General features: G+C 67.3%; 50 protein-coding genes (2 of these 50 running past the window's edge). 24 read left to right on the top strand and 26 right to left on the bottom strand.

Features of this window, described 5'->3' with window-relative positions; all coding sequences use genetic code 11:
- Window positions 1-179, top strand: the 3' portion of a protein-coding gene (locus DSM104443_RS16760; RefSeq protein ID WP_171094271.1) for an MmcQ/YjbR family DNA-binding protein. 157 nt of this gene lie to the left of the window's left edge; the window shows 179 of its 336 coding nt (coding positions 158-336); the start codon falls outside the window, past its left edge; its stop codon occupies window positions 177-179.
- A 12-nt stretch (window positions 180-191) separates the two neighbouring features.
- Here the strand turns inward: DSM104443_RS16760 and DSM104443_RS16755 are convergent, their stop codons facing one another.
- Window positions 192-1547, bottom strand: coding sequence for a HEAT repeat domain-containing protein (locus DSM104443_RS16755; protein ID WP_171094269.1), 1356 nt, complete (start codon window positions 1545-1547; stop codon window positions 192-194).
- Between the two features lie 108 nt (window positions 1548-1655).
- On the opposite strand from DSM104443_RS16755, the gene DSM104443_RS16750 reads away from it, so the two are divergent.
- Window positions 1656-2618 carry a Bug family tripartite tricarboxylate transporter substrate binding protein gene (locus DSM104443_RS16750; RefSeq protein ID WP_171094267.1) on the top strand — a complete coding sequence of 321 codons (963 nt, stop codon included), beginning with the start codon at window positions 1656-1658 and terminating at the stop codon, window positions 2616-2618.
- Between the two features lie 10 nt (window positions 2619-2628).
- Window positions 2629-3693, top strand: coding sequence for an isocitrate/isopropylmalate dehydrogenase family protein (locus DSM104443_RS16745; protein ID WP_171094265.1), 1065 nt, complete (start codon window positions 2629-2631; stop codon window positions 3691-3693).
- Window positions 3694-3790: 97 nt separating this feature from the next.
- On the opposite strand, the gene DSM104443_RS16740 is transcribed toward DSM104443_RS16745, so the two are convergent.
- The gene (locus tag DSM104443_RS16740; protein WP_171094263.1) at window positions 3791-4690 is read right to left on the bottom strand and encodes a DMT family transporter; all 900 of its coding nucleotides are present in this window, start codon (window positions 4688-4690) and stop codon (window positions 3791-3793) included.
- 54 nt (window positions 4691-4744) lie between these two features.
- Between DSM104443_RS16740 and DSM104443_RS16735 the strand changes: the two genes are divergently transcribed.
- The 3 genes from DSM104443_RS16735 to DSM104443_RS16725 are packed head-to-tail and all read left to right on the top strand — an operon-like array spanning window position 4745 to window position 7030.
- The gene (locus DSM104443_RS16735; protein WP_171094261.1) at window positions 4745-5344 is read left to right on the top strand and encodes a MarC family protein; all 600 of its coding nucleotides are present in this window, start codon (window positions 4745-4747) and stop codon (window positions 5342-5344) included.
- Between the two features lies 1 nt (window position 5345).
- Window positions 5346-5951 (top strand): transcription elongation factor GreB, encoded by a 606-nt coding sequence (greB, locus tag DSM104443_RS16730; protein ID WP_171094259.1) that lies wholly within the window; start codon window positions 5346-5348, stop codon window positions 5949-5951.
- Window positions 5948-7030 carry a calcium:cation antiporter gene (locus tag DSM104443_RS16725; RefSeq protein ID WP_171094257.1) on the top strand — a complete coding sequence of 361 codons (1083 nt, stop codon included), beginning with the start codon at window positions 5948-5950 and terminating at the stop codon, window positions 7028-7030. The genes greB and DSM104443_RS16725 overlap by 4 nt, the downstream gene beginning before the upstream one ends.
- 61 nt (window positions 7031-7091) lie before the next feature.
- On the opposite strand, the gene DSM104443_RS16720 is transcribed toward DSM104443_RS16725, so the two are convergent.
- The 11 genes from DSM104443_RS16720 to phnD (DSM104443_RS16670) form a co-directional block, all read right to left on the bottom strand.
- Complete coding sequence (locus tag DSM104443_RS16720; protein ID WP_171094255.1) at window positions 7092-8165, bottom strand: flavodoxin family protein; 1074 nt, start codon at window positions 8163-8165, stop codon at window positions 7092-7094.
- Window positions 8166-8215: 50 nt separating this feature from the next.
- Window positions 8216-8908, bottom strand: coding sequence for a two-component system response regulator KdpE (kdpE, locus tag DSM104443_RS16715; protein WP_171094253.1), 693 nt, complete (start codon window positions 8906-8908; stop codon window positions 8216-8218).
- The gene (locus DSM104443_RS16710; RefSeq protein ID WP_171094251.1) at window positions 8905-11598 is read right to left on the bottom strand and encodes a DUF4118 domain-containing protein; all 2694 of its coding nucleotides are present in this window, start codon (window positions 11596-11598) and stop codon (window positions 8905-8907) included. Before DSM104443_RS16710 ends, kdpE begins: the two co-directional genes overlap by 4 nt.
- A gap of 19 nt (window positions 11599-11617) precedes the next feature.
- On the bottom strand, window positions 11618-12190 hold the full coding sequence (gene kdpC, locus DSM104443_RS16705) for a potassium-transporting ATPase subunit KdpC (protein ID WP_171094249.1): 573 nt from the start codon (window positions 12188-12190) through the stop codon (window positions 11618-11620).
- A 16-nt stretch (window positions 12191-12206) separates the two neighbouring features.
- Window positions 12207-14303: a potassium-transporting ATPase subunit KdpB gene (gene kdpB, locus DSM104443_RS16700; RefSeq protein WP_171094247.1), complete on the bottom strand. Its 2097-nt coding sequence runs from the start codon at window positions 14301-14303 to the stop codon at window positions 12207-12209.
- Entirely contained in the window at window positions 14300-16021 is a 1722-nt protein-coding gene (gene kdpA / locus DSM104443_RS16695) for a potassium-transporting ATPase subunit KdpA (RefSeq protein WP_171094245.1), read from the bottom strand. The genes kdpB and kdpA overlap by 4 nt, the downstream gene beginning before the upstream one ends.
- Window positions 16022-16315: 294 nt before the next feature.
- Window positions 16316-17146, bottom strand: a complete 831-nt coding sequence (gene phnE, locus DSM104443_RS16690) for a phosphonate ABC transporter, permease protein PhnE (RefSeq protein ID WP_171094243.1) — start codon at window positions 17144-17146, stop codon at window positions 16316-16318.
- The gene (gene phnE, locus DSM104443_RS16685) at window positions 17143-17949 is read right to left on the bottom strand and encodes a phosphonate ABC transporter, permease protein PhnE (protein ID WP_171094241.1); all 807 of its coding nucleotides are present in this window, start codon (window positions 17947-17949) and stop codon (window positions 17143-17145) included. The genes phnE (DSM104443_RS16690) and phnE (DSM104443_RS16685) overlap by 4 nt, the downstream gene beginning before the upstream one ends.
- A gap of 22 nt (window positions 17950-17971) precedes the next feature.
- Window positions 17972-18730, bottom strand: a complete 759-nt coding sequence (phnC, locus tag DSM104443_RS16680) for a phosphonate ABC transporter ATP-binding protein (protein WP_171094239.1) — start codon at window positions 18728-18730, stop codon at window positions 17972-17974.
- Entirely contained in the window at window positions 18727-19728 is a 1002-nt protein-coding gene (phnD, locus tag DSM104443_RS16675; RefSeq protein ID WP_171094237.1) for a phosphate/phosphite/phosphonate ABC transporter substrate-binding protein, read from the bottom strand. The genes phnC and phnD (DSM104443_RS16675) overlap by 4 nt, the downstream gene beginning before the upstream one ends.
- A gap of 10 nt (window positions 19729-19738) precedes the next feature.
- Window positions 19739-20746, bottom strand: a complete 1008-nt coding sequence (gene phnD / locus DSM104443_RS16670) for a phosphate/phosphite/phosphonate ABC transporter substrate-binding protein (RefSeq protein WP_171094235.1) — start codon at window positions 20744-20746, stop codon at window positions 19739-19741.
- Window positions 20747-20805: 59 nt separating this feature from the next.
- Here phnD (DSM104443_RS16670) and DSM104443_RS16665 point away from each other — a divergent pair, with 59 nt between their 5' ends.
- From DSM104443_RS16665 to DSM104443_RS16610, 12 genes are all read left to right on the top strand, one after another.
- Window positions 20806-21696, top strand: coding sequence for a TraB/GumN family protein (locus tag DSM104443_RS16665; RefSeq protein WP_171094232.1), 891 nt, complete (start codon window positions 20806-20808; stop codon window positions 21694-21696).
- On the top strand, window positions 21693-23369 hold the full coding sequence (locus DSM104443_RS16660) for a thiamine pyrophosphate-binding protein (protein ID WP_171094230.1): 1677 nt from the start codon (window positions 21693-21695) through the stop codon (window positions 23367-23369). The genes DSM104443_RS16665 and DSM104443_RS16660 overlap by 4 nt, the downstream gene beginning before the upstream one ends.
- Before the next feature lie 172 nt (window positions 23370-23541).
- Complete coding sequence (locus tag DSM104443_RS16655) at window positions 23542-24375, top strand: YihY/virulence factor BrkB family protein (protein ID WP_171094229.1); 834 nt, start codon at window positions 23542-23544, stop codon at window positions 24373-24375.
- Window positions 24372-24755: a VOC family protein gene (locus tag DSM104443_RS16650; RefSeq protein WP_171094226.1), complete on the top strand. Its 384-nt coding sequence runs from the start codon at window positions 24372-24374 to the stop codon at window positions 24753-24755. Before DSM104443_RS16655 ends, DSM104443_RS16650 begins: the two co-directional genes overlap by 4 nt.
- Before the next feature lie 56 nt (window positions 24756-24811).
- The gene (gene phoU / locus DSM104443_RS16645; RefSeq protein ID WP_171094224.1) at window positions 24812-25513 is read left to right on the top strand and encodes a phosphate signaling complex protein PhoU; all 702 of its coding nucleotides are present in this window, start codon (window positions 24812-24814) and stop codon (window positions 25511-25513) included.
- Window positions 25513-26202, top strand: a complete 690-nt coding sequence (gene phoB / locus DSM104443_RS16640; RefSeq protein ID WP_171094222.1) for a phosphate regulon transcriptional regulator PhoB — start codon at window positions 25513-25515, stop codon at window positions 26200-26202. Before phoU ends, phoB begins: the two co-directional genes overlap by 1 nt.
- Window positions 26203-26217: 15 nt before the next feature.
- Window positions 26218-27516 carry a phosphate regulon sensor histidine kinase PhoR gene (gene phoR, locus DSM104443_RS16635; RefSeq protein WP_171094220.1) on the top strand — a complete coding sequence of 433 codons (1299 nt, stop codon included), beginning with the start codon at window positions 26218-26220 and terminating at the stop codon, window positions 27514-27516.
- Window positions 27517-27633: 117 nt separating this feature from the next.
- Entirely contained in the window at window positions 27634-28725 is a 1092-nt protein-coding gene (locus DSM104443_RS16630) for an ABC transporter substrate-binding protein (RefSeq protein ID WP_171094218.1), read from the top strand.
- Window positions 28726-28853: 128 nt separating this feature from the next.
- Entirely contained in the window at window positions 28854-29708 is an 855-nt protein-coding gene (locus tag DSM104443_RS16625) for a UDP-2,3-diacylglucosamine diphosphatase (RefSeq protein ID WP_171094215.1), read from the top strand.
- Window positions 29701-30714 carry a glycosyltransferase family 4 protein gene (locus DSM104443_RS16620; RefSeq protein ID WP_246232318.1) on the top strand — a complete coding sequence of 338 codons (1014 nt, stop codon included), beginning with the start codon at window positions 29701-29703 and terminating at the stop codon, window positions 30712-30714. The genes DSM104443_RS16625 and DSM104443_RS16620 overlap by 8 nt, the downstream gene beginning before the upstream one ends.
- Window positions 30698-31087, top strand: a complete 390-nt coding sequence (locus DSM104443_RS16615) for a diacylglycerol kinase (protein ID WP_246232315.1) — start codon at window positions 30698-30700, stop codon at window positions 31085-31087. Before DSM104443_RS16620 ends, DSM104443_RS16615 begins: the two co-directional genes overlap by 17 nt.
- Before the next feature lie 42 nt (window positions 31088-31129).
- A complete protein-coding gene (locus DSM104443_RS16610; RefSeq protein WP_171094209.1) occupies window positions 31130-31621 on the top strand; it encodes a hypothetical protein in 492 nt (163 codons plus the stop codon).
- Between the two features lie 42 nt (window positions 31622-31663).
- Here DSM104443_RS16610 and pstB read toward each other — a convergent pair whose 3' ends face one another.
- From pstB to pstS, 4 genes are all read right to left on the bottom strand, one after another.
- The gene (pstB, locus tag DSM104443_RS16605; protein ID WP_171094207.1) at window positions 31664-32497 is read right to left on the bottom strand and encodes a phosphate ABC transporter ATP-binding protein PstB; all 834 of its coding nucleotides are present in this window, start codon (window positions 32495-32497) and stop codon (window positions 31664-31666) included.
- A 2-nt stretch (window positions 32498-32499) separates the two neighbouring features.
- A complete protein-coding gene (gene pstA, locus DSM104443_RS16600; protein ID WP_171096588.1) occupies window positions 32500-33348 on the bottom strand; it encodes a phosphate ABC transporter permease PstA in 849 nt (282 codons plus the stop codon).
- On the bottom strand, window positions 33348-34286 hold the full coding sequence (gene pstC, locus DSM104443_RS16595) for a phosphate ABC transporter permease subunit PstC (RefSeq protein WP_171094204.1): 939 nt from the start codon (window positions 34284-34286) through the stop codon (window positions 33348-33350). The genes pstA and pstC overlap by 1 nt, the downstream gene beginning before the upstream one ends.
- A gap of 109 nt (window positions 34287-34395) precedes the next feature.
- Window positions 34396-35424: a phosphate ABC transporter substrate-binding protein PstS gene (gene pstS, locus DSM104443_RS16590; RefSeq protein WP_171094202.1), complete on the bottom strand. Its 1029-nt coding sequence runs from the start codon at window positions 35422-35424 to the stop codon at window positions 34396-34398.
- 62 nt (window positions 35425-35486) lie between these two features.
- Here pstS and DSM104443_RS16585 point away from each other — a divergent pair, with 62 nt between their 5' ends.
- A complete protein-coding gene (locus tag DSM104443_RS16585; protein WP_171094199.1) occupies window positions 35487-36335 on the top strand; it encodes a peptidylprolyl isomerase in 849 nt (282 codons plus the stop codon).
- Window positions 36332-38863: a pyruvate dehydrogenase (acetyl-transferring), homodimeric type gene (gene aceE / locus DSM104443_RS16580; RefSeq protein ID WP_171094197.1), complete on the top strand. Its 2532-nt coding sequence runs from the start codon at window positions 36332-36334 to the stop codon at window positions 38861-38863. Before DSM104443_RS16585 ends, aceE begins: the two co-directional genes overlap by 4 nt.
- A gap of 28 nt (window positions 38864-38891) precedes the next feature.
- On the opposite strand, the gene DSM104443_RS16575 is transcribed toward aceE, so the two are convergent.
- Window positions 38892-40979: an alpha/beta hydrolase domain-containing protein gene (locus DSM104443_RS16575; RefSeq protein WP_171094195.1), complete on the bottom strand. Its 2088-nt coding sequence runs from the start codon at window positions 40977-40979 to the stop codon at window positions 38892-38894.
- 267 nt (window positions 40980-41246) lie between these two features.
- Window positions 41247-42341 (bottom strand): PQQ-dependent sugar dehydrogenase, encoded by a 1095-nt coding sequence (locus DSM104443_RS16570; protein ID WP_171094193.1) that lies wholly within the window; start codon window positions 42339-42341, stop codon window positions 41247-41249.
- A 67-nt stretch (window positions 42342-42408) separates the two neighbouring features.
- Here DSM104443_RS16570 and DSM104443_RS16565 point away from each other — a divergent pair, with 67 nt between their 5' ends.
- A complete protein-coding gene (locus tag DSM104443_RS16565) occupies window positions 42409-42705 on the top strand; it encodes a hypothetical protein (RefSeq protein WP_171094191.1) in 297 nt (98 codons plus the stop codon).
- On the opposite strand, the gene DSM104443_RS16560 is transcribed toward DSM104443_RS16565, so the two are convergent.
- Genes DSM104443_RS16560 through DSM104443_RS16550 form a run of 3 tightly spaced genes read right to left on the bottom strand, consistent with a single transcriptional unit; the run spans window position 42702 to window position 46636 of the window.
- Window positions 42702-43691 carry an ABC transporter ATP-binding protein gene (locus DSM104443_RS16560; protein ID WP_171094189.1) on the bottom strand — a complete coding sequence of 330 codons (990 nt, stop codon included), beginning with the start codon at window positions 43689-43691 and terminating at the stop codon, window positions 42702-42704. The genes DSM104443_RS16565 and DSM104443_RS16560 overlap by 4 nt on opposite strands.
- Complete coding sequence (locus DSM104443_RS16555; protein WP_171094187.1) at window positions 43688-45346, bottom strand: ABC transporter permease; 1659 nt, start codon at window positions 45344-45346, stop codon at window positions 43688-43690. The genes DSM104443_RS16560 and DSM104443_RS16555 overlap by 4 nt, the downstream gene beginning before the upstream one ends.
- Window positions 45347-46636, bottom strand: a complete 1290-nt coding sequence (locus tag DSM104443_RS16550) for an ABC transporter substrate-binding protein (protein ID WP_171094185.1) — start codon at window positions 46634-46636, stop codon at window positions 45347-45349.
- Window positions 46637-46680: 44 nt separating this feature from the next.
- Between DSM104443_RS16550 and DSM104443_RS16545 the strand changes: the two genes are divergently transcribed.
- Window positions 46681-47019, top strand: coding sequence for a nuclear transport factor 2 family protein (locus DSM104443_RS16545; protein WP_171094182.1), 339 nt, complete (start codon window positions 46681-46683; stop codon window positions 47017-47019).
- Between the two features lie 254 nt (window positions 47020-47273).
- On the opposite strand, the gene DSM104443_RS16540 is transcribed toward DSM104443_RS16545, so the two are convergent.
- From DSM104443_RS16540 to DSM104443_RS16530, 3 genes are read right to left on the bottom strand one after another with little or no spacing between them, the layout of a single operon-like run.
- A complete protein-coding gene (locus DSM104443_RS16540) occupies window positions 47274-49316 on the bottom strand; it encodes an adenylate/guanylate cyclase domain-containing protein (protein ID WP_171094180.1) in 2043 nt (680 codons plus the stop codon).
- Window positions 49317-49356: 40 nt separating this feature from the next.
- Complete coding sequence (locus DSM104443_RS16535) at window positions 49357-49845, bottom strand: glutaredoxin family protein (protein WP_171094178.1); 489 nt, start codon at window positions 49843-49845, stop codon at window positions 49357-49359.
- Window positions 49820-51610, bottom strand: coding sequence for a diguanylate cyclase (locus DSM104443_RS16530; protein WP_171094177.1), 1791 nt, complete (start codon window positions 51608-51610; stop codon window positions 49820-49822). The genes DSM104443_RS16535 and DSM104443_RS16530 overlap by 26 nt, the downstream gene beginning before the upstream one ends.
- A 68-nt stretch (window positions 51611-51678) precedes the next feature.
- Here DSM104443_RS16530 and DSM104443_RS16525 point away from each other — a divergent pair, with 68 nt between their 5' ends.
- Complete coding sequence (locus DSM104443_RS16525) at window positions 51679-54150, top strand: bifunctional diguanylate cyclase/phosphodiesterase (protein ID WP_171094175.1); 2472 nt, start codon at window positions 51679-51681, stop codon at window positions 54148-54150.
- 268 nt (window positions 54151-54418) lie between these two features.
- Window positions 54419-55891, top strand: coding sequence for a S10 family peptidase (locus DSM104443_RS16520; RefSeq protein ID WP_171094173.1), 1473 nt, complete (start codon window positions 54419-54421; stop codon window positions 55889-55891).
- 3 nt (window positions 55892-55894) lie between these two features.
- Here the strand turns inward: DSM104443_RS16520 and DSM104443_RS16515 are convergent, their stop codons facing one another.
- On the bottom strand, window positions 55895-56937 hold the 3' portion of the coding sequence (locus DSM104443_RS16515) for a hypothetical protein (RefSeq protein ID WP_171094171.1). 406 nt of this gene lie beyond the right edge of the window; only the last 1043 of its 1449 coding nucleotides appear in the window; its start codon lies beyond the right edge, outside the window — the gene reads right to left on this strand; its stop codon occupies window positions 55895-55897.

The following is a 56937-nucleotide window of genomic DNA, read 5'->3' as shown; positions in this document are numbered from 1 at the left end:
TCGAGCTGACCGACCTCGAGGGGATCATCCCCGCGCCGTACATGGCGAAGCACAAGTGGGTGCTCGTGGAGGACCTCAAGGTGCTTTCCGAGAAGGACCTTCGCGCGCTTCTCGCGCGGTCGCACGAGATCATCCTCGCCAAGGCCCCGAAGAAGCTGCGCGACAGCCTCGCGAAGTAAAGCTCGCGCTCCTCAGGAAGTAGGCCCGGCCTCGATCTTCGCGATCGCAGCCTCGACTGCGGCCTTGCGCGAGGCCGGAGGCGGATCGCTGCCGCGGAATCCCCCGCGATTCGGAATCGTGAGATCCATCTTGGCGAGGTCGGCCTGGAGCGCGCGCAGCTGGGGCAACGCAGACCGGTCGCCGATTCTCTCCAGCGCGAGCACGATCGCGACCTCGATCCCGGGCCGTACCTTCCGCAGGCGCTCGAGCAATGGGGCGACGGCGCGCTGCCGTCGCGACGTGCCCAAGGCGTTGATCGCGCTCAGCCGCGCGAGATCGTTCGGATCGTCGAGCATCGCGAGAAGCCGGTCGACGGTCGCTTCGGAAGCGAGGGTATCCATGTTCGAAAGTGCGCCTGCCGCGAAATTGCGCACCTCAGGGGAGGCATGCGTGAGCAGCCCCGCGAGTTTGGGCTCCGACGAAGCCGCCTGGAGTTGGCCAAGTGCAAAGGCCGCGCCGCGCACGACCTTCGGATCGGGATCGGCGAGATAGCGCTCCAGCAGGGGTATGGCGCGCGGATCCGGTTGTTCCGAACCGCTCGAGAGTTGGCGGCCCAGGGCCTGGCCTTCCAGGCCCACCAGCGACCGCTCGTACGCGGCCCAGTTCTCTTCCATCACCGCAAGCTCGGCGGGTGTCGCATGCCGCTGGAACGCTTCGCGCACGAGCATGGGCCGCGGGTCGAGGTGTCCCCCGCGCCCGTCAAAGGCCTTGGTATCAAACGCAGTCAGCGTCACGGCGAGGAAATGACCCGGGCCACGGTACTGGGCGCGCGGCACGCCATCCTGGACGAAGTAGAAGTACATCGGAGCCCGCTCCGGCGAAGCGCAGTCGACGGCGATGTGCTGCTGGCCGTCGAACCTCAGGATCGGCAGGAACGTGCGCGGCCAAGCCATCGATTCCAACATGCCAACCTCGCGTTCGATGCGCTTGATGAAGCGGTATTCGTCGATCACCTTGGCCAGGGGCAGCCACTCGTAGCTGGGAATCATGGGATTGATGCCGTCGTGCCACAGGTACATGCGGCGGACCGCCGGGGGCAGCGCGCACGGAAGCTCCTTCTCGAGGCGATCGGGCGCCGCGGCATCGAGCGGTGGACGTACCACGATGCCGTGGGCCGCGAAGTGCGCGTCGAGCGCGCGGAAGGTCGCGTCGAGATCGACGATCGTATCGGGCGCGCGGAGGTCGATGGCCGGCTTGTGGGGAGGGGGCAGATCAGTCACGGCAACGCTGCTGGCGGGGCCGATCGGCAGCGGCTTCATCCACCACCGGACGCCGAGCACGGCGGCGACCAGTACGAGGAGGAGCAGTGCCACGTTGCGACCCGTCATCGGATTTCTTTCGCGGTCGGGTTGCACCGGAGTTTACCTGCACGCCATGACGGCCGCGCCCGGCGATCTTGTATCCTGCCCGCTCGTCCCGCTCCGCTCGGAAACCCCATGAGAATCGCCACCGTCCTCGCCACAGTAGTCGCCTGTGTTGCCCCGCTCCTCGCGCAAGCACAGCCCTTTCCGCAGAAACCCATCACGATCGTTGTTCCGTTCGCCCCCGGCGGCGGCACCGACGCCATCGCGCGGGATCTCGGCAAGCAGCTCGGGGATCGCCTGAAGCAGCCCGTCATCATCGACAACCGCGGCGGTGCGGGCGGATCGATCGGCGCGCAGGCCGTGCAAGCGGCGAAGCCCGACGGCTACACGCTGCTCTTCGTGACCTCCACGTTCGTGACCGCGGCGGCCACGGACCGCAAGCTTCCGTACGACGTCGTGAAGGACTTCACGCCAATCGCGATGCTGGGCCGCGGGCCGTTGCTGCTCGTGGTGAGCAAGCAGTCCGGAATCGAGAGCGTCGGCGGATTGATCGAAAATGCGAAGAAGGCGCCGGACTCGCTGAACTACGTCTCGGCGGGCACGGGCAGCATCAACCACCTCTCCGGCGAGCTCTTCGTGCAGCGCACCGGAATCAAGATGACGCACGTTCCGTACAAGGGCAGCGGACCGGCGACGACGGATTTGATCGGTGGCCAGGCGCAGGTGTTCTTCGCGACCGTGCCGACGATCCTGGGGCAGGTGAAGGGCGACCGCGTGCGGCTGCTCGCGACCACGGGCAAGGCGCGATCGTCGCTCTTCCCGCAGACGCCGACGGTGATCGAATCGGGCGTGCGCGATTTCGACGTGAGCACGTGGTGGGGCATCGTGGGACCGAAGGGCCTGCCGCCGGAGATCGTCTCCGCGCTGAATGCGGCGATCAACGAAAGTGCCGCGAGCGAGGCGTTGTCGAAGCGTTTTGTCGATGAGGGCGCACAGGCCATGAAAGGCTCGTCCGCGGAGTTCGGCGCGGTGATCCAGCAGGAGCTCGATGCTTGGCGGAAGGTTGTCCAAGCCGCCGGCATCAAGATCGATTGAGGAGCGCGCCATGAAGATCGTCGTCATTCCGGGCGATGGCATCGGGCCGGAGATCGTCTCGGCCACCGTCTCCGTGCTGGAGGCGGCCAGCCGCAAGTTCGCGCTCGGCCTGGCGTTCGAGAGCCGCGATGTGGGCCTGGTCACGCTGAAGAGCGTCGGCACGACGTTTCCACCGGAAGTGCTCGAGGCCTGCCGGGGCGCTGGCGGCATCGTGCTCGGCCCCGTGTCGCACCAGGACTATCCGCCCAAGGCGCAGGGCGGCGTGAATCCCTCCGGCGCGCTTCGCATCCAGCTCGACCTCTTCGCCAACGTCCGTCCGAGTCGCTCCCGCGAAGGCATGCAGCATTGGGGTCGCACGCCCATGGACCTCGTGATCGTGCGCGAGAACACCGAGGGCTTCTACGCGGACCGCAACATGCATTCAGGCCCGGGCGAGTTCATGCCGACGCCCGATACGGCGCTCGCGATCCGCAAGGTGACGGCCAAGGCATCGGAGCGCATCGCGAAGAGCGCTTTCGCCCTCGCCGAGAAGCGCCGCCGCAAGGTGACGGCCGTGCACAAGCAGAACGTGATGCGCGTGTCCGACGGGCTCTTCCTCGCCGAGGTGCGCAAGGTCGCGGCGGCGAATCCGGGCATCGCCTACGAGGAGCAGCTGGTCGATTCGATGGCGGCGCTGCTGGTGCGCGACGCCGCTCGCTACGACGTGATCGTCACCACCAACATGTTCGGCGACATCCTCTCCGACGAGGCCGCGGAGCTCTCCGGCAGCCTCGGCCTCGCGGGCTCGATCAACGCCGGCGTGGACCACTGCATGGCGCAGGCGAGCCACGGCTCGGCGCCCGACATCGCGGGGCAGGACAAGGCGAACCCGACGTCGCTGATCCTCTCCGCGGCGATGCTTCTCGAGTGGCTCGGCATCCGGCACAAGCGCGAAGCTTTCCTCGACGCACACCAGGCCATCGAGACGGCGATCGACACGCTGCTTCGGGATCCCGCCCGCCGTACCGCGGACCTCGGCGGCCGGCTTGGCACGAAGGCCTTCACGGCTGCGCTGTGCGAGGAGCTCGCCCGGTGATCGTCGTCCCCGCTGAATAAAGGGGTCAGACCACTTTATTGTTCGGGACAATAAAGTGGTCTGACCCCTTTATTCACCGCCTTCGCGGGAGTGACGACTACACGCTACCTCGCTTCGACAGGTAGATTCCGGCGAGCACGATGGCACCGCCGATGAACTGCAGCGGCCCGATCGCCTCGGCGAAGAGGAGCCACGCGAAGATCGCCGCCATCACGGGCTGGATCAGCAGGCTCACCGAGGAGAGCGACGCCGGAAGGTGGGCGAACGCATAGGCGATCAGCCCCTGGCCGAGGATCTGCGTAACGACGGCCAACCCCACGAGCACCAGCCAGCCCGATGAAGACGCGGGCCAGAACGGCTGCGGCGCGATCAGCGCGATCGGAAGCAGCACGAGTGCGGTGATCGTCGTGCTCCACGCCATCAACCGCGCCGTGGAGGCTCCGGCATCGCGGGCGGCCTTGATCGAGAGCATGTAGCCCGCATAGAACGCGCCGGTCAGTGCACCCAGCGCATCCCCCAGCAACCGCGTACCCCCAACGGCAAAGTTGGGCCCGACCAGAACGAACATCCCCGCGATCGCGAGCGTCATGCCGACGAGGAACGTGCGCGTCACCTTCTGCTTCCACAGCAGCCACCCCGCGAGCGTCACGAAGATCGGCGCGAGATTCGCCAGTAGCGTCGAGTTGGCGACCGACGTGAAGAGGATCGAGAAGTGCCACACGCCGAGGTCGGCGGCGAAGAACAAACCGGCACCGGCGAGGGCCAGCGGCGGCACGCGCGCCTCGCGGGCATCGCGCGTCCGGAAGAACACCCAAGCCCAGAGCAAGGGCGTGGCCAGCGCGCAGCGCCAGAAGGCACTCGCGACCGGGCCGGTGTCGGCGAGCCGCACCAGGATCGGCGCGAAGGCGATCGAGCATCCGCCGGCCAGCAGGCCGACGAAGGCAAGGGTCTGTTCGCGGCTGGAATCGGCTGCGGCGGGGGTGGAGGGCGTGGACATCAATCGCGATTCTAAACGGCGGGGGCCCCAGACGCCCTGCTGTAAGATTTCATCATGCCCACCGAATTCGTCTCCGCCGTCGTCCTGCTGCTCCTGGTGACCGACCCGTGGGGCAACGTGCCCCTCGTGCCGGCGCTGGTGGCGGGCTGCGCCCCGGAGCGCCGCCGTTGGGTGATCCTTCGCGAGTGCCTCATCGCGTTCGTGATCCTGCTCGTGTTCATGTTCGGCGGGCACACGTTCCTGCAGGTCATGCACCTCTCGGAAGCCTCGCTTTCGATCGCGGGCGGCGTGATCCTCTTCCTCATCTCCATCCGCATGGTCTTCGGCAGCCCCGAGGGCATCTGGGGCGATGTGGCCAAGGGCGAGCCGTTCATCGTCCCGCTCGCGGTGCCGTTCATCGCCGGCCCGTCGGCGCTGGCCACCGTGATGCTCATGGCCACGCGCGATCCGTCCCGCATCGGCATGTGGGCCGCGGCGATCACGGTGACCATGGCGATCGTGACCGTGATCCTGGTCTTCGCCGAGAAGATCCGCGTGGTGCTGGGCGAGAAGGCGGTCATTGCCATCGAGCGGCTGGCCGGCCTCATCCTCACGGCGATCGCGGTGGAAATGCTGCTCGGGGGAATTCGTTCCTTCGTCACGGGTCTCAAGTGACATGAGCAAGGCCTTCACCAAAGAGACCGACAACGACGACGACGAGCTCGAGCTCACGTCGAACCCCATTCCCGCGGGCGCCAAGAACTACATGACGCCGGGCGGCTGGCAAAGCATGCGCGACGAGGTGGCGTGGCTGGTGAAGACCGAGCGCCCCCAGGTGACCAACATCGTCTCGTGGGCCGCCAAGAACGGCGACCGTTCCGAGAACGCCGACTACCAGTACGGCAAGCGGCGGCTGCGCGAGATCGACCGCCGCATCCGCCACCTCACCAAGCGGCTGGAGGAGGCGGAGGTCGTGGACCCGGGCTCGCGCGAGGCGACGGACCAGGTGTTCTTCGGGGCGACCGTGACGTATGCCACGGCGAAGGGCGCGGAGCACACGGTGCGCATCGTGGGCGTCGACGAGACCGACATGCACTCCGGCCGCATCAGCTGGATCTCCCCGGTGGCGCGGGCGCTCATCAAGGCGCGCGAGGGGGATACGGTGACGTTGCAAACCCCCGGCGGCATCGAGGAGCTCGAGATCGTCGAGGTGAAGTACGAAGCCATCCTCACCGAACCCTTCAAGCCGAGCCTCGCCGCCTGGTCGCCGAACGCCAAATGACCAACGCCTCCAAGCTCCCGCTCTGGACGATCGCCGCGCCGATCGTGGGGTGGCTGCTGCTCGGCGGCACGCTGCTCGGCTGGGGCGGCGCGTACATCGGGCTGCTCGCCGTGGGCCTCATCGGCAGCGTGCTCGCGGCGGTGCACCACGCCGAGGTCGTCGCGCACAAGGTGGGCGAGCCTTACGGGACGCTGGTGCTCGCGATCGCGGTCACGGTGATCGAGGTGGCGCTCATCGTCTCGCTGATGCTCGCGGGCGGCCCGGCCACCCTGGCACGCGATACGGTCTTCGCCGCGGTGATGATCATCCTCACCGGCATGGTCGGCATCTGCATGCTGGTGGGCGGACTCAAGCACGGCGAGCAGCGCTTCCGGCTGGATGGGGCCAGCGGTGCGTTGGTGACGCTCGCGGCGATCGCCATCCTCACGATGGTGCTGCCCAACTACACCGAGACCACGCCCGGCCCGTTCTACAGCCGCTCGCAGCTCGCGTTCATCGCGCTCGTGACGCTGGTGCTGTACGGCACGTTCGTCCTCGTCCAGACCGTGCGGCACCGCGACTACTTCCTGCCGAGGAAGGCCGACGGCAGCGTGGACGAGGATGAGCACGCGGACCCGCCCACCACCCAGGCCGCGTGGCTGAGCTTCGTGCTGCTGCTCGCGTGCCTGGTGGCCGTCGTGCTGCTGGCGAAATCCCTCGCCGGGCCGATGGAGGTCGCGCTCACGCGGGCGGGCGCGCCCCAGGCGCTGCTGGGCATCATCATCGCGGCCGTGGTCCTCTTGCCGGAAGGGCTGGCGGCGGCGCGCGCGGCCCGAGCCAATCGCCTCCAGAACAGCTTGAACCTCGCGCTCGGCTCGGCGCTCGCGAGCATCGGCCTCACCATTCCAACGGTCGCGGTGCTCTCGCTATCCTCCGGGTGGACGCTCGCCCTAGGCCTCGATTCCAAGGCCACCGTGCTGCTCCTGCTCTCGCTCTTCCTCGCGACCATCTCGTTCAGCACCGGACGCACCACCATCCTGCAGGGCGTGGTCCACCTCGTGCTCTTCGCGGTCTACCTGTTCACGACCGTCGTTCCGTAAATGAATGGGGTCAGACTCCATTTAGCTCCAGGCGACGAAGCTAAATGGAGTCTGACCCCATTCATTTCGGACGCGGGCGTTCGAGGTTGCGGTCGGGCGCCTTGAGGCGGCCGGCGCGAATGTCGGCGACGGCGCGCGCAACGGCCCGCGCGACATTACGAGCCTCCTCCTGCATCGCCTTGTCGCGGTCCAACGCGTCGTGGCTCGTGGCGTACGGCTCGTAGTAGCCGATGTAGCGGTCGAGCTTGGCCTGGGCGCCGGCATCGATGAGGCCCATCCAGTCGAGCCAGTCGCCGAGGGCCTTGCGCGTGTCGTCGGTCCCGGCCACGTCGCCGTGGATCACGAGGCCGTAGGCGCGGCCGGCGAGGTGCTTGGGATAGTCCCAGCCGGCGAGCTCCACTTTCTTCGCGAGCTTCGGGTCCTTTCCCTGCGTGAGGGTGGGGTCCGGGTTGCCGCCGTCCGCGCAGACGAGCCTGTCGATCATCAGCTTCATCGACGAGGACGCGTGGTACCAGTTGACCGGCGTGCAGAGGATGACGCCGTGCGCCGAGGCCCAGCGCTCGTAGATCTCGTTCATCCAGTCGCCGACCTGGTTCAGCGAGTGGTTGGGGTAGCAGCTGCACGGCCAGTGGCAGAGGGGCTGCGCGGTGGAAACACACGCCTTGCAGGGATAGATGCGGCGGCCGAAATCGGACGTGAGGCGGCTCAGGTCGAGAAGATCCACCTCCACCCGCGCGGTGGAAAGCGTGCGTTCGATGACCTTCGCGAGCCGGAACGTCTTCGACATCTCACCGGGGCACGTTCCGTCGTTGCGCGACGAGCCGCACACCACCAGGACCCGCGAGCGCCCGCGCTTCGAGCCGTGCCGCTTCTCCGCGGCGCGAATCCGGTCCCGCGCCTCCAGCCACTCCACGGACATGTCGTACGAAGGGTCGTGGAAAGCCTTGCCGGCCTTCACCGTGACGGGCGCCTTGCGTCCCTCCTTGTACGCATCCCACGCGATGGCCTCGAGGCGCGCGATCGCCTCCGCCTCCGCGGCGAACGCAGGATCCGCGTAGGACTGGTGGAAGCGCACGGTGAATTCCTTGCGCGGGATCGGAAACGGCGGCGCTTGGCCGGTGCGCAACTTGGTCATGGAACCTCCGGGTCTGGACCCGTGAGACTCCGGCGCCGCGACTGCGTTCGCTACGGCACGAGTCGATAACCGACGGCCGTCTCGGTGAGGATGTGGCACGGCCGCGCGGGGTCGTCCTCGAGCTTGTGGCGCAGGTGGCCCATGTAGACGCGCGCGTAGTGCCCGTGCTCCACGTGCGACGGCCCCCACACCTCGCGCAGGATTTGGCGATGGGTGAGCACCTTGCCCGCGTTGGCCACCAGCAGCGTGAGCAGGCGGTACTCCACCGGGGTGAGATGAACTTCCTGGCCGCCGCGCTTCACCACGCGGGCTTTCTGGTCCACCTCGACGTCGCCGAAGCGGAACACCGCGCCGGGCTCGCCGGGAGGAAGGTTCCGCCGCCGCAGGGCGGCGCGCACACGCGCCAGCAGCTCGCCCACGCCGAAGGGCTTGGTGAGGTAGTCGTCCGCGCCCGCGTCGAGCGCCCCGATCTTGTCGGACTCGCCGACCCTCGCCGACAGCACGATGACCGGCGTCGAGGACCAGCCGCGCAGGCCGCGGATGAAATCGACGCCGTTGCCGTCCGGGAGGCCCAGGTCGAGGATGACGAGGTCGGGCTTGCGCGTCCCGGCGTCCACCAGTCCCTGCTTCACCGTGTCCACCTCGTGCACGATCCATCCCTCGGCCTCGAGGGCCGCGCGCACGAACTGGCGGATCTGCGCCTCGTCTTCGACCAATAGTGCGACGGGTGCGGGCGCGCTCACGCGTCGGGCTCCGCGATCGTGGGAGGCGTCCCCCGCGGCAGCGAGATCACGAAACGCGCGCCTCGCTCGCGCCCCGCCTCCGCGGCGATGGTGCCGTGGTGGGCTTCCACGATGGCGCGAACGATCGCGAGACCGAGGCCCACGCCCGGCGTGGCCGACTCCTTCTCGCCGCGCGCGAACTTCTCGAACACGGCTTCCTCGCGTCCGCGCGGTAGCCCCGGTCCGTCGTCGCTCACCGTGACCTCGATGCGCTCGCCGGCCGGCCGCGCCGCGATCGTGACGCGCGTGCCCGGCGGCGTGTACTTCGAGGCATTCTCCAGCAGGTTCACGAGCACGCGCTCGAAGAGCACCGCGTCCAGCTGCACGAGGGGAAGATCCGCCGGCAGGTCGACGTGCACGGGATGCGCGGCCATGGCGGACGCCGCCGCGCGCAGCGCCGCGCCCACGACCTCCTCGAGCGGCTGCCACTCGAGGTTCAGGCGCACGTCGCCGCTCTGGATGCGCGCCATGTCGAGCAGGTTGTTCACCAGCGCGATGAGGCGGCGCGTCTCCCCGGCGATGGAGGCGGCGATCTTCTCCTGCGCTTCGGCGAGGGGCGGCCGCGTGAGGGCCAGCGTCTCGGCCAGGCCCAGGAGCGCGGCCAGGGGCGTGCGCAGGTCGTGCGAGAGCGCGGCGAGCAGCGAGTTGCGCAGGCGTTCGGACTCGATCCGGACCAAGGCGTCGCGTGCGACCTCGACGTAGTGCACGCGCTCGAGCGCGATCGCCGTGAGCGCCGCGAACGCCTCGTAGTGGCGGCGCTGCTCGGGGATCAGCAGGTGACGCGCGCGTTCGGGCCGGATCGCGAGCACGCCTCGCGTTCGCATCGGAGCCTTCAGGGGCAGGAACAGGTACTCGTTGCCCGGCAGGGTATCCGTCCCGGCGCCCGCGGGCTTCGCGTGCTCGTAAGCCCAGCCGGCGGTCACCTCGTCGACAGGATTCGTGAGCCCGTGCGCGGTCGGGGAATGCAGCCGCGCTTCCGTCCGGTCGGGAACGAGCACCGTCACTTTCGCGTGGAAGGCGGCCGCCATGAACGCTTCGGCGGTCTCGATCACCTGCGGCGTGGTGAGCAGTCCCGAAAGATCGCGCGCGAATTCATAGAGCGTGCGCGAGCGTTCTTCGCGATGCGCGGCAATGCGTGCCTGGAAGCGCGCACCCGCGGCAAGCTGGCCCGTGAGCAGGCCCACCACGAGCATCACGGCGAACGTGAGCAGGTACTGGAAGTCGCTCACCGCGAACGAGTAGCGCGGCGGCACGAAGAAAAAATCGAACGCGACGACGTTCAGCACCGCGGCGAGCACGGCCGGGCCTCGGCCCCATCTCACGCCTGCGAGCACGACACCCAGCAGGAACACCATCACGATGTTGGCCTGCTCGAAGTAGGGGAAGATCAGCGCCGCGATCCCGGTGGTCGCGAGGCAGGCGACGACCGTTCCCGCGTAACGCCAGCGGCGCTCGCGATCCTTCGGGTCCGGCTCCTCGGCGATCGTGGGCGAGGACACCACGGGCGCACCCGCATCCTTCGCGCCGCGGCCGATCTCCACGACGTCGAGCTCCTCAGCGGCCGTGGCGATGCGATCGCTCAGGCTTCGCAGGCGCCACGCACGCACCGCTCCCCGCCCGACGACGACGGTCGACACATTGGTGGATCGCGCATGGTCGACGATCGCCTGCACGACGTCGGAGCCTGTGAGGATGGCGGTGCGCGCACCGAGATCCTGGGCCAGCTTCACCACGCGCAGGATCCGCTCCCGCTCCGGCGCGCGCAGCCGCTGCAGGTGGGACGTCTCGACATAGACCGCGTGCCATTCCGCGCCCAGGGCGCCCGCCAGGCGGGCCGCGCTGCGCACCACGTGCTCCGCACCCTCACCCGGGCCGATAGCGCACAACACCGCGGACTGCGTCTTCCAGACGGCCTCGATGTCCTTGTCGGCACGATAGGCCTGCACGTCGTCCTCGACCGCCTCGGCGGTCCTGCGCAGTGCCAGCTCGCGCAGGGCCATCAGGTTGCCCTTGCGGAAGAAGTTCGCCGCCGCATGCTCGGCCTGCGCGGGCATGTAGACCTTGCCCTCCTTCAGGCGCGCGAGCAGCTCCTCGGCGGGGATGTCGACCAGCACCACGCTGTCGGCCGCGTCGAAGAACGTATCGGGCACCGTCTCCCACACCTTCACGCCCGTGATGCCGCCGATCACGTCGCTCAGGCTCTCCAGGTGCTGGACGTTCAGCGTCGTGAAGACGTCGATGCCGCGCGCGAGCAGCTCCTCGATGTCCTGCCAGCGCTTCGGATGGCGCGAGCCCGGCGCGTTGGTGTGCGCGAGCTCGTCCACGAGCAGCAGGGAAGGACGGCGGGCGAGGGCGGCGTCGATGTCGAATTCCTCGACGCTGCCGGTCTCGTGGGGGACGGCCTTCCGGGGCAGGAGCTCCAGGCCTTCGAGCAGCGCAGCGGTCTCGCGCCGGCCATGCGTCTCGACGAGGCCCACCACGACATCCCGGCCCTCGTCGCGCTGGCGGCGGGCGGTCGCGAGCATCGCGTAGGTCTTGCCGACGCCGGCCGAAGCGCCGAAGAAGATCCGCAGCTTGCCGCGGGCGGCGTCGCTCGCCTCTTGCTTCAGGCGGTCAAGCAGGGCGTCCGGGTCGGGACGTGACGCATTCATGCTTCATGATAATCCGCCCTCATCGCGCGGCGTCGAGCGCGAGGTTGAGCATGACCACGTTGACGCGCGGCTCGCCGAGCACGCCCAGCTGCCGGCCTTCCGTGTTCGCGGCCACGAGCGCACGCACTTTCGCGGCGTCGAGGTTGCGGGCCCGGGCGACGCGAGCGACTTGGTATTCGGCCCCTTCCGGGCTGATGTGCGGATCGAGGCCGCTGCCGGAGGCCGTGACGAGATCGACGGGCACCGGAGCGTTGTTGCCGGGATCGGCGTCGCGCAGCGCCTTCACGCGGGCGGCGACCGCCTCGGCCAGCGCGGGATTCAACGGTCCCTGGTTGGAGCCGCTCGAGGCTGCCGCGTTGTACGGATAGGGCGACGTGGCGGAGGCGCGGCTCCAGAAGTGCTTCGGATCCGAGTACGGCTGCCCGATCAGCTCGGAGGCGACCGGCTTGCCGTCTTGCATCACGAGGCTTCCCCCGGCCTGAGACGGGAAGACCACTGCGCCCACGCCGGTGACGGCGAGCGGGTAGGCCACGCCCGTGACGACCGTGAGCGCGACCGTGAGGACGAGGGCGGGACGAAGTTCCTTCAGCATGGTGAGTCCTTTCGAGTTACGCGAGACCGAGCACGACGAGGATCATGTCGATCAGCTTGATGCCGATGAATGGCACCACGAGGCCGCCGACGCCATAGATCCAGAGGTTGTCCCGCAGCACCTTCGCAGCCCCTTGCGGGCGGTAGCGCACGCCCTTCAGGGCGAGCGGCACCAGCGCGATGATCACCAGCGCATTGAAGATGACGGCCGAGAGGATCGCGCTGTTGGGCGAAGCGAGGCGCATCACGTTCAGGGCATCGAGCTGCGGGTAGGTCGTGGCGAACGCGGCCGGGATAATGGCGAAGTACTTCGCGACGTCGTTGGCGATCGAGAATGTCGTGAGCGAGCCGCGCGTCATCAGCAGCTGCTTGCCGATCTCCACGATCTCGATCAGCTTGGTCGGGTTGGAGTCGAGGTCGACCATGTTGCCGGCCTCCTTCGCCGCCTGCGTGCCGGTGTTCATGGCGACCGCGACGTCAGCCTGCGCGAGGGCGGGCGCATCGTTGGTGCCATCGCCGGTCATCGCGACCAGGCGCCCGTGGGCCTGGTGCTCGCGAATGAGGGCGAGCTTCGCTTCCGGCGTCGCTTCGGCGAGGAAGTCGTCTACGCCCGCCTCGGCGGCGATCGCGGCGGCCGTGAGCTTGTTGTCGCCGGTGATCATGATGGTCTTGATGCCCATCCGCCGAAGCTGGGCGAAGCGCTCCTTGATGCCCATCTTCACGATGTCCTTCAGCTCCACCACGCCGAGCGCGCGGCCGCCTTCGGCCACCACGAGCGGCGTGGCGCCGCGGCGGGCGACGGAATCCACGATGAGCTGCAACTCGCGCGGGAAGACGCCGCCCTTCAGCTCGACCCAGGCGCGGATCGCGTCGGCGGCGCCCTTGCGGATTTCCCTCGTGCCGAGGTCGGCGCCGCTCATTCGCGTCTGCGCCGTGAACGCGATGAACGCGGCGCCCAGCGTGGCCACCTCGCGCTCGCGGATGCCGTATTTCTGCTTGGCGAGCACGACGATGCTGCGGCCCTCGGGGGTCTCGTCGGCGAGCGAGGCGAGCTGCGCCACGTCGGCGAGCTCCTTCGGGCCCACGCCCGCCGCGGGGTGGAGGTCGGTCGCCTGGCGGTTGCCGAGCGTGATCGTGCCGGTCTTGTCGAGCAGCAGCACGTCCACGTCCCCGGCCGCTTCGACGGCGCGGCCCGAGACGGCGATCACGTTCGCGCGCAACGTCCGTCCGATGCCGGCCAGGCCGACGGCCGAGAGCAGGCCGCCGATCGTGGTCGGAATCAGGCACACGAGCAGCGCCACCAGCACGGTGACGCTGACCGCCGAGCCTGACTTCATCGCCTCGACGGCAAAGATCGAATACGGCAGCAGCGTCGCGGTGGCGAAGAGGAACACCAGCGTGAAGCCCACGAGCAGGATCGAAAGCGCGATCTCGTTGGGCGTCTTCTGCCGGCGCGCGCCCTCGACCATCGCGATCATGCGGTCGAGGAAGGCCTCGCCCGGGTTGACGGTGACGCGCACCACCAGCCAGTCCGAAAGCACGCGCGTGCCGCCGGTCACCGAGGAGAAGTCGCCCCCGGAGCCGCGGATCACCGGCGCGGATTCGCCGGTGATGGCGGATTCGTCCACCGTGGCCACGCCTTCGACCACCTCGCCGTCGGCGGGGACGAACTCGTTGGCCTCCACCAGGAAGAAGTCGCCCTTGGCGAGGCGCGTGGACGGAACGCTTTCATGGGCTTCGCGTCGAGCAGGGTCGGCGAGCTTCTTCGCGAACACGTCGCGCTTGGCCGAGCGCAGCGAATCGGCTTGCGCCTTGCTGCGGCCTTCGGCGATCGCCTCGGCGAAGTTCGCGAAGAGCACCGTGAACCACAGCCACAGCGTGATCGCGAGGATGAATCCGGGCTGCGCTTCGGCATTGCCCCGCAGCGCCAGGACCCACAGCGCCGTGGTGAGGATGCTGCCCAGGTACACCACGAACATCACGGGGTTTCGCCATTGGTGCTGGGGCAGCAGTTTCACGAACGACGAGACGAGCGCGGAGCGCAGGATCGAGGGCGTGACGAGCGCGCGGGCCTGGCGTTGCGGCGAGACGGTCGCGTGGGAGATCGCGTTCATCTCGGATTCACCATCATGAGATGCTCGACCCCGGGGCCGAGCGCCAGCGCGGGGACGAACGTGAGGGCGCCGACGATGACCACCGTGGCCATGAGCAGCACGACGAAGAGCGGCGTGTGGGTGGGCAACGTGCCCAGGCCCGGGGGGACGGATTTCTTGGCGGCCAGCGCTCCCGCGATGGCGAGTGTCGGGATCGCGAGCCAGTAGCGCGCGAAGAGCATCGCAAAGCCGAGCGCCGTGTTGTAGAACGGCGTGTTGGCCGAGAGTCCCGCGAACGCGCTGCCGTTGTTGTTCCCCGCCGAGGAGAACGCGTAGAGGATCTCGGAGAAACCGTGTGCGCCGGGGTTGGCGATGCCCGCTTTGCCGGGATCGACCAGCACCGCGACCGCGGTCCCCACCAGTACGACGAAGGGCGTGACCAGGATCGTGATCGCCGCCATCTTCATCTCGAAGGACTCGATCTTCTTGCCCAGGTACTCGGGCGTGCGGCCGATCATCAGCCCCGCGACGAAGACCCCGATGATCGCGAAGACCAGCATGCCGTAGAGCCCGGAGCCGGCACCCCCGAAGATGACCTCCTGGAACTGGATCAGCCACATCGGCACCAGCCCGCCCAGCGGCGTGAACGAATCGTGCATCGCGTTTACCGAGCCGTTGGAGGCGGCCGTCGTGGCCGTGGCCCAAAGCGCGGAGTTCACGATGCCGAAGCGCACCTCCTTGCCTTCCATGTTGGCGGCGGTGTCGGCACCCTGCTTCGCGAGCATCGGGTTGCCGGATTGCTCGGCGCCGACGCACAACGCGAGGAACGCGACGAAGAGGATCGTCATCGCCGCCATCACCGCCCAGCCCTGGCGGCGGTCGCCCACCAGGACGCCGAACGTGTAGCAGAGCGCGGCGGGGATCAGCAGGATCGCCAGGACCTGGAAGAAATTGGACAGCGGCGTCGGGTTCTCCAGCGGGTGCGCGGAGTTCACGTTGAAGAAGCCGCCGCCGTTGGTCCCGAGCTGCTTGATGGCCACCTGCGAGGCCACCGGGCCGACGGCGATGACCTGCTCCTTCTGGACGACGGTCGTCTTCTCGGGTGTCTCGTAGGTCACGCTTTCGACGAGGGGAACGGTGGGATAGGCGGAAAACGTTTGCGGCACGCCCTGGCTCACGAGAGCGATCGCCCACACGAAGGCGAGGGGCAGCAGGATGTAGAGGGTGCTCCTCGTCATGTCGACCCAGAAATTGCCCAGGGTCGAGGCGTTCTTGCGCGTGAAGCCGCGGATGAACGCGACGAGTGTCGCCATGCCGCTCGCAGCGGAGACGAAGTTCTGCACGGTGAGTGCCAGCATCTGCGTGAGATAGCTCATCGTCGATTCGCCGCCGTAGCCCTGCCAGTTGGTGTTCGTGGCGAAGCTGATCGCGGTGTTGAAGGCGGAGTCGGGCGAGACGGCTCCCAGGCCGGCGGGGTTCAGGGGCAGCGAGGCCTGGAAGCGCTGCAGGGCATAAACCGCAAGCAGGCCCACGACGTTGAAGATCAGCATCGCGATCGCGTACTGCGTCCACTTCATCTCGTGCTTCGGGTCCACGCCGGCAGCGCGGTACAGCAGGAGCTCGCCCTTCCACGAAGGCTCTCGCGAGTACACGCGCGCCATCCAGAGCCCCAACGGCTTGGCGAGCGCGATCAGGACGACGAGGTACAACGCGAGCTGCAGGTAGCCGTTGCCGCTCATCAGAATTTCTCCGGCACGACGAGCGCGATCAGCAGGTAGGCGAGGACGATGAGGCAGTAGATGCCGCCCAGCGTGTAGATGAGCGTCATTTGCGCAGCCTCTCGCAAGCGAGCACCAGCCCGACGGAAATGGCGAAGAAGGCCCCGGTGAGGGCCAGGAATACGAGATCCATGATCGGTTCTCCAGGGTGACGCGAAGGAGTATGGAGACGGACCTGTAAAGATCTCGTATAAACAACGTCATTCCCGCGGAGGCGGGAATCCAGGCTGGGTTCCCGCCTTCGCGGGAACGACGTCAGAGGATCCGCTTGCGGATCTGCGTGACGACGACCTCGGCAACCACGACCACCGCGAAGATCGCGAAGAGCACCATCGCGACGCGGTCCCACTGGAAGAGGTTCATCGCGGAGTCGAGCGCCATGCCGATGCCGCCCGCGCCGACCAACCCCAGCACCGCGGATTCGCGCACGTTGATGTCCCAGCGGAAGAGCGCGATCGACCAGAAGGCTGGCTCGACCTGCGGCCAATAGCCCCAGAGGAATCTCGAGCGCCACGGGGCGCCGGCCGCCTCCAACGCCTCGATCGTCCCGCGGTTGGATTCCTCCAGCGCCTCGCCGAAGAGCTTGCCGATGAAGCCGATGGAGCGGAAGGCGATCGCGAGCGTGCCGGCCAGCGCACCAGGCCCGAACACCGCGACGAAGAGCAGCGCCCACACGAGCGAGTTCACCGAGCGGCTCGATACCAGCATCAGCTTGGCGAGGTAATTCAGGGGCCGCGACGGCACCGCGTTGTTCGCGGCGAGGATGCCGATCGGCACCGCCATCACGACCGCGAGGATCGTCCCGAGCGTGGCGATGTGCAGTGTCTCCACCAGCGCGTCGTGCACGCCCTTCGGGTAGTGGCTCCAGGCGATCGGCCACATGCGGCGGAAGAGATCCATCATCTGTTCCGGCGCGTCGTAGAGGAACTCGGGAATGATCTCGATCGCGCGCACCGACAGGACGATCGCGATCACCACCGCGAGATAAACCGCGAAGCGCGAGATGCGCTGTCGGGGCGTGAAGCGGCGCCAGGTACGGGCTTCGACGTGGGCGAGGGCGGCGTTCGGAGGCGCGGCCGTGCTCATTCGTCCTCCACCTGCCCCTTGCCGAGGAAGACCTTCCGTACCCAGGTCGCGAGCACCTCGCCCACCATGATCATCGCGATGATCGAGAGCAGGATCGCGGCGACGAAGTCGTAGTCGAAGCGCTGGAACGCGGAGAAGAGCGTGCCGCCGATGCCGCCGGCGCCGACGATCCCGACCATCGTGGAGTTGCGCAGGTTCGAATCCAGCGAGTAGGTCGCGAAGCCGATGAAGCGCCCGAACACCTGCGGCATCACGCCATAGGCGATCACGTTCATGAACGAGGCGCCGGTCGCGCGCACCGCTTCCACTTGCTTGAGCGAGATCTCCTCGATCGCCTCGGCGAAGAGCTTGCCCACGAAGCCGATCGAGGCCACGACCAGCGCACCGATGCCGGCGATCGCGCCGAAGCCGACCGCCTTCACGAACACGATCGCCACGATGACCGGATGGAACGAGCGCGCGGCCGCGATGATCGCGCGCGCGGGCCAGGACACCCACGGGGGCATGAGGTTGCGCGCGGCCAGCAGGCCGATGGGCAGCGCCGCGGCGATGCCAAGGACGGAAGCGAGCACCGCGATCTCGAGCGATTCGGCGAGACCCTTCGCGAGCGAGTCGGGCTGCGCGATGCGCGGCGGGAACATGCGGCCGAGGAACTTCGCGCCGTTGTCGAGGCCGGCCACGAACCGGTCGGCATTGAAGTCGAGCCGCCAGAAGGCGTAGACGACGTAGAGGGCGAGCGCGATCCACGCCACCCGCGCCCAGGTGCGGGGCTTGAAGGCGACGCGGTCGGCGGGGACGCTCATCTCCCCCACCCTTGGGAGGGAGTCAGGCCAGCCACGACTCGCCGCCGTAGATCGACTTCAGCTCCGCCTCGTTCAGGCCCGAGCCGTCGCCGTCGTACACGACCTTGCCGCCCGACATGCCGACGATGCGCGTGGCGAAGCGCTTCGCGAGCTCCACGTCGTGCATGTTCACGATGACCGGCAGCGAATGCTCGCGGCCCACGTCTTTCATGAGCTGCATGATCTCCACCGAGGTCTTCGGGTCGAGCGAGGAGGTGGGTTCGTCGGCGAGCAGCAGGCGCGGGTGCTGCATCACGGCCCGCGCGATGCCGACCCGCTGGCGCTGGCCGCCGGAGAGCGCGTCGGCGCGCTGGTTGGCGAAGCCCGCGAGGCCCACCTGGTCCAGCAGGGCGAACGCGCGGTCGATATCCGCCTGGGGGAACTTGCGCAGCCATGCCTTGAACACGGGCGTGTAGCCGAGGCGACCCGAGAGCAGGTTCTCCATCACGGTGAGGCGCTCCACGAGGTTGTACTCCTGGAACACCATGCCGATCTGCCGGCGTGCCTCGCGCAGCTCGCGTCCGTGCACCTTGGCGATGTCGCGGCCGCCGAAGAAGATCTCGCCCGCCGTGGGGTCGACGAGCCGGTTGATGCAGCGAAGCAGCGTGGACTTGCCGGTGCCGGACGGACCGATGACCGCGGTGAGGCCGGTCGCGTCGAAGTCGAGGGACAGGCCGTCCAGGACGCGCTTGCCCTTCACGTACTCCTTGACGAGGCCGCGGACCGCGAGGGCTGCGGTCATTTCTTCGCGGCCGCCGCGGCTTCGGCGCGTGCTTTCTCTTTCTCGAACGCGGCCTTGTTGAACGCGAGGCCGCTGTCGGCCGCGACCTTGCGGACGATCTCCCAGTCCTTCTTGTAGTCGATGGGCAGCCACCGGTCCGCACCCTGGAAGCCTTTCTGCATCTCCGGCGGATAGCGGAAGGCGTACGAGCAGGACTTGATCTTCTCCTGCAGCGCGGGTGCGAGGTCGTGGGCCATCGAGACGCCGCCGGGCGCGAAGTTCGCCGACTTCCAGATGATGCGGAAATCGTCCATCTTCACCACGCCGCGCTCGGCCATGCGCACCAGGAGGTCATGCGCGATCGGCGCGGCATCGTAGTCGCCCGAAGCCACGCCCATGATCGAGTTCTCGTGCTTGCCCGAGAAGACGACGGTGTAGTCCTTGTCGGGCACGAGCCCCTCGGCGGGGAAGAGCGAGCGTGGCGCGAGGTTGCCGGAGTTCGAAGACGGCGAGGTGTGCGCGATCCGCTTGCCCTTCAGGTCCGAGAGCTTCTGGTACGGGCTCGCCTTCTTCACGATCATCCAGAGCTGGTAGCCCTGCGGGCCGCTCGCATCGCCGCGGATGCCGAAGGGAATGGCGCCCGCGACATTGACCGCGAACGCCGTATCCCCGGAGGACATCGTTCCCAAATGCATGCGGCCCGAGCGCATCGCCTCGATCGACGCCGCTGCGGAATAGACGTCGTAGTAGCGGACCTTCTTGCCGGTGCATTGCGCAAGGTGATCCACGTAAGGCTGCAACAGCTTGTTGTAGACCGCGGGGTCGTCGAGCGGCGAGTTGGTGAAGAAGAGCGTGTCGGGATCCTTCACGCGCTTCGGATCGCGCGGCGTGTCCGCGAGGAGGTCCCCGTTCTCGTCGCAGAACGGGGTGTCGAGGTCGCCGCGGCTCTTGCACGCGTCCTGCGCAACCGCGGGCAGCGTGGCGAGCAGCAGCGAGGCAAGCGCGATCCGGAGCTTCATGGCGTTCCCCTTATTTCTTCTTCTTCGCCTCTTCCTCGCGCTTGGTTTCCTTCTCGTAGGCCTCGCGGTTGAATTTCTCGCCGCCGGCCTCGGACACCTGGCGCACCACCGACCAGTGCTCCTTGTAGTTGATCGGGAAGAAGCGGTCGGCTCCGTCGAAGGCCTTCTTCATCTCTTCCGTGAAGCGGTAGTCGTAGAAGCACTTCAGCATCTTGTCGCGGAAGGCCGGCTCGAGGTCGTGCGCGTAGGCGAACGACGAGGTCGGGAACTTGGCGCTGCGATAGATGATCCGGTAGTCGCTTTCCTTGATCTGCCCGCGCGTGCCCATGCGGTGGAAGACGTCGGAGGCCACGGCGGCCGCGTCGTAATCGCCTGTGCCGACGCCGAGGATCGACTGGTCGTGCTTGCCCGAGAAGAGGATCTTGTAGTCCTTGTCGGGGGCGAGGCCTTCCTTGGGGAAGAGCGCCATCGGGGCCATGTGGCCCGAGTTGGAGGAGGGCGCGGTGTGCGCGACCTTCTTGCCCTTCAGGTCCGAGAGCTTCTGGAAGGGGCTCGAGGCCTTCACCACCACGATGAGGTTGTAGCCCTGGTAGTCCTTCTCGTAGCCCTTGATGCCGAAGGGCACGGCGCCCGCGATGTTCACCGCGAAGGCCGTGGGGCCGGTGGAGAAGCCGCCGACGTGCAGGCGGCCGGAGCGCATGGCTTCGATCTCCGCGGCGTTGCTCTGCACCTGGTAGAACACGACCTTCTTCGCCGTGCATTGCGCCAGGTGGTCGGTGAACGGCTTGAAGATCTTCTCGTACACGGCCGGGTCTTCCACCGGGGTGTAGGTGAAGACGATGGTGTTCGGATTTTTCAGCTTTTTCGGGTCCTTCGGGACGTCGGCGACCATGTCGCCGTTGTCGTCGCAGTACATCGCGTCGAGGTCGCCGCGGCTCTTGCACTCCTGGGCGAAAGCGGACGCCGCGAAGCTCAGTGCGGCAATGGCGAGGACGCTCGCCACGGTGCGGTTCTTCATGGTGGAACTCCTCCGGTGGACGTCGGGAATGTTTTTCGCCCGATTGTACAATGCGAGGTATGAGATCCCTCCTCGCAGCACTGCTCCTCGCCGCCTTGCCCGCCTGGGCCCAGGCACCCGCCGCATCCGTCGGCACCGGCAGCTCCCACTACCTGTGGCAGGTGTCGTCGATGACCAACCGCATCTACCTGTTCGGCACGGTCCACGCGGGCAAGGCCTCGTGGTACCCGTTCCCCGACGTGGTGGAAAAAGCGATCGACGAATCGCGCGTGATCGCGGTGGAGGCCGACATCACCAACCAGGAAGCGATGACCAAGTCCGCCGGCGCGATGATCTACGTGCCGCCGGATTCGCTGCAGAAGCACGTGCCGCCCGCGGACTACGCGCGCTTCCAGAAGCTGCTCGCGAAGTACGCGATCCCGGAATCGACGATGACCACGATGAAGCCGTTCATGGCGGTTTCGTTGCTCGTGTTCTCGGAGTGGGGACGGCTGGGCTACCTGCCGGCTTACGGAGTCGACCTGCAGCTGCTGTCCAAGGCGCACCAGCAGAAGAAGCGCGTCATCGAGCTGGAAGGCGTCGAGACGCAGATCGCGCTCATGGAATCGCTCACCGAGAAGGAGAGCGCGCAGCTCTTCGCCGGCACGCTGAGCGCGCTGGAGAGCGGCCTGTCCGCCGAGCAGATCACGGGCATCGTGAACGCTTGGCAGACGGGCGACCCGAAGCTGCTCCTGGAGATCGCCAGCAAGTACAACACCGAGGTGCCGGGCGCGAAGGCGTTCGAGGAGAAATTCATCTGGTCGCGCCACGACGAGATGGTGAAGAAGATCGAGGGCATCCTCGCCACCAAGGACAAGACGTTCGTCGCCGTGGGGGCCCTGCACCTCGCGGGCGAGCGCGGCCTGGTCGAGATGCTGAAGAAGCGCGGCTACGTGGTGAAGCAGTTGTGAGCGTGGAGCGCGAAGGCGGGCGGATCCTCGTCGACCAGCTCGCCATCCACGGCGCGAAGCTCGCGTTCAGCGTCCCCGGGGAGAGCTTCCTCGCCGTGCTCGACGGCTTCTACGAGCATCGCGAGACGCTCAAGCTCATCACCTGCCGCCACGAATCCGCCGCGGCCAACATGGCCGAAGCCTACGGCAAGCTCACCGGGCAGCCGGGGCTCTGCTTCGTGACGCGCGGTCCGGGAGCCACGCAGGCCTCCGTCGGCGTGCACACCGCGTTCCAGGATTCCACGCCGATGATCCTCTTCATCGGCGACGTCGGCTCCGACTTCAAGGACCGAGAAGCCTTCCAGGAAGTGGACTTCCAGGCGATGTTCACGCCGCTCGCGAAGTGGGCCGCGCGCATCGACAGGGTCGAGCGCATTCCCGAGTACATCGCGCGCGCCTTCAACGTGGCGATGTCGGGTCGCAAGGGTCCGGTGGTCCTGGCGCTCCCCGAGGACATGCTGGCGCAAAGCGCCACCGTTCCCGATGCGCGGCCGGTTCGCGCGCCCGAGCCGCACCCTTCGGCCGGCGACATGAATCGCCTGCGCGAGATGCTCGCCGCCGCCCGCCGCCCGCTCGTGGCCCTGGGCGGCCCGGGCTGGTCGAAGGACGCGTGCGCGGACTTCCGCCGCTTCGCCGAGGCGCAGCACTTGCCCGTCACCTGCACGTTCCGCGCGCAGGACCTCTACGACAACCGCCTGCCGAACTACGTGGGCGACATGGGCGTGGGCATCAACCCGGTGCTCGCCGAGCGCGTGCGCAGCTCCGACCTCCTCGTCGTGATCGGCGCTCGCCTGGGCGAAATGACCACCAGCGGCTACACGCTGCTCGCATCACCGGCACCAAAGCAGAAGCTCGTGCACGTGTATCCCGCCGGCGAAGAGCTGGGCCGAGTGTTCCAGCCGGATCTCGCGATCGTCTCCGGCATGGGTCCGTTCGCGCTCGCCGCTTCCGGCCTCGCGCCGCTCGACAACCCGCCGTGGGAGAAGGACGTCCCCGACATGCGCGCCGACTTCGAGGCCTGGAACGCGAGGAAAGACATCGCCGGGCGCCTGCAGATGGCCGATGTCGTGAAGCACCTGGACCAGGTGATGCCCGAGGACACGATCTACACCAACGGCGCCGGCAACTTCGCGACGTACCTGCACCGCTTCCATCGCTACACCACGTACCGCACGGCGCTCGGCCCCACGTCGGGTGCGATGGGCTACGGCGTCCCCGCAGCCATTGCCGCCAAGCTGGCCGAGCCGTCGCGGGCCGTCGTGTGCTTCGCGGGCGACGGCGACTTCATGATGGCCGGCGCGGAGCTGGCCACGGCCGTGCAGTTCAACGCGCCCGCGATCTTCCTGGTGATCAACAACGGCATGTACGGCACGATCCGCATGCACCAGGAGAAGCACTACCCGGGCCGCGTCTCGGGAACGGATTTACAGAATCCGCATTTCGCGGCGTTCGCGCGCTCGTTCGGCGCGGTGGGCGAGATCGTCGAGGAGACTTCCCAATTTCCGGGGGCGCTGGAGAGATCGATTGCGTCGGGCAAGCCCGCAGTGATTGAACTTCGGATCGATCCGCAAGCCATAACTGCGAACACGACTCTCGACGCTTTGCGCGCGTCATCCCTGGCCAAGAAGAACTAGAGCGGTCGAAACACAGAGGACACAGAGGTGGCACAGAGGACACAGGTGAAAACCTTCAGGGCAATCCGCTTGTCGATGGCCGTCCCGCTTCTTGACGTCCCAGCCCTTCTGCTTTTCCTCTGTGTCCTCTGTGCCACCTCTGTGTCCTCTGTGTTTCTTGAGTCCAGGTGCCATGCCGAGGTTCGGTGAGTTCGCGATTCAGGTCCTGAAGGCGTTCAAGGCCAACCAGGGCCTGCTGCTGGCCGGTGCCGTGGCGTATTACGCGCTGCTGTCCATCGTGCCGCTGCTGATCCTCTTCGTGATCGGCTTCTCGCACTTCATGGACGAGAACGAGCTGCTCGCCACGATCGCCCGCTACGTGGAGTGGATCGTCCCCGGGCAGGGCAAGGCGATGGTGGGCGAGCTCTCCGGCTTCCTCGACAACCGCCTGGTGCTGGGGCCGGTGCTGCTGGTGACGATGCTCTTCTTCAGCTCGCTCGCGTTCTCGGTGCTGGAGAACGCCATGTCGGTGATCTTCCTGCACCGGCTCGCGGACCAGCGGCGCCATTTCCTCGTCTCGTTCTCGATGCCGTACGTCTACATGCTGTTGCTGGGCGTGGCGCTCGCGGGGGTGACGCTGATGTCGGCCGAGCTCGAGCGCTTCGACAACGACAGCGTCTCGCGCGTCACCCTGTATGCGATGGGCATCTTCGGCGAGCTGTTCCTCCTCACGTCGATCTACTACGTGATGCCGGTGGGCCGACTCACCTTCAAGCACGCGCTGCTGGGCGGCGCCACGGCGACCCTGCTGTGGGAGATCACGCGCCACGTGCTGCGCTGGTACTTCGGGTCGCTATCCCAGGTGAACGCGGTGTATGGGTCGTTCGCGACCGTGATCGTGATCCTCCTGTCCTTCGAATTCGCGGCGATCCTGCTCCTGCTGGGCGCGCAGGTCATCGCCGAGTACGAGCGCATCCAGCGCGGAGAACCCGTCCAGCCTCCCATTCCCGTGAGGACCGAGCCATGAGCGACCTGAACTCCAAGCACAACCGCACCGTCTGGGTGGACATCCCCGTGGCGGACCTCGACCGCGCGTCGGCCTTCTACACCGCCGTGCTGGCGCTGCCGATCCACAAGCATTCGATGGAAGGCTTCACCTTCTGCGTGCTCGACCACGGGGACGGCAACGGTGGTTGCCTGGTACCGGACAAGGACGCGATCACCACCAAGGGCATCCTGGTCTACATGAACGTGAGCGGGCGGATCCGCGACGCCGTTTCCAGGGTCGTCCCGAACGGCGGGAAGATCCTCGAGGAGACCCAGTCCATCGGCCCGCATGGCTTCCGGGCGGTGGTGCTCGATTCCGAGGGCAATCGCATCGCCCTGCACTCGGAAAAGGACGCCTGACGCCCCGGTAACGGAACTGTCACACTGGGGGTCTATCCTCCGAGGGGAGGAAAACCATGACCGACCACATCAGCAAGCAGTACGACCAGGACCTCGAGACCATCCGTTCCCGCATGATGCAGATGGGGGGGCTGGTCGAGTCCCAGGCGCGCGCCGCGATCGACGGCTACATGACCGGCGACATCGCCCGCATCGACGCCGTGATCGCCAACGACAAGCGCGCCAACGAGCTCGAGATCGCCATCGACAACGACCTGGGGCAGATCATCGTGCGTCGGCAGCCCGCCGCGTCCGACCTTCGCCTGATCCTCGCCGTCAGCAAGACCGTGACGGACCTGGAGCGCGTCGGTGACGAGGCCGCCAAGATCGCCCGCATGGCGCGCGAGATCCACGGCAGCCGCGTCGTCTCCGGCATCCCGCTCACGGCCGTGGGCCACGTCTCCGAGATCGCGATCGGCATGCTGCGCCGCTCGCTGGACGCCTTCGCGCGCCTGGATGCCGCCGCTGCCGCGCGCGTCTGCGCCGAGGACGTCGCGATCGACTCCGAATTCCGCTCCATCATCCGCCAGCTCATCACCTTCATGATGGAAGACCCGCGCACGATCTCCACGTCGCTCAACATCGTCTGGGTGGCGAAGGCGTTCGAGCGCATCGGCGACCACTCGAAGAACATCGCCGAGCACGTGATCTACATCGTGAAGGGCCGCGACGTCCGCCACATCCCGCTCGCCGAGCTCGAGCGCGAGGCCCTGGGCTGATGGGCGCCGACATCCTCGTCGTCGAAGACGAGCCGTCCATCCAGGCGTTGATCGCGGCGTCGCTTCGCAAGAGCGGTTACCAGGTTCGAGCCGCGGCCAACGTGGAAGAGGCGTATCGCGCCCTCTCCGCCGCGCTCCCCGACGTCGTGCTGCTGGACTGGATGCTGCCCGACGGCAACGGTCCGGCGATCACCAAGCGCCTGCGCTCGGAAGCACGCACGAAGGAAGTGCCGATCATCATGCTCACCGCGCGCGCCGGCGATGAGGACAAGGTCGAAGGCCTGGCCTCCGGCGCCGACGACTACGTCACCAAGCCCTTCTCGCCGCGCGAGCTGGATGCGCGCATCCAGGCGGTACTTCGCCGCCGCGCTCCGCAGCTCACGCTCGAGATGGTCGAGATCCAGGGCCTGTCGCTCAATCCCGCCACGCGCACCGTGAAGGGCGACAAGACGACGCTCAAGATGGGCCCCACGGAATTCGAGTTGCTGCACTTCTTCATGACGCACCCGGACCGCGTGTACAGCCGGGCGCAGATCCTGGACCACGTGTGGGGCGACCACGTGTTCATCGAAGACCGCACGGTGGACGTGCATATCCGTCGGCTGCGCGATGCCCTCTCCCCGAGCGGCCACGACAGGCTGGTGGAAACCGCGCGCGGCGCAGGGTATCTTTTCCGCTCCGCTCCCTAAGCCAGGCCGCTTCGCATGCCGCAATCCCGGATTGCCCGGCGCCTCGCCGGCAGTGCCCTGCTTCTATTGGCGGCCGGGGTCGTGGCGCTCGTCGTCGGGTTCATGTTCGATTCGGAATGGGGCTGGGTCGTCTTCTCGATCTCGCTGCTGCTCCTGCTCGGCGACCAGCTTCGCCAGCTCTACGCGCTGGGAACATGGCTGGAAAGCGGCGAAGTGCGTGCCGAGCCGCGCGCCCGCGGTGCGTGGGACGAGCTGCATGCGCTGCTGCACCGCTCGAAGCGCGAGGCGGCGCGGCGCGAGGCGGAGCTCGCCCGCGCGCTCAATCGTTGGCGTGAGGCCGCTCGGGCACTCCCCGACGGCGTGGTGATCCTGCAGGACGATCGCATCGAATGGTGCAACGACACGGCGCTCGCCCACCTGGATCTCGATCCCGCGCGCGACGTCGGCCATGCCATCACGCACCTGGTTCGCATTCCGGAGTTCCTCGCCTACCTCGAGGGCGGCGACTACGCGAAGCCCATCGAGCTGCGGCCGCCGGACGGGCGGACGCTGTCTGTGCAAGTCGTTTCGTACGGCGACGGCCAGCGGCTCGTGCTCTCGCGCGACGTGACGCGCTTCGAACGCATGGAGCGCACGCGCCGCGAGTTCGTCGCCAACGTCTCGCACGAGATGCGCACGCCCCTTACCGTGATCACGGGCTTCCTCGAAACGCTGCGCGATGGCGGCGCGGATGCCGAGGAGACGCGCCACTACCTCTCGCTCATGACCGACCAGGCGCGCCGCATGGAGCGGCTCGTGGCCGATCTCCTCACGCTCTCCGCGCTCGAGTCCTCGCCCCCGCCGCCGATGGAGGAGCCGATCGACATGGGCGCGCTGGTCGAGCGCATGGGCGCGGAAGCGCGCGCACTTTCCGCCGGCCGCCACAAGGTCGAGGTGGAGCATGCGGAGGGCATCGAGCTCCTCGGCAGCGAGAAGGAGATCACCAGCGCGCTCGGCAACCTGGTGTCGAACGCGATTCGCTACACGCCGCAGGGCGGTACCGTGCGGCTGCGCTGGCTCGCGGAGCCCGACGGCGCCGCCTTCTACGTCGAGGACACCGGCATCGGGATCTCGCCGGAACATATTCCGCGCCTCACCGAGCGGTTCTATCGAGTGGATCGCGGCCGCTCGCGCGAGACGGGTGGCACGGGGCTCGGGCTCGCGATCGTCAAGCATGCCCTCGGGCGGCATGGCGCGACGCTCGACATCCACAGCACGCCCGGCCAGGGCTCGAGATTCACCGCTCGCTTCGCCGGCCCCCGCGTCCGGCAATAAAGGGGTCAGACCACTTCATTGCGCTTGCAATGAAGTGGTCTGACCCCTTTATTGCCTTTGACTCGAAGCAGTCATGCCGATTTCTCATGATGGCGGGCTCCCTGTCGAGGAGTCCGCATGCTTCGGTTTCGCGCTGCCATCACGTTGTTCCTCCTGGTCCCAGCTCTCTCCCACGCGCGTGACCTGATCGTCGGGCAGGTGGTCGACTATGCGGGCCCGTATGGCGAGGCGAGCCGCGACTACGTGGCGGGTGCGAAGACGTACTTCGACTGGGTGAACTCGCGCGGCGGCGTGAATGGCATGAAGGTGAAGCATTACGTGGTCGACGCTCCGAATGAAGAGGCGGTGCGCGGGGCCACGAAGCAGTTGCTCGACGAACGCAAGGTGGACGTGCTGTTCGGCTACATCGGCGACGATGCGGTCGAGGCGTACGCGAAGGTTCCCGGCAGCGCGGCACTGGTGGGACCGCTGGCGGGCGGCGACGCACCGATAGGAGCCGCACGGCGCATCTTCTTCACGCGCCCCGACTACGGCACCGAAGTGCGGCAGGTCGTCTCGCATTTCCGCGCCCTGCAGCTCTCGCGCTTCGCGATCCTGCGCGCACCCACCGACGACGCGGCCGGCGTGGCGCGCATCGTCGAGCGCTCGCTCGAGGCGCAGGGGCTGAAGCCCGTCGGATCGGTCGTGCTGAGCGGCTCGCTCGACAAGGACGCGGCGGCCGTGGCGGCGATGAAGCCGCAGGCCGTCATCATCGTCGCGGATACCGTCCCGGCGGCGGAATTCGTGAAGCGCTACCGTCCGCGCGACCCGGGCGCCAACCTCGTGGCGCTCTCGATGGTGAACCACCGCACGATGTTCGAGCTGCTGGGCCCCAAGCTCGCGCACGGCGTGATGATCACGCAGGTGGTGCCGAATCCCTCGTTCCCCGAAACGCCCGTCCTCAAGGAGCACCTGGACGCCATCAAGCAGTTCCGCGACGAGCCGCCATCGCACCTCACGCTCGAGGGTTTCCTCGCCGCCAAGGCACTCATCGAAGGCGTGCGCCGCGCCGGCACCTCGCCCACGCGCGAGTCGATCCTCGCCGCCTTCCAGAAGGCAGGCCGCCTCGACTTGAACGGCTACGTGATCGACCTCTCGCCGAACGGCCGCGGGGACTCGATCCATGTCGACCTCGCGATGATCCGGAAGAACGGCTCGCTGCTCCAGTGAAAATAAACGGGGTCAGACTCCAATTCGCAGTCCCGTGAATCGGACAGAAACGCGAATTGGAGTCTGACCCCAATCTGTCGCGCAAGCGACCTGCGATTGACTTGTGCCGCAAGGACAATTGCTTGGGAATGAAACCTCCAGTTCCCATCGACTACAATGACGACTCTCCCGCGCCGCTTCGCTTCCGCGCGATCTTCATCTCCGACATCCACCTCGGGACACCCGGCTGCCAGGCCGAACACCTGCTGGATTTCCTGCGCCATACGGAGAGCGACGAGCTGTACCTCGTGGGCGACATCATCGACGGCTGGCAGCTCCAGCGCCGCTGGTACTGGCAGCAAAGCCACAACGACGTGATCCAGAAGGTGCTGCGGAAGGCGCGCAAGGGCACCAAGGTCACGTACGTCGCCGGCAACCACGACGAAGGCATCCGCCAGTTCATCGGCCTCGCGTTCGGCGGCATCGAGATCGTGAACGAGTCCGCGTACCACACGAAGGACGGCCGGATGTTCCTCGTGACGCACGGCGACCTCTTCGATGCCGTGGTGCAGGGCGCCAAATGGCTCGCCCATCTGGGTGACGGCGCCTACAACCTCACGTTGAAGCTTAACCAGTGGTTCAACCACGCGCGCGCGAAGCTGGGCCTGCCGTACTGGTCGCTCGCGCGCTTCCTCAAGGATCGCGTGAAGAACGCGGTGAGCTACATCACGAACTTCGAGGAAGCGCTCGCCCACGAGGCGAAGCGCCGCGGCTTCGCGGGCGTGGTCTGCGGCCACATCCACAAGGCCGAGGTGCGCGAGATCGACGGAATCCTCTACTGCAACGACGGCGACTGGGTGGAGAGCCTCACGGCGCTCGTCGAGACGGAGGAGGGCGAGCTCAAGGTCATCGACTGGAAGGCGATCGAAGCCCTCAAACAACAAACCCTGTCCCCGAGGACAGAGGAACAGGAGGTGGAGCTTGCGCATTCTATTGGTGACTGACGCCTGGGATCCCCAGGTGAACGGCGTGGTGATGACGCTGCAGAACACGCTCGCCTGGGTGCGCCGCTGGGGGCACGAGGTGGAGGTCATCTCGCCCACCGGCTTCAAGACGTTCCCGATGCCCACCTATCCCGAGATCCCGCTCGCGGTGATGCCCGGCCGCGAGGTGGCGCGCCGCATCCGAGCGTTCGACCCGGATGCGATCCACATCGCCACCGAAGGCCCGCTCGGCAGCGCCGCGCGCTCGCATTGCCTGAAGGAGGGCCTCGCGTTCACCACGGCCTATCACACGTGCTTCCCGGAATACGTGAAGCCGCGCTTCGGCGTGCCGCTGTGGATCACCTACGCGATGATGCGTCGCTTCCACGCGCCGTCCAGTGCCGTGCTCGTCGCAACACCCGCCATCCGCACGCTCCTCGAAGGGCACGGGTTCGCGAACGTGGTGGACTGGGGCCGCGGCGTGGACACCGAACTCTTCCGCCCGGGCCCGGACCGCTTCGCCGACTATCCGCGGCCGGTGTTCGTGAACGTGGGCCGGGTCGCGGTCGAGAAGAACCTGCCGGCGTTCCTGTCGCTGGATCTCCCCGGCACCAAGCTCGTCGTGGGCGACGGCCCCGCGCGGAAGGAGTTGGAACGCCGCTTCCCCGAGGCGGTGTTCGTCGGCGCCAAGCGTGGCGAGGAGCTCGCGAGCTATTACCGCCGCGCCGATGTCTTCGTCTTCCCGAGCCGCACCGACACCTTCGGCCTCGTGCTCGCCGAAGCGATGGCGAGCGGCACGCCCGTCGCGGCCTATCCGGTGCGCGGGCCGATCGATGTGCTCAAGGATCCCGCCGGCGGCGTGATGGACACCGACTTGCAGGTCGCGGCCCTGAAGGCGCTCACCCTCGACCGCACAAAAGTGCGGCGTTATGCCGAGTCGTTCTCGTGGGAGCACAGCTCGAGGCAGTTCGTCTCGAGCCTGGTTCCGGCGCGCTCGCGGGAGGCCTCCGTTGCACAAGCCGCCTGAGCTGACCGAAAGCCCGTTCAAGGGCAAGACCGGGATCGCCCGGATCATCCAGGCGACGTGGAACTCGCTCGCGGGCCTGGCCGATGCGTGGAAGCACGAGAGCGCGTTCCGCCAGGAGGTGCTGCTCGCGATCGTGCTCGTGCCCTCGGCGTTCTTCCTGCCCGTCATGCCCGTGGAGAAGGCGCTGCTGATCGCGGTGGTCCTGCTGGTGCTCGTGGTCGAGCTGCTCAACTCCTCGGTGGAGGCGGCGATCGACCGCATCTCGTTCGACCACCACAACCTCTCCAAGCGCGCGAAGGACATCGGCAGCGCCGCGGTGCTCGTGGCGCTCGCCCTCATGACCGTGGTCTGGGTCGTCATCCTGGCGAAATAAACCGTCACGCAGCGCCGGGTGCCTCCTCGCCACAATGCGGGGATGACCCGAGACGCGCTCACGGATACGCGGACGTTCTGGATCGCCGTGCTGGCCGGTGGCGCGCTCGCCGGCCTCTTCGACATCCTCTACGCCATCATCTCCTGGCACCTCAATGGGCGCTCGGCACTCTGGGTGCTGCAGTCGGTGGCGATGGGGTGGTTCGGCCGCGCGTCGTCCACGATGGGATGGACCTCGGGGGCGGTCGGGCTTGCGAGCCACTTCGGCATCACGATCGCGGCCGGGGCCCTCTATGGCTACACGTGGCGGCAGGTGGGCTGGATGCGCACGCATTGGGTCGCCTGCGGCGCGCTCTTCGGCGTGCTCGTCTATCTCTTCATGAACTACGTTGTGATCCCGCTCTCGGCAGCCCCGTTCAGGACGCCGCTCACGCTGGAGAACCTCACCTACGGCTTCGTCTCGCACGCCCTGCTGGTGGGGTTGCCGATTGCCGCAGCGCTGCGCTTTTCTGGATCCCCGCCTTCGCGGGGATGACGGCCGCCCGAGGGATGACGGCCGCCTGAGGGATGACGGCGGCTAGCCGAAGCGCCCGGTGATGTAGTCCTCGGTCGCCTGCTTGCCAGGCTTGAAGAAGATCTGGTCGGTTTCGCCGAACTCCACGAGCTCGCCCAGGTACATGTAGGCGGTGAGGTCGGAGACGCGAGCCGCCTGCTGCATGTTGTGCGTGACGATCACGACCGTGTAGTCGTTCTTGAGCTCGTGGATCAGCTCCTCGACCTTGGCCGTGGAGATCGGGTCCAGGGCCGAGCAGGGCTCGTCCAGCAGCAGGACCTCGGGCTTCACCGCCACGCCGCGCGCGATGCACAGGCGCTGCTGCTGGCCGCCGGAGAGGCCGTTGCCGCTCTGGTGCAGCTTGTCCTTCACTTCCTTCCACAGCGCGGCCTTCGTGAGGGCCCACTCCACGCGCTCGTCCATGCGGGAGCGCGGCAGGTCCTCGAACAGCCGGACGCCGAAGGCGATGTTGTCGTAGATCGACATCGGGAACGGCGTGGCCTTCTGGAACACCATGCCGATCTTGGCGCGGATCAGCGAGACGTCGGTCTTGGAGGTGAGGATGTTCTCGCCGCCCATCAGGATCTCGCCCTGGGCGCGCTGCTCGGGATAGAGCTCGAACATGCGGTTGAAGCAGCGCAGCAGCGTCGACTTGCCGCAGCCCGAGGGGCCGATGAAGGCGGTGACCTTCTTCTCGGGGATCTCAAGGTTCACGTCCTTCAGCGCGTGGAAGCCGCCGTAGTAGAAGTTGAGGCCGCGCACCGTGAGCTTCGGCAGCGCGGCCGGCGTGGCGGCGGCGATGGCCGCGGCCGTCGCGGCGGGGTTGGGGGCGTGCAGGGCGCTGGCGGTCGTGGCCATGTCTACTTCCTGAAGAGGCTGCGCGCCGCGATGTTGATCGCGAGCACGAGCAGCGTGATGAGGGCGGCGCCGCCCCAGGCGAGGCGGTGCCAGTCGTCGTACGGGCTCATGGCGAACTGGAAGATCACCACCGGCAGGTTGGCCATCGGCTTGTTCATGTCCGAGGACCAGAACTGGTTGTTGAGCGCGGTGAAGAGCAGCGGGGCGGTCTCGCCGGCGATGCGCGCGATGGCGAGCAGCACGCCGGTCATGATCCCGGCGCGGGCGGCGCGGTAGCAGACGAGCGTGACCATCTTCCACGTCGGGCAACCCAGCGCCGCGGCGGCTTCGCGCAGGCTGTTGGGCACCAGCATCAGCATGTTGTCGGTGGTGCGCACCACGACCGGCACGACGATGATGGCCAGCGCGATGGCACCCGCCCAGCCGGAGAAGTGCCCAACCTGCTGCACGTAGACCGTGTAGACGAAGAGGCCGATCACGATCGAGGGCGCGGAGAGCAGCACGTCGTTGATGAAGCGCGTGGCGGGTGCGAGCCAGCCACGCTGGCCGTATTCGGCCAGGTAGGTGCCCGCGAGGATCCCGATGGGCGTGCCGAGCAGCGTGCCGGCGCCGGCCATGAGGATGCTGCCGTAGATCGCGTTGGCGAGGCCGCCGTCGCCGCCCGGAGGCGGGGTCATCTGCGTGAAGAGCGAGGGGCGAATGAGGGCCGACGTGCCTTCCCACAGCAGCACGCCCACGATCCACAGCAGCCAGAAGAGGCCGAAGGCGAGCGCGACCGTGGAGACCGTCATCATCAGCGCGTTCATGCGCTTCCTGCGCTGGTAGATCGGGTTGGAGGACATGTCGAACATCACGACTTGGTTCCTTCCCGCTTGGCGAGCTGCTGCAGCATCAGCTTGGAGAGCGCCAGCACGATGGTCGTGATCACGAAGAGGATCAGGCCCAGCTCGATCAGCGCCGAAGTGTAGAGGTCGCCCACGGCCTCGGTGAACTCGTTGGCGAGCGACGAGGCGATGGAGTTGCCGGGCGCGAAGAGCGAGCCCTTCAGGCGGTGCGCATTGCCGATCACGAAAGTCACGGCCATCGTCTCGCCGAGCGCGCGGCCCAGGCCCAGCATCACGCCGCCGATCACGCCCACCTTGGTGAACGGGAGCACGACGCGCCAGACGACTTCCCACGTGGTGGAGCCGAGGCCGTACGCGGATTCCTTGAGCATCGGGGGAACCAGCTCGAAGACATCGCGCATCACGGCGGTGATGAACGGGATCACCATCACGGCGAGGATGATGCCGGCGGTGAGCATGCCGATGCCGAGCGGCGGTCCGGAGAACAGCGTGCCGATCAGCGGGATCTTGCCGAGCGTGCCGCCCAGTAGCGGCTGGATGTAGCTCTGGAACAGCGGGGCGAAGATGAACAGGCCCCACATGCCGTAGATGATCGACGGGATCGCGGCCAGCATCTCGATCGCGGTGCCCAGCGGGCGGCGCAGCCACACCGGCGAGAGCTCGGTCAAGAAGATCGAGATCCCGAAGGACACGGGGATCGCGATCGCGAGCGCGATGGCGGAGGTGACCAGCGTGCCGTAGATGGGAACGAGGGCGCCGAACTGCTCCTTCACCGGATCCCATTCGTCCACCCACAGGAACGCGGGGCCGAACTTCTGGAGCGAGAGCGAGCTGCCGATCAGCAGCGACACGAGGATCGCCGCGAGCAGGCTGAAGACGAGGAACGCGAAGCCCCGGGTCATGTTCCGGAAGATCGCGTCCATCAACGCGTTGTTGCGCAGCATCGGTGTTTTCGGGGCCGGAGAAACTGCGACCGCGGGAGTGTTCCCCGCGGTCGCGATGCCCGCATTATCCATCACGGCGCTCATCGGCGCCCTCCCTTGAGGAAGCGGTTCAATAGATCGCCTTGCCCGAGGTGTCCGTGACACCTTTCCACACTGCCTGGATTTCCTTCACCACGGCGTCGGGCATCGGGACGTAGTCGAGCTCGTCGGCCATCTTCGCGCCGTTCTTGAACGACCAGTCGAAGAACTTGAGGACTTCGCGGGCGGAGTCGGCCTTGTCCTGCTTCTGGTGGATCAGGATGAAGGAGGCTCCGGTGATGGGCCAGCTCTCGTTGCCGGCCTGGTCGGTCAGCACCACGCCCATGCCCGGGACGCTCTTCCAGTCGGCGCCGGCGGCGGCGGCCTTGAAGGTCGCGTCGTCGGGGGCGACGAACTTGCCCGCCTTGTTCTGCAGCAGGCCGTAGGGGAGCTTGTTCTGCTTGGCGTAGGCGTATTCGACGTAGCCGATCGCGCCGTTGATCTTCTGCACGTAGGAGGCCACGCCTTCGTTGCCCTTGCCGCCCACGCCGGCGGGCCACTTGACCGCCGTGCCTTCGCCGACCGCTTCCTTGAACGAGGGGCTGGTCTTCGACAGGTAGTTGGTCCAGAGGAACGTCGTGCCCGATCCGTCGGAGCGGTGCACCACGGCGATGTCGTCGGCCGGGAGCTTCACGCCGGGGTTCAGCCTGGCGATCGCCGGGTCATTCCACTTGGTGATCTTGCCCATGTAGATGTCGGCGAGGAGCGGGCCGGTGAACTTGAGGTCGCCCGGCTTCACGCCTTCCAGCTTGTAGACCGGAACCACGCCGCCCATGATGGCCGGGAACTGGATGAGACCATTCTTCTGGAGGTCCTCGGCCTTCATCGGCATGTCGGAGGCGCCGAAGTCGACGGTCTTGGCGGTGATCTGCTTGATGCCGCCGCCGGAGCCGATGGACTGGTAGTTCATGCCGTTGCCGGTCTGCTTTTTATAGGCGTCGGCCCATTTGGCGTAGATCGGGTACGGGAAGGTCGCGCCGGCGCCGGTAATGTCGGCGGCGTGGGCGAGCGGGAGGACCGCGGCGAACGCCACGGCGGACAGGATTTTTGCGACACTCATGGTGTTGCCTCTCTAGCCATTTTCGGGGTCGAAGCAGTCTATAAAACCCCCGTGACACTTCCATGACACCCCCCCTGATCGCCGCCGCCGTCCTTTCGCTCGCCCAGATCCTCGACGCCTCGCCCGCCACCGACTGGCGGCTGCTCGATCCGGAGGACACGGTCTACCTGGAGCTGCCCTCCGGCCGGGTCGTGATCGAGCTTGCGAGCGCCTACTCGCCCAAGGCCGCCGCCGCCGTCCGCGGGCTGGTCCGGGACGGCTATTTCGACGGCTCGGCCGTCATCCGCTCCCAGGACAACTACGTCGTCCAGTGGGCCCGCGCCGAGGACGACCCGAAAGCCAGGGCGATGGTCTCGAAGAAGGTCGCGCCGGAGTTCTCCCGCGCCATGGATGCGAAGCTGCCCTTCACGAGGCTGGCCTATCCGGACACGTATGCGCCCGAGGTCGGCTTCTCCGGCGGCTTCCCGGTGGCGCGCGACCCGAAGAAGAAGCAGACCTGGCTCGTGCACTGCTACGGCTCGGTGGGCGTGGGCCGCGACAACTCCGCCGACTCGGGCAACGGCTCCGAGCTCTATGCCGTCATCGGCCAGTCGCCGCGCGGCCTCGACCGCAACATCACGCTCGTGGGGCGCGTCGTGCAGGGCATCGAGAAGCTTTCGGTGATCCCGCGCGGTCCCGGACCGATGGGCTTCTACGAGAAGCCCGCCGAGTGGACGCCGATCCGCTCGGTGAAGCTGGCCGCCGACGTACCGCCCGCCCAGCGCCTGAACCTCGAGGCGCTGAAGACGGAGAGCGCCACCTTCAAGACCGTGATCGAGTCGCGCGCCAATCGCAAGGAAGAGTGGTTCCACGACCCGGTGGGCCGCATCGGCGTCTGCAACGTGCCGCTGCCCGTGAGGCTCAAGCCATGAAGATGGAAGGCGAGATTCCGCGCGATCCGGACATCGATCCCGCCGAGACGCAGGAGTGGGTGGAGGCCCTCGATGCGTTGATCGAGAACGAGGGCTCCGAGCGGGCCACGTTCCTGCTCCGCCGCCTGCTGCAGCACGCACGGGCGCGGCGCGTGCCGCTGCCGCACGTGCTCGCCACGCCGTACGTGAACACTGTGGGCCTCGCCGAACAGCCGCCCTTCCAGGGCAACCTCGAGATCGAGGCGCGGCTCTCGGCGCTCGTCCGCTGGAATGCGCTGGCGATGGTGGTGAAAGCGAATCGCTTCAGCGCCGAGCTGGGCGGCCACATCGCGAGCTACGCCTCGGCCGCGGATCTCTTCGAGGTCGGCTTCAACCATTTCTTCCGTGCGGGGCAGGACGGCGACCTCGTGTACTTCCAGCCGCACTCGGCCCCGGGTGTCTACTCGCGCGCGTTCCTCGAGGGACGCCTGACCGAGGAGAACCTCGACCACTATCGCCGCGAGACCGGTGGCAAGGGCCTCTCGTCGTACCCGCATCCGTGGCTCATGCCGAACTTCTGGCAGTTCCCCACGGGCTCGATGGGTCTCGGTCCGCTCTTCGCGATCTACCAGGCGCGCTTCATGCGCTACCTCGAGCACCGCGGGCTGCAGGAGACGAAAGGCCGCAAGGTCTGGGCGTTCGTCGGCGATGGCGAGATGGACGAGCCCGAAGCTCTGGCCGGTCTTTCGGTCGCATCCCGCGAGCGGCTCGACAACCTGGTGCTGGTGGTGAACTGCAACCTGCAGCGCCTCGATGGTCCCGTGCGCGGCAACGGCTCGATCATCCAGGAGCTGGAAGGCCTCTTCGCCGGCGCGGGCTGGAACGTGATCAAGCTCCTCTGGGGCGGCGACTGGGATCCGCTCTTCCTGCGCGACACCGGACGCATCCTCGAGAAGGCGTTCCTCGAAACAGTGGATGGCGAATTCCAGACCTACGCCGCCACCGACGGCGCCTTCAACCGCGAGCACTTCTTCAGCAAGTACCCGGAGCTGCAGCGCCTGGCCGCGCACCTCTCGGATGACGACATCGACAGGCTTCGCCGTGGCGGCCACGACCCGGTGAAGATCTTCTCGGCCTACTGGCACGCGGCGAAGCACGAGGGGCAACCCACCGTGATCCTCGCCAAGACCAAGAAGGGCTACGGCATGGGCACGGCAGCCCAGGGCCGCATGACCACGCACCAGGCAAAGAAGCTGGATAGCGACCAGTTGATGGCCTTCCGCGACCGCTTTGCATTGCCGCTCACAGATGAGCAGGTGGACGCGTGCGAGTTCGTGCGCCCGCCGCGCACCGCGCCGGAGATGGCGTACCTGCACGCGCGCCGCGAGAAGCTGGGCGGGTATCTTCCCGCGCGCAGCACGAAGGCCGAGCCGCTCGCCACGCCCGAAGCGGCTGCGTTCGCCAAGTTCGCGCTCGAGTCGAACGGCAAGGACATGTCGACCACGGTGGCGCTCGTTCGCATGATCGGCGCGCTGCTGAAGGATCCCGTGCTCGGCAAGCGCATCGTGCCGATCATCGCGGATGAAGCGCGCACCTTCGGCATGGCCGACCTCTTCCGGCAGATCGGCATCTATTCGCCCATCGGCCAGCTCTACCAGCCCGAGGACCGCGACCAGCTCTCCTATTACAAGGAGGCGGTGAACGGGCAGATCCTCGAGGAAGGCATCAACGAGGCGGGTGCCATCGCCTCGTGGACCGCGGCGGCCACCAGCTACTCGGCGCACGGCATCGCGATGCTGCCGATGTACATCTACTACTCGATGTTCGGCTTCCAGCGCGTGGGCGACGCGATCTGGGCCGCGGCCGACTCGCGCTCGCGAGGCTTTCTCTTCGGCGCCACGGCGGGCCGCACCACGCTCTCGGGCGAGGGGCTGCAGCACCAGGACGGCACGAGCCACCTCATCGCCTCCACCATTCCCAACTGCGTGGCCTACGATCCGGCGTTCGCCTACGAGCTCGCGGTGATCCTGGAAGACGGCATGCGGCGGATGCTCGCGAAGCAGGAGGATGTCTTCTTCTATCTCACCGTGATGAACGAGAGCTACGCCCAGCCCTCGATGCCGGCGGGTGCGGAGTCCGGAATACTTCGTGGCATGCACTGCGTGCGCGAGTCGCGCGATGCGCGTGGGAACAACTCTGCGAGGGTGCGCTTGCTCGGCGCGGGCACGATCCTGCTGGAAGCGCTCGCTGCAGCGGAGATCCTCGCGAAGGAGGGCATCGCCGCCGAGGTCTATTCCGTCACCAGCTTCACGGAGCTGCGCCGCCGCCCGGACTGGATCGAGGTGATGCTGCCGAAGAGCGGCGTGCCGGTGGTGGCCGCGAGCGACTACGTGGCGGCGGTGGCCGATCTCATCCGGCCGTGGATCGCGGATCGCTACGTCGCCTTGGGCACGGACGGCTTCGGCCGCAGCGACACGCGGGAGAACCTGCGGAAATTCTTCGGGGTGGATCGGGAGGCGATCGCCGCGGCAGCCCGGGCGATCGCCTGATTCCCAAAGAGCGCGTCAGCTCAAGCGCTCACTCGTCGTCCTGCTCTTCCGCTTCCTCGCTCTTCAGCCCGCCGGCGATCACCGACTGCAGCCCGCGGGTGAATTCCGCGTTGCCGTCCTCGCTCAGCAGCAGCCGCTTGGAGACCATCTCGTTGATGGCCGCCGCGCGGAAGTACAGGTACTGGCCGAAGGAGCCGTAGCGCTCCTCGATCGACAGGCGCGGATCGCCGCTCGCGAGCCGCTCCGCCTTCGTCCTTGCGAACGGGATCATCTGGCCCGAGCCTTCGCAGCCGTCCGGACCGTTGCTCGCGGTGGCGCGCAGCGACCAGCCGGTGTACGTCGCCGTCGGCACCAACACGTCCGGCAGCTTCACGCCGGCGATGTCGTTGCCGTCCGCATCCGTCTTCGGCACGAACGTGGGATAGATCTTGCCGTTGGCCGGGTTGTCGAAGAACGGCGCAGTCGTGACCGGGGGGTTGATGGACATGATCCCCTGGTCGAACTGCGGCCCGTAGTTCAGCAGGTAGCGCGTGGACTTCAAGCCCGTGTACTGCACGCCCGGGATCTTCGGGAAGCCCGTCGATGCCTGGTCGGCCTTCACGAGCGTGCCGTCGGCGAAGCGCGGGATCTGCGAAGCCGGCGGCTCGCGGCCCATCGAGGCCCACTCGTCCAGCGCCACGAAGAGCGCGCGTTGCACCGGGGTCGCGTTGAGCGGGTTGCCGAGCTGCTGGCAGCTGCCGCGCGACGTCCCGTTGCCCGTGCCGTGCTGGTTGGAGGCCATCAGGTAGTAGCGCGCATACGGCGGATCGGCGAGGTCCTTCGTGCCCATCGTGTCCGTGTGGAAGAGCGACGCGCCTTTCACCCAGTACTCGTTGGCCGAATAGATCTCCATCGCCAGCGGGCAGGTGTTGTTCTTCAGGCACTTGTCGTAGCGCCCGCCCGTCTTGCCGGAGATCGGATCGGTCATCGACTGGTGCGCGAAGGGGAAGAGGCCCTCGGCATAGAGCTGGTCCTGGCGGTTCCTTTGCGTGCGGCCCGGCTGCGAGAAGCGCAGGTTCAGGTTCAGGCCATCGGCCGCGGCGATCCACTGCAGCATGCCGTCGAACACCTTCCGGCCGCCCTCGTCCGCGTTGAAGCCGTAGTAGCGGAAGTCGTTCAGCAGGCGCCCGGGCTGCGAGAGCACGTACGTGTAGATGAACTTCACGTCGTTGGCGAGCGGGTTCGCGGTGCCGGAGTCGTCCGCGGTGGCGTTGCGCAGGAAGGAGTTCCAGTCGCGCACGGCGGCCATGCCCAGGCCGTTCACGGTCGGATCCTTCGCCGTGTACGTGAACTCGTAGATATCGTTCGCGTTGAACGCCGTGCCGTCGGGCAGCAGCTTGATGTGCGTGGCGTCGACGAAGTCCCAGCCCGTGGCCGCGACCGTCGTCGCGGGGTCATCCAGGTGCTTGCGCGTGGTGAGCTTGGCGGTGCTCTTGTCGGTGGTGCTCGCCGCCGGATAGCTCAGCGTGTACGACGTGGTGGTCGCGTTGCCCATCACGATGTACTCGTACGAGGGCCCGGTGATGGAGGTGCCATCGGGGTTTCGCGCGACGGGCAGCGTGATCGTGGCGGTGCCGTTGGCGTTGCTCGTGCCGGCCGCGTAGTCCCAGCCGCTGAACACCATCGTGTAGCCGCGAGGTGCCAGGAACTGGCCCAGGGGGTTGCTCGTGGCCGAGGGATCGTTACCGCCGGTGGTGCGGTTGAAGCCGCCGAACTGCTTGCCGCCGCGGTTGGGGGGTTCGTACATCACGCGGTGGTTGCCCTTCGAGAGGTCGAGGGGCTTCAGGATGTAGAAGTCGAACTTGTACTCGACGTTGCCGCGCGCGTTCCTCGGCGCGAGGCCGATGTCGATGATCATGTTGTTGGACGCGCTGACCGGGCTCACCTCGCCCGAAGCGACGCCGACCAGCTTCTCGTAGGCACCGACGCCGGGAAACTCCGCGCCGCCGAAGGCGGGGCCGCGTGAGGTGATCTCGATCTTGGTGATGCGTGCTTGCGCCGTGGGTGCTGCGAGCGCCGCCGCGACAGCGCCAGCGAGCGCGCAGGCCGCTTTCAGGCCCGATGCTTTCGTACCCATGTGATTCCCTCCGGTTGGTATGTCGTTGAAGACCAACGTGTCGGAGGCGCGCGCGACGAGCTCGGCGAACGCGGGGGTGCGTACGCGTGCTCAGGCACAGGACAGGCTTGGTTCGGCATCGCTCCTCCGGGATTGCTCCGTCCTCTGCCGGAACGGATGCTGTTTCCCTGTGCGAACGACGCTATTCCCCGAGAAAAATGAAGTCGTTGATGCGGATCAATATTCGGTACGTGGTTACAATCATTGAACCGCCTGCTGAAAAAGCAGCTACTTCGCGTTGTATGTGATGCGATAGATCGCGTTGGCGTGGTCGTCGGAGACGAGCATCGAGCCGTCGGGCATCTGCAGCACGTCCACTGGCCGGCCCCACGCGCTGTCGGCCCCGACATCGAGGAAACCGTCGGCGAAAACCTTGTGGTCCACGACCTTCCCGCCCTCGACCTTCGCCACCATCAGGCGGTAGCCGATCTTCTTGGAGCGGTTCCACGAGCCGTGCTCCGCGATGAAGATGGCGTTCTTGTACTCGAGCGGGAACATCGAGCCGGTGTAGAAGCGCATGCCGAGCGCGGCGACGTGCGCGTTCAGCTTCTTCTCGGGCACCACGAACTCGGAGCATTGGCGCTTGCCGCCGAAGTCGGGATCGGGGAGGTCGCCACCGTGGCAATACGGAAAGCCGAAGTGCAGGCCCGCCTTGGCGGCGGTGTTCAGCTCGTCGGGCGGTGAGTCGTCGCCCAGCATGTCGCGGCCGTTGTCGGTGAACCAGAGCTGCTTCGTCTCGGGATGCCAGTCGAAGCCCACCGAATTGCGGATGCCGCGCGCATACACCTCCATCTGCGAGCCATCGGGCTTGAGCCGCGTGATCGTGGCGTAGGGATCGGCCTTCTCGCAGATGTTGCATGGAGCGCCGACGGGCACATAGAGCCAGCCGTCGGGCCCGAAGCGGATGAATTTCCAGCCGTGGTGGCGATCGGTGGGGTACTTCCCGTAGACGAGCACCGGCTTGGGCGGCGCCGAGAGGTGCTTCTCGATCGCGTCGTAGCGCCAGATCTTGTCCACCTCGGCCACGTAGAGGGCGCCGTCGCGAATGGCCACGCCGTTGGGCATGTTGAGGCCGGTGGCGAGCGTGATCACCTGCGTCGCCTTCGTGCCGTCGTGCTTGATGGCGTAGAGGTTGCCCGCGGTGCGCGTGCCGACGAAGAGCGTCCCGCCTTCGCCCAGCGCCATCGAGCGCGCATCCTTCACGCCCGTGGCGAAGACCTGGATGTCGAAGCCCTTGGGAAGCCCCACGCGGTCCACCGGGATGCTTTGGGCCGAGGCGGCGAAGGAGGCGGTGGCGAGGAGAAACGCGGCGGCGATGCGCATGGAGGCCCTCCGGGGGCGGTTCCGTGATTCGATGGAAAGGGGAGGCGAAAGTTCGTACTCTATCCGCATGCGGATCATCCCCCGCTTCATCGCCGAGCCGGTGCGGCGCTTCTTCGACCGCCACGGGCTCCTGCTCGGGTCCCTGGCGGGCGGGATCGCGTTCGCGGCGATCGCCTATTGGTACGCCGTGGTGCCGTTCGAGGAGCTGAGCGGCCCGCGTTCGTGGCTCGCGCGCGACCTTCGCGACGCCCTCGGCGAGGGCGCCGCGCGCGCGTTTTATGTCGGGCTCTGCGCGGTCTTGTCCACGATCTGCTGGTGGACGTTCTACGGGTGCGTGCGGACGTTCCGCCGCCCCGAACCCTAGTCGAGCGGGCGCAGCTCGGAGGCGGGCACGCCGATCACGACTGGTGTTCCGATCGCCAGCGGCGCCAGGTCGCGGGAATGCGCCACGTCCGCGATCACGCGCGAAGGACCCACCTGCACGTCGTAGCGGACCGAGACGCCGAGGAATTCCACCGCGGCGATCTCGCCTTCAAGCGACAGGCCTTCCGCCTGCACGGGCGCCGGCGCCTTGCGCAACGTGACCGCGTGCGGGCGGAACGCGATGTCGCGCCCCTCGCGCTGCACGATGTTGGCCGAGCCCACGAAGCCCGCGACGAAGCGGTTCACCGGATGGTCGAAGAGCTCGAAGGGCGTTCCCACCTGCTGGATCACGCCCTGGTCCATCACGGCGATGCGATCACACGTCGTCAACGCCTCCTCCTGGTCGTGCGTGACGAAGATCGTCGTGATGCCGAGGCGCTGCTGGAGCTTGCGGAGCTCCTGGCGCGTCTGCACGCGCAGCTTCGCGTCGAGGTTGGAGAGCGGCTCGTCCAGCAGCAGCACCTGCGGCTCGATGGCGAGCGTGCGAGCCAGCGCCACGCGCTGCTGCTGCCCGCCCGAGAGCTGGCCGGGGCGGCGTGCGTCGTAGCCGGCGAGTCCCACCAGATCCAGCGAAGCCCGCACGCGCTCGCGGATCCTGTCGCGAGGGATACGGCGCTCCTCGAGGCCGAAGGCCACGTTCTGCGCCACCGTCATGTGGGGCCACAGCGCGTAGTTCTGGAACACCATGCCCACGTCGCGATCCCAGGGCGGCGTGCCCGTCACGTCCTTGCCGCCGATCAGGACCTCGCCATGCTGGTGCTGGTTGAAGCCCGCGATCAGGCGCAGCAGCGTGGTCTTGCCGGAGCCCGAGGGGCCCAGGAGCGCGAAGAACTCGCCGGGCTGGATGGAGAGCGTGATGTCGCGCAGCACCTGGGTCGTGCCGTACGCGAGCGCCACGTTGCGGATGTCGACGCCGACGGGATTCATCTGTGGCCTCCTGCTGCGACGAGTCGATGGGAGAGATAGGTGCCCGCGGCGATGAGCACGATCGCGATCATGCCGAGGGCGGCGCCGGGCCCGCGCCCGGCGATGGACTGCATGTAGAGGTAGATGCCGTACGACATCGGCGCCAGCGACTCGCGGCTGGTGAGCAGGATCGTCTCCGAGATCTCGCCCGCCGCGGTGATGAAGCTGGTGACGAAGCCCGCGAGGATGCCGCCCATCATCAGCGGCACAACCACGCGCACGATCACGCGCAGCTTCCCGGCACCGAGGTTCTCCGCGGCCTCCTCGAGCGACGGGTGCACTTGCGAGAGGGCCGCCATGCACGAGCGCAGCGCATAGGGCAGGCGCCGCACGGCGTAGGCGACGACGAAGATCATCCAGCTCGCGGTGAAGGCGCCCAAACCGAACGGCAGCTCCACGCCGCGGAAGACGCGGAGATACCCGATGCCCAGCACGAGGCCGGGCATCGCGAGCGCGATGGTGACCATGTGGTCGAGGAGCTGGCGGCCCGGCAGCTGCGTGCGAAGGACGATGTAGGCGATGGCCGTGCCGAGGATCACGTCCAGCAGCGCCGCGAGCCCGCAATAGAGGAAGGTATTCACGATCATCGACTTCGCGTCGGTGAGCACCGTGGCGTAGTGCGCGAGCGTGAACTGCTCGGGCAGCACCGAGAAGCTCCACACCTTGAAGAGCGACATCAGCAGCAGGCCCAGGTGCGGGGAGAGCACGAGGAGCAGCAGCGCCCCGATCCATCCGTAGGCGAGCACGGCCTGCGCCGGAGTGAGCTTGCGCTTCGGGGCTGCCAACCCGCGCGAGACCACCGCGTAGTCGCGCCGCTTCACGAACCACCACGAGCCGCCCATCGCCGCGATGGAGAAGATCACGAGCAGCACGCAGATCACGTAGCCGATCGGATCTTCGAGGCCGATCGAGGTGACGCGCAGGTACGCCTGGGGCGCCAGCATGTTGGTGACGTTCAACACCAGCGGTGTACCGAGGTCGTCGAAGACCTTGATGAACACCAGCGAGGCGCCGGCGATGTAGCCGGGCAGCGCCAGCGGGAACACGATCTTGCGGAAGAGCCGCCAGCCCGAGGAGCCCAGGTTCTGCGCGGCCTCCTCGAGCGAGGAATCGATGTTGGCGAGCGAAGCGGAGAGGTTGAGCAGGATGAACGGGAAGTAGTGCAGCGTCTCCACGAAGATCACGCCGTTGAGGCCTTCCATCAACGGCAGCGTGATGCCGAACGCGTCCTTGAGGAGCAGGTTCACCGAGCCGGAGCGCCCGAAGAGGAGCTGCATCGCCGCGGCGCCGACGAAGGCGGGCATCACCAGCGGCAGCACGCCCAGCGTCTGGATCAGGATGGCGCCCCGGAACTGGAAGCGCATCGTGAAGTACGCGAGCGGAACCGCGATGATCGTGGCGAACATGACCGTGAGTCCCGCGACCCACAGCGAGTTCGCGAACGACTCGCGCATCAGCGAGATCTGCGAGAAGGCTTCGAAGTGCGCGAGGGTGAAGCCGCCGTGCGGGTCGGAGAACGCGGTGAAGATGACCGCGCCGACCGGGACGATCAGGAAGGCGATGAGGAAGGCCGCGATCGCGAGCGCGATCGTGGCCAGCGCGGGCGAGTGTCGCAACTACTTCGCCGCGCTGGCGAGCTCGGCGGCCTTGGCGTAGTTGGCCTTCGCTTTCGCGGCCCAGTCTTCCTCGACCGCGGCCTTCTTCTTCGAGGCCTCGGCGTCCTTCTTGTCGGCCTTGAAGAGGGCGAGCAGCGCCTTGTCCGAGGCCTGCTTCTCGTCGACGGGCGGCGTGAAGGCGAGCTTCTTCGCTTCATCGAGCTGCGCGCTCTTCTTGCCGGCGAGGCGCTTCTCCGCGTCCTGGATCGCCTTCGTCGCGGCCACGAGCTCCTTGTGGCGGAAGGTGACGAGCTGGTCGAAGAGCGAGAGCACGACGTAGTAGCGCGACTCGGAGAGGTCGGAGTCGAAGTTCACCTTGGTCTTGATCGAGCCGTTGAACGGGTTCGGGTAGCCGGCGGGTGCCTTGGCGTACGTGGCGGGCAGCACGGGAAGGCGGCTGATCTCCTTCTGCAGCAGGAGGGCCTGCCCTTCATCGGAGAGCGCGTACTGCACGAAGCGCTTGGCACCCTCGGGGCTCTTCGAGCCCGCGACCATCGCGATGTTGGCGGGCACGATCGCCGTGACCGACGGATAGACGAACTCGACGGGCATGCCGGAGTTCTTCGCGGCGAGGCCGAAGAAGTCGATGACGAGGCCCACGCCGAACTGCCCGTTGGAAACGCCGTCCGGCACGCCGAACGAACGCTCGGTGATCGCCGCGCAGTTGCCGGAGATCATCAGGAGCTGCTCCCAGCCCTTGGCCCAGCCTTCGCCCTGCAGGATGGTCTCGACCGTGAGGTGCACGGTGCCCGAGCGCGACGGGCTCGAGTTCGCGACGTGGCCGAAGTACACGGGCTTGGTGAGATCGGCCCACTCCTTCGGCTCGGGGATGTTGTTGGCCTTGAGGTAGCGGGTGTTCCACATGATCCCGTAGCCGGCGAGCGCCTGGCCCAGGTAGTAGCCCTCGGGATCGTTCACCGGGTAGCTGCCCACCTTCGCGGGCACGGCGGGATTGGCGGCGCCGGATTTCACGAGCAGGTTCGACTTCGCGAGGACCTCGAATGCATCGGGGGCCGAGGCCCAGAACACTTCCGGGCGCGATCCGGCAGCCTGCTCGCGCACGTACGCGATCCCCGCGGCGGTGTTCTTGTTGAGGATCTCGAGCTTGTCGTTCGGGTACTTCGCCTCGAAGGCCTTCTTGTACGCGGTGGTGAGCTCCTTGGGGAAGGAAGTCACGACGGTGACGGTATCGGCGAGCGTGGCAAAGGGCAGGGCGGCCGCGATGGCGGCGGCGAGGGCGCGCAGGTGCATGGGGATTTTCCTCCGGTCGTTTCGTCGAATGTTAGCATCGGCCGATGGACCCGACCGCCCTTGCTCAGGAGCAACTCGAGGCGTACAACGCCCGCGACCTCGCTCGCTTCCTTGCCTGCTACGCCGAGGACATCCGTGTCTTCCGCATGCCCGTCACCGAGCCGGTGCTCGTGGGCAAGGCCGCGTTCGGCGAGTTCTATCGAACCCAGCGCTTCAACCAGGCGGGCCTTCACGCCGAGCTGCTTGGACGCATCGCGTTCGGCAATAAGGTGATCGACCACGAGCGGATCGTCGGCGTCGGCTCCACGCCCCTCGAGGCCGCGGCCGTCTACGAGGTCAAGGACGGCCTCATCTCGACCGTCTGGTTCTACTACGGAAATTAGCGGAAATTAGGGTCAGCTACTTTTTGGGGAGTGGCTGGCGATATCGGCGCGGCATGCGGGCGCTGATTTAAGAGGGAAGGAAGGGAAGGAAAAGCGGAGGAGGGGAAGGAAAGCTCTGAAAGTGAAGTGGTTGCGGCGCGTGAACTCGAGACGACGGCACTTCAATCTCATTCAACGATTTCCTCCCCTTCCTCCGCTTTTCCTTCCCATCCTTCCCTTTAAAAGGCGGCGCCCGTCTTCGTCGCAACCCGTTCCTAGAATGGCGCGGCGGGGTCGAGGAGGTAGGTCTTGATGGGCTCCGCGCGGTTCTTGACCTTGATGTCGGCCTGCACGTGCGAGCGATGCTTGTCGCCGAGCCAGAGCCACGTGCTGGCGCTCACGAGCACGCACCCGGGCTCGCAGGCGCCTTCGAGGCGCGAGGCGACGTTTACGTTGTCGCCGATCACGGTGTAGTCCATGCGCGTCTGGCTGCCGATGTTGCCGGCGACGACGTCGCCCGTGTTCACGCCCACGCGCATGATCAGGTTCTTGAGGATCGGGGAATCGTCGCGGATCTCGGCCAGGCGCTGCTGCATGCGAAGCCCCGCCTTCACGGCGCCGCCCGCATGCCCCGAGGGATTCCCGCCGGCGAACACGGCCATGATGCCGTCGCCGATGAACTTGTCGACGATGCCGCCTTCCTCCTCGACGATCTCGGTCATCGCCGTCATGTAGACGTTGAGGAAGGCGACGATCTCCTGCGGATCGAGCTCCTCGGAGAGCGCCGTGAAGCCCTTGATGTCGGAGAAGAGGACTGTAGCCAGCACTGTCTTGCCGCCGAGCGCGAGCTTGCGCTCGCGGTTGCGCGAGATCTCGTCGACCACCGCCTTCGGGATGTACGCGCCCATCTTCTCCTTCTCGATGGCGAGGTTGCGCTCGTTCTCGAGCGCCACGCGCAGGTCGTCGGCCATGCGCCGCTCGCGCTCCAGCAGCCGGGCGTTCTCGAGCGACACCGCGGCCTGCGCGGCGAAGGCCTCGAGCAGGTGCTGGTCGGCCTCGTCGAAGGCGTTGGCGCCGGTCTTGTTGACCACTTGCACGACGCCGATCGTCACGCCCTTGCTCACCATCGGCACCGTCAGCAGCGAGCGCGTACGGAAGCCCGTGCGCTCGTCGTTGCTGCGATCGAAGCGCGGGTCGGCGTAGGCATCGGTGATGAGGAGCGGGGCGTTGGTCGCGGCCACCGCACCCACGATGCCCTTGCCGATCGGGATCGTGATCTTCGACAGGCCCTCGGCCGCGGCGCCCTTGGCGACGTGGAAGCGAAGCCCGCCCGTCAGCTCATCGAGCAGCAGCAGCGAACTCGCCTCGGCCTTGGTGACCTGCTTCGAGTTCTCCACGATGAGGTCGAGGATCGTGTCCACGGGCATGAGCGAGCTCATCGCGAGCGAGACGCCGGTCATCGCGTCCTTCTCGAGGAGCTGCTTCTCGAGCCGGGCGTTGCGCGCCTCCAGCTCGCGGCACATGGCGTTGATGCCGGAAGCGACGGCCCCCAGCTCGTCCATGCGCGAGGAATCGAGCACCACGTTGGGCTCGCCTCGTTCGATGCGCCGGGTGCCGTCCAGCATCGAGCGCGCGTCTTCGCGCAGGCTCCGTCCGAAACGCAGCGACACGACCAGGGCCAGCAGCACGCAGAACCCGCCGAGGAAGCTGATCTCGATCACCATGCCGCGGTCGACGAGACCCTCGTACTTGTAGCGCGCCACCGTGAGCGCCATCGCCATGCTCGGCACGAGCGTGAAGATGACGAAGCCCTCCATCACGCGCCGGGTGATGCGCTCGAGGTACTGGCTCGCGTTGGCGTAGCGGATCGATCGCTTGCGCGCCTCGCCTTCCAGCACCACGTATTCCCACTGCGCGAGCAAACCCCCGCCGATGATCCAGTAGCCCGACAGCAGCTTCACGTGCGAGGCGAGCGGGAAGTCGGGATAGCGGAAGTAGTGGAGCGCCATCGCGATCACGCCGGCCGCGCCCCAGCTCGCGACGGACACGACATAGCCCTGCCGCGGCAGCGAACGCCAGTCGGGCGGCGAAGCGAAGCGCATCAGCAGGCCCTCGCGGATCAACGCCTGCGCGAAGAAGACCAGGCCCAGGTTCAGCAGCAGGTCGGTCAGCCGCAGGCCGCTGATGAAGGGGCACACGAGCCGCGCGTAGATCGCGAGGAATACGACGGCGAAGGCGCTCGTGGCGTACTGGTGGGTGCGCACGCGCCAGTCGACGAGCTGGACCAGGCTGGTGGCAGGAACGGCAATGGTGCTCATGGGAATTCCTCGAAGGTCCCGCAACGACAGGAAGGACGGCTCAGCGGCCTTTGATCAGGCGGTCGAGCGCCTCGGGGCCGAAGCCACGCATGCTCTTGTCGCCGGCAATGAAGTAGGGCACGCCGCCGCCGCCGAAGGATTCGAATTCCGCGGCGTTCTTCTCCGAAGCCTCGATGTCGACGTCGCGATACTGGATGCCCTTCTGGGCCATGTGTGCCTTGGCGAGCTTGCACGGTGCGCACCAGGTCGCGGAGAACATCGTGAGCCCGCCGCTCGAACGCGGCTGCAGGCTTTCCCCCTTGGGGGCTCGGCGCAGGATCGCGGCCCAGTCCTGGATCTGCGGCGGCCCGTCGTAGGAGCTCGCCTGGACCTTGATCTCCTGCTTCTTCGCGTCGTCGGGGGCCTTGTCGCCGTAGTGCGTGCGGCCCTGGGCGTCGGTCCACTTGAACACCTGGGGGAAGGCCGGCGTGGCGGCGAGCACGAGCGCCGCGAGCAGCGTGGCGCTACTCCACGGTCTTGTCGTAGGCATGGAGCTGTTCGGGGTCATGGTAGAAACGATAGCAGTTGCGGCCGGCCGACTTGGCGCGGTACATCGCGATGTCGGCGAACTTGAGCAGGAAGTCGGGATCCTGCCCGTCCTCGGGGTAGAGGCTGATGCCGATCGAGGGGCTGGTGCGCAGCAGCTCGCCGGCGATCGGGAAGGGTGTCGCGAGCACGTCGATGATCTTGCGGGCGACGAGCGCGCTGTCCTCCGGAGCCGCGAGGTCCTCGAGCACGAAGACGAACTCGTCGCCGCCCAGGCGCGCGATCGTGTCGCGCTCCCGGATGCAGCCCGACAGGCGCTGCGCCACTTCCACCAGCAGCAGGTCGCCCACGTCGTGGCCGAGGGAATCGTTCACCGTCTTGAAGTTGTCGAGGTCCACCAGCGCCACGGCGAAGGCGGTGCGGTCGCGCTTGGCGCGCGCCACGGCTTGCAACAGGCGGTCGCGCAGCAGCCAGCGGTTGGGCAGCCCCGTGAGCGGGTCGTGCTGCGCCTGGTAGCGCATGCGCTCCTCGCTCTCGCGCAGCAGCATCGCGGTGCGCTCTCGCTCCTGGGCCACGCCCTGCGCCTGCTCCTTCTCGCGGCGAAGCGAGTTGATGCGGTCGGCGAGGCCCATCGACAGCAGCACCACCTCGAGCGCCGAGCCGATCTGCAGCCCGTAATCGGTGAACACGCTCGCGGGCAGCCCGAAGTTGCGCGCCACCATCAGCAGCCCGCCGGCGAACACCGTGAAGAACGCGATGAGGTAGTACGACGCCGGCTTGAAGCCGGCGCGGTAGGCGACGATGCCGCAGCCGTAGGCGGCGATGATCGTGGTGAGCGCGATGAGGTGATCGAACCAGAACACGATCACGCGCGGCAGCGACGTGGCGATGAGCGCCATCGTGACGCCGGCCGCGACGATCGCGAGCAGCAGGCGGTCCACGCGCGGCGCGTAGATGCGCGTCTGCAGGAAGAGGCGGCTGAAGAACGCGCCCGCCGCGCAGGCGATGGGTGCCGCGGCGACCTGGGCCCAATCCCCGATGGCGGGCGCCTCGGGCCAGAGGTAGAGGCCGCCGAAGCCGTTGTTCAGCCCGATCACGAAGCCCATGGAGCCCACGAACACCACGTACGCCGCATATGCGCGGTCGCGGACGATGAAGTACAGGAACAGGTTGTACGCCATCATCACGAAGAGCAGGCCGAAGTAGCTGCCGAGCAGGAAGGTCTCGTCGCGCTTGGCCGTGTCGAAGGAGGCGCGGTCCCACAGGCGGATCGGCACGCTCATCGTCCCGACCTGCTTCACCCGGAGGTAGTAGACGTTCACGCCGAGATCGGGCGCATCGACCGGGAAGACGAAGTGCCGGTCCGCGAACACGCGATCGGAGAGCCGCGTGTGGTCCCCGGCCACCAGCGGGATCGTGGAGCCGGGCGAATAGAACTGGAGGTTGTCCAGCATCGGGTAGCTCACCTCGAGCATCCAGGGCCCGAGGGCGGCTCCGCGCTCGAGGCGGATGCGCAGCCAGATCGTCGAATCGCGGAAGCCGAGGTTGAGGTTCTCGCTGCGGTTCTGCACGAAGGCGTCCAGCCACGGGCGCGAGCTCACGTCGCGCAGGGTGAGCGATCCGGTGGTGTCCTCGAGGTATTCGACGTGGGTGCCGATCGGCACGCCGGGCAGGCGCGAATCGAGCCACGCGGGCGCAGCGAGGATGGCCCCCGGGACGGCGAGCGCCGCGAGGGCGAGCAGGTTGCGAATGAAACGCAGGGTCCCCATGGCCGCTTGCGCCAGAGTGTATTCCTCACTGGCGCGGGGTCCAAGGCCGGTGCTAGCCTTGGCCGACTGTGAAGCCCTCCGATCCCAACCTGCGCGGCATCGCCCAGGCCGTCGACGACCCCGCCAGCCACGGCGCCTTCTTCAACGCCTTTCCGAGCCTGGTCTGGATCGCGGACGCCCACGGCGGCTGCAGCTTCGTGAACCAGGCGTGGGAGGACTACACCGGCCGCGCGACGGAGGCGGAAGTCGGCACGCGCTGGCTGGAATCCGTCCATCCGGAGGACCGGCCCGAGCTGGAGCGCGTGTGGGCCGAGGCGCTGGGCCTTCGCCGGGCTTTCGAGTCCGAATACCGCCTGCGCCGCGCCGACGGCCTCCACGGCTGGATCCACCATTCCGCGGTCCCGGTGCACGACGAGGGCGGGCGCCTCGCCGGCTTCCTCGCGACCTGCCACGACATCACCACGCGGCGCGACGCCGAGCTGGATGCGCGCGCCAAGGAGCGCACCGTCCGGCTCATCGCCGACAACGTGCCGGCGCTGATCGCCTACTACGACGGCCCCACCCTCGAGTGCCGCCTCGCGAACAACGCGTACGCGAAGACCTGGGGCTTCACGGTCGACTCGATCATCGGCAAGACGGTGCGCGAAGTGATCGGCGACGTGGGCTACGAGGCGATCGCCCCCTACATCCAGCGGGTGCTGCGCGGCGAGACTGTGGTCTACGAACGCACGCTCAAGGCCGCGGATGGCGGCGAACGCATCATCGAGGCCACGCTGCTGCCGCAGCTGGACGACGCCGGCGGCTCGATCGCGGCGACCGTGCTCATCAACGACATCACCAAGCATCGCCTGGCCGAGCAGTCGGTGCGCGAGAGCGAGGACCGCCTGCGCAAGTTCGCAGACGCCACCGACGAGGGCATCATCTTCGCCGAGCGCGGCCTGCTCTCCGACTGCAACCCCGCGATCCTTCGCCTTACCGGCTACACGTACGAGGAGATCATCGGCAAGAACATCGTCGACTACATGCCTCCCGACGTGCGCGAGATGGTGCTGAACAACGTGAGCATGGGCTACGAGCGTCCGTACGAGGCGGCGATCCTCGGGAAGGACGGCACGCGCATCCCCGTGGAGCTCGAGGGCCGCGTGATGCCGTACAAGGGCAAGGTCTACCGGATGACCGCCATCCGCGACATCCGCGACCGGAAGGCCGCCGAGGCGCGCATCCAGTTCCTCGCGCACCACGACACGCTCACGGGACTGCCCAACCGCGTGCTGCTGATGGACCGGCTGGAGTTCATCCTCGCTGCCGCCCAGCGCCGCGGCAACCACGTCGCGATCCTCTTCATCGACCTCGACAACTTCAAGACCGTGAACGATTCGCTCGGCCACGCGGCAGGCGACGCGCTGCTGCGCGTGGTGGCGCAGCGCATCGAGGACGCGCTTCGTGGCGCCGACGTCGTCTCGCGCCTCGGCGGCGACGAGTTCCTCGTGGTGCTGCCCGAGCTCACGAACGAGCACGATGCCGTTCAAGTCGCGGAGAAGCTGATCGCCGGTGTCTCCGAGCCCGTGCCGCTGGAAGGCCAGAGCCTCTCGGTGAGCCCGTCGATCGGCATCAGCCTCTATCCGCGCGACGGCGCGACCGCCGACACGCTGATCAAGAACGCGGATGCCGCGATGTACCTCGCCAAGGAGCGCGGCCGCAGCAACTACCAGTTCTTCAACGAGCGGCTCTCGGAGGCGGCGTTCCACGCGCTCACCGTGGAGACGCGGCTTCGCGACGCGATCCGCCGCGAGCAGTTCGTCCTCCACTACCAGCCGCAGGTGCGCGTCGACACGGGTGCCGTGACCGGCATCGAGGCGCTCATCCGCTGGCCGCAGGAAGACGGCACCACGGTGCTGCCCAACGACTTCATTCCCATCGCCGAGCAGCGCGGGCTCATCATGCCGATCGGTGCGTGGGTGCTTCGCCAGGCCTGCCGCCAGAACCGCCTGTGGCAGATGTCGGGGCTGCCGAAGCTGCCGATGGCGGTGAACCTCTCCGCGATCCAGTTCAAGCAGAAGAACCTCGTCTCGGTGGTGGAGCAGGTTCTCGCCGAGACCGGCCTCGAGCCGCAGTACCTCGAGTTCGAGCTGACGGAAAGCATGCTGCTGGAGGACATGACCGCCATCGCGAAGACGCTGGAGGGCCTGAAGGCGCTCGGCGTGCAGCTCGCGATCGACGACTTCGGCACCGGGCATTCGTCGCTCATGCACCTGAAGCGCTTCCCCATCGACAAGCTGAAGATCGACCGCACGTTCGTGCAGGACGTGCCCGGCGATCCGGACGACGTCGCCATCACCGCGGCCATCATCGACCTCGCACGCAACATGGGCATCACCTCGATCGCCGAGGGCGTGGAGAAGCCGGAGCAGCTCGCGTTCCTGCGGCTTCGCGGCTGCGAGGAGATGCAGGGCTATCTCGTCTCCGAGGCGCTGCCCGCCGAGGCCATGGCCCGCTGGCTCGCACGCCGCCGCGGCGAACCCCTCACCTCCGTCGGGTAGTTTCCTGTCGCACGCGTTGCCGCGAGGCGGGCGATGGATTGAAAGGGAAGGATGGGAAGGAAAAGCGGAGGAAGGGAAGGAAACCATTGAAAGAGATTGACGTGCCGTCGTCTCGAGTTCACGCGCCGCAACCAATTCACTTTCAGAGCCTTCCTTCCCTTCCTCCGCTTTTCCTTCCCATCCTTCCCTCTAAAAGCAGCGACCCTTCGCTTCGGCGCACTTCGCGTCATCGCGTTAGCATGTCGTCTTTCCAAAAATGACCGACACAATGGCCACCCCCGAAGAAAAGCCCGCCGAGAAGACCGAGAAGAAACCCGAACCCACCGAGCAGCTCTCCGTCACGAAGCACTCCGTTCGCATCGGCGGCAAGAAGGTCGCCTACACCGTCACCTGCGGCACGATGGTGATGCGCGAGGAGGCGGAGAAGGAAGGCAAGAGCGAAGGCGAGAAGGCCAGGGCCACCGTCTTCTTCATCGCATACACGCTGGACGGCGTGAAGGACAACGCCAAGCGTCCCGTCACGTTCTCGTTCAACGGCGGCCCGGGCTCCAGCTCGGTGTGGCTGCACCTGGGCCTGCTGGGCCCGAAGCGCGTGCTCCTCGACGACGAGGGCTACGCGGGCGAGCCGCCCTACAAGTTGGTCGACAACGACTACTCCCTGCTGCCGCAGACCGACCTCGTGTTCATCGACCCGGTGGGCACCGGCTACTCGCGCATGGCCGAGGGCGAGAAGGTGAAGGAGTACCACGAGTACAAGCGCGATCTCGAGAGCGTCGGCCAGTTCATCCGCACCTACACCACGCGCTATGGGCGCTGGTCGTCGGCCAAGTACTTGATCGGCGAGAGCTACGGCACCACGCGGGCCTCGGGCCTCGCCGGCCACTTGATCGAGCGCTACGGGATGTTCCTGAACGGCGTGATGCTGGTCTCGGTCGCGCTCGACTTCCAGACCTTCCGCTTCGACGCCACCAACCCGCTGCCGCCGGTCCTCTACCTGCCGACCTATGCGGCGACGGCGTGGTTCCACAAGCGCCTGCCCGCGGACCTGCAGAAGAAGAAGCTGCGCGCATTGCTCGATGAGGTGGAAGCCTTCGCGGGCGGCGAATATGCAGCCGCGCTCTTCCAGGGCGATGCGCTACCCGATGCCGAACGCACCCGCCTGGCGAAGAAGATCGCGCGCTACACCGGCCTTTCGGTCGAGTACGTCGAGCGCACCAACCTGCGCATCGAGATCTTCCGCTTCTGCAAGGAGCTGCTGCGCGGCGAGCGCCGGACGGTGGGCCGCCTGGACAGCCGCTACACCGGCATGGACCGCGACGCGGCCGGCGAGCAGTTCGAGTACGACCCGGGCTTCGCCGCGATCTACGGCGCCTATGCCGCGACGCTGAACGACTACCTGCGCACCGACCTCAAGTTCGAGCGCGACGGCCCCTACGAGATCCTGAAGGGCCTGTACCTGGACTGGGGCTGGGGCGAGTTCGTGAACCGCTTCGCCTCGGTGGGCGACACGCTGAGGAAGGCGATGTCGATGAACCCGCACATGCGCGTGCTCGTGGCCAACGGCTACTACGACTTCGCCACGCCGCACTTCGCCTCCGACTACACGATGCGCCACCTCGGCATCGAGCCCGAGCTGCGCAAGAACATCACCACCAGCTACTACGAGGCCGGGCACATGATGTACGTGCACCAGCCCTCCCTCGAGAAGCTCGCGAAGGAGCTGCGGGCGTTCGTGAAGTAGCGGCTAGGGTGTTGCGATGTCGCGGCGGAACTTGAGCGGGAACGATCCGCCGTAGTTGCCCTGGCACGTGGCCGTTCCGCACGCGAGGTTGCCGTTGCGGAAGGTGCGCAGCGTGAAGCCCACCGCGGGCAGTCCCACGTAGGTCTGGCTGCCGGTCGTCACCAGGCCCGTCACCGTGTCGATGACCTGCGACGTGGGGAGGCTCGTCACGGTGTTCCCGGCCGGGCCAACCCGCCACGAGAACGAACCGTTCGCCACGGGATCTTCCCCGAGCCGGATGCGAGTCGTGCGCGTGGTCATGGGCGGCTGGTTGAACCCGCCGCCACTCGTGGTGATGAGCGGGCCGGTGGACGCGGAGAGGACGCCCACGTCGTCTTGCGTATGCGGCAGGCCGCCGTCGAACGTGATGACGCTCGCCACGCGGTCCCATTGCGCGCTGCACGTCGGCGCGAAAGGACCCTCGCAAGGGATGGCCGATTGCCCACGACCTTCGCGATCGCGATAGTCGAGCGTGAACGCGACTCCATCGGAAGAGGGCGCGTAGGGCCGCAGCGGGAGAGTCACCACCATGTCCGTGCGCGAGAGCGTCGCTCCATCCAGCACGAACTCGCCCATGCCCTCGCGCCGCGCGAGCACCGCCGAGACGGCCTGGGTGCCGCTGCTCCAGGCGGCGCGATAGACCTTGCTGCCGACGCCCACGACACTGACGGGCGTGATCTCCGCGGCGTTGAAGCCGGGATACGGATCGGTGACCGGGCGGTAGTAGGGCTGCCTCGAGAGCTCGGCGAGCGCCTCCGCGCCCAGCGTGAAGTCGAGCCCGTCGTTCACGTTGATGAGCGTGAGCGTGCCCGCGATCCCGCCGGTCGGAGCGGCGGCCGTGAGCACGCTGGCACCCCGAAGCGCGGCGCAATTCGTGGGAACCCCGGAGAGCGACATGGTCGCCGCGGCGGCCGACGCTCCGGTGAGCGTGGCCATCTCGATCATCTCGACGTAGCCCTCGCGCGTGCGGTCCAGGCCATCGCCCAACCCGTCCGAGTTGGCGCCGG

The organism is Usitatibacter rugosus, from assembly GCF_013003965.1.
Lineage (GTDB): Bacteria > Pseudomonadota > Gammaproteobacteria > Burkholderiales > Usitatibacteraceae > Usitatibacter > Usitatibacter rugosus.
The sequence above is the reverse complement of the archived record's forward strand: the minus strand, read 5'-3'. Positions and strand labels throughout refer to the sequence as shown.

Bases quoted from the DNA above. Each gene is read 5' to 3' on its own strand.
- DSM104443_RS16740 (WP_171094263.1), bottom strand. From the start codon at position 4,690: ATGTCCACGCCCTCCACCCCCGCCGCAGCCGATTCCAGCCGCGAACAG.
- DSM104443_RS16535 (WP_171094178.1), bottom strand. From the start codon at position 49,845: ATGCCTACGACAAGACCGTGGAGTAGCGCCACGCTGCTCGCGGCGCTC.
- phnE (WP_171094241.1), bottom strand. From the start codon at position 17,949: ATGAGCGTCCCCGCCGACCGCGTCGCCTTCAAGCCCCGCACCTGGGCG.
- phnE (WP_171094243.1), bottom strand. From the start codon at position 17,146: ATGAGCACGGCCGCGCCTCCGAACGCCGCCCTCGCCCACGTCGAAGCC.
- DSM104443_RS16725 (WP_171094257.1), top strand. From the start codon at position 5,948: ATGACCAACGCCTCCAAGCTCCCGCTCTGGACGATCGCCGCGCCGATC.
- DSM104443_RS16710 (WP_171094251.1), bottom strand. From the start codon at position 11,598: ATGAATGCGTCACGTCCCGACCCGGACGCCCTGCTTGACCGCCTGAAG.
- DSM104443_RS16650 (WP_171094226.1), top strand. From the start codon at position 24,372: ATGAGCGACCTGAACTCCAAGCACAACCGCACCGTCTGGGTGGACATC.
- greB (WP_171094259.1), top strand. From the start codon at position 5,346: ATGAGCAAGGCCTTCACCAAAGAGACCGACAACGACGACGACGAGCTC.
- pstS (WP_171094202.1), bottom strand. From the start codon at position 35,424: ATGAGTGTCGCAAAAATCCTGTCCGCCGTGGCGTTCGCCGCGGTCCTC.
- phnD (WP_171094237.1), bottom strand. From the start codon at position 19,728: ATGAAGCTCCGGATCGCGCTTGCCTCGCTGCTGCTCGCCACGCTGCCC.
- DSM104443_RS16575 (WP_171094195.1), bottom strand. From the start codon at position 40,979: ATGGGTACGAAAGCATCGGGCCTGAAAGCGGCCTGCGCGCTCGCTGGC.
- DSM104443_RS16610 (WP_171094209.1), top strand. From the start codon at position 31,130: ATGACCCGAGACGCGCTCACGGATACGCGGACGTTCTGGATCGCCGTG.
- pstC (WP_171094204.1), bottom strand. From the start codon at position 34,286: ATGCTGCGCAACAACGCGTTGATGGACGCGATCTTCCGGAACATGACC.
- phoU (WP_171094224.1), top strand. From the start codon at position 24,812: ATGACCGACCACATCAGCAAGCAGTACGACCAGGACCTCGAGACCATC.
- DSM104443_RS16530 (WP_171094177.1), bottom strand. From the start codon at position 51,610: ATGGGGACCCTGCGTTTCATTCGCAACCTGCTCGCCCTCGCGGCGCTC.
- DSM104443_RS16545 (WP_171094182.1), top strand. From the start codon at position 46,681: ATGGACCCGACCGCCCTTGCTCAGGAGCAACTCGAGGCGTACAACGCC.
- DSM104443_RS16570 (WP_171094193.1), bottom strand. From the start codon at position 42,341: ATGCGCATCGCCGCCGCGTTTCTCCTCGCCACCGCCTCCTTCGCCGCC.
- DSM104443_RS16745 (WP_171094265.1), top strand. From the start codon at position 2,629: ATGAAGATCGTCGTCATTCCGGGCGATGGCATCGGGCCGGAGATCGTC.
- DSM104443_RS16665 (WP_171094232.1), top strand. From the start codon at position 20,806: ATGAGATCCCTCCTCGCAGCACTGCTCCTCGCCGCCTTGCCCGCCTGG.
- DSM104443_RS16540 (WP_171094180.1), bottom strand. From the start codon at position 49,316: ATGAGCACCATTGCCGTTCCTGCCACCAGCCTGGTCCAGCTCGTCGAC.
- DSM104443_RS16750 (WP_171094267.1), top strand. From the start codon at position 1,656: ATGAGAATCGCCACCGTCCTCGCCACAGTAGTCGCCTGTGTTGCCCCG.
- phoR (WP_171094220.1), top strand. From the start codon at position 26,218: ATGCCGCAATCCCGGATTGCCCGGCGCCTCGCCGGCAGTGCCCTGCTT.
- aceE (WP_171094197.1), top strand. From the start codon at position 36,332: ATGAAGATGGAAGGCGAGATTCCGCGCGATCCGGACATCGATCCCGCC.
- DSM104443_RS16550 (WP_171094185.1), bottom strand. From the start codon at position 46,636: ATGCACCTGCGCGCCCTCGCCGCCGCCATCGCGGCCGCCCTGCCCTTT.
- kdpA (WP_171094245.1), bottom strand. From the start codon at position 16,021: ATGAGCGGCAACGGCTACCTGCAGCTCGCGTTGTACCTCGTCGTCCTG.
- DSM104443_RS16565 (WP_171094191.1), top strand. From the start codon at position 42,409: ATGCGGATCATCCCCCGCTTCATCGCCGAGCCGGTGCGGCGCTTCTTC.
- phnD (WP_171094235.1), bottom strand. From the start codon at position 20,746: ATGAAGAACCGCACCGTGGCGAGCGTCCTCGCCATTGCCGCACTGAGC.
- phnC (WP_171094239.1), bottom strand. From the start codon at position 18,730: ATGACCGCAGCCCTCGCGGTCCGCGGCCTCGTCAAGGAGTACGTGAAG.
- DSM104443_RS16755 (WP_171094269.1), bottom strand. From the start codon at position 1,547: ATGACGGGTCGCAACGTGGCACTGCTCCTCCTCGTACTGGTCGCCGCC.
- phoB (WP_171094222.1), top strand. From the start codon at position 25,513: ATGGGCGCCGACATCCTCGTCGTCGAAGACGAGCCGTCCATCCAGGCG.
- DSM104443_RS16520 (WP_171094173.1), top strand. From the start codon at position 54,419: ATGGCCACCCCCGAAGAAAAGCCCGCCGAGAAGACCGAGAAGAAACCC.
- DSM104443_RS16585 (WP_171094199.1), top strand. From the start codon at position 35,487: ATGACACCCCCCCTGATCGCCGCCGCCGTCCTTTCGCTCGCCCAGATC.
- DSM104443_RS16735 (WP_171094261.1), top strand. From the start codon at position 4,745: ATGCCCACCGAATTCGTCTCCGCCGTCGTCCTGCTGCTCCTGGTGACC.
- pstB (WP_171094207.1), bottom strand. From the start codon at position 32,497: ATGGCCACGACCGCCAGCGCCCTGCACGCCCCCAACCCCGCCGCGACG.
- kdpC (WP_171094249.1), bottom strand. From the start codon at position 12,190: ATGCTGAAGGAACTTCGTCCCGCCCTCGTCCTCACGGTCGCGCTCACG.
- DSM104443_RS16655 (WP_171094229.1), top strand. From the start codon at position 23,542: ATGCCGAGGTTCGGTGAGTTCGCGATTCAGGTCCTGAAGGCGTTCAAG.
- kdpB (WP_171094247.1), bottom strand. From the start codon at position 14,303: ATGAACGCGATCTCCCACGCGACCGTCTCGCCGCAACGCCAGGCCCGC.
- pstA (WP_171096588.1), bottom strand. From the start codon at position 33,348: ATGTTCGACATGTCCTCCAACCCGATCTACCAGCGCAGGAAGCGCATG.
- DSM104443_RS16630 (WP_171094218.1), top strand. From the start codon at position 27,634: ATGCTTCGGTTTCGCGCTGCCATCACGTTGTTCCTCCTGGTCCCAGCT.
- DSM104443_RS16560 (WP_171094189.1), bottom strand. From the start codon at position 43,691: ATGAATCCCGTCGGCGTCGACATCCGCAACGTGGCGCTCGCGTACGGC.
- DSM104443_RS16720 (WP_171094255.1), bottom strand. From the start codon at position 8,165: ATGACCAAGTTGCGCACCGGCCAAGCGCCGCCGTTTCCGATCCCGCGC.
- DSM104443_RS16625 (WP_171094215.1), top strand. From the start codon at position 28,854: ATGAAACCTCCAGTTCCCATCGACTACAATGACGACTCTCCCGCGCCG.